A 51,737-nucleotide genomic window follows, 5' to 3' on the forward strand; every position below is an offset into this window, starting at 1 on the left:
ATAAGAATTCCACTGCGACAGCACCATCATGCCCCACGCGCGCGCGAATCAGGAACTGGCCCAGCCGAGTCGCTTACGTCTTGACCATCACGAGTTCGCGCTCAACGGAGAACTGAAATGGCGCATTTCGTGGTCGAACGAAGCTTTTCGACGGCGCAGTCGGATGAGGGTTTGTCGCGGGTCGAAGACCAGCTGGCTCGCTGCAGCGAGATGCACCGTGTCGTCTGGAAGCGCAGCGTCCTCTCTTTGGATCGCAGACACATGATCTGCGAATACGAGGCGCCGGACGCAGAGGCTGTCCGAAAAGTCCAGCGGGAAGCCGGCGCCGCTTTCGATCACATCTGGTCTGGCGACATCATCGGAGGATCGTAATTAGACGGCTATCCGTTCGTGTGGGACCGATGTTCGGATGCGGATAAGGCCGACCACGCGTCCGTACGGATGCCAGGATTTGTGGGCGATGGTGAAGAGCTAGACCTGTCCGAGAGTCTCGACGACGGTTCCATTTATGCGCCCTGGCCACTTCCGCCGTTGAGCGATCCCGGAAATCGATCGAGTATGCCAATGAACCGGATTGACTCGAAGTTTCTGCGGATGCTATGGGGGTCTACGGCAGAGCAATACCGCAATACAGCAGCCGTTCTCGAGCAGCTTATTGTCGCCGGCGGTGACCGCTCCCTATTGCTTTGAACGCACAGATAAGACAATGCCAAATGCAATTATGAAAGCGCCACGGCTTAACTCCCGTTAATCTTTGACCAGAGCGCGTGTCCAAGAGCAAACGCGGACCGCATCCGGAAATTTGAAAAGATTGAATCCACCTCGGCACTCATCCGACATAACGCGTGCGCTCGCCGCGGGTTGGCGGACGGCAGCGTCATCCGATTCCATCTTAAGTGCCCAGAAATCGGTTGCCTTCTCATTCGAAAGAATGAAACGAGTTCGATTCGGTTATCGCTGAATGAAATACAGGTAGCGACGAGTGACACAAGCATCTTTATCAGTTGTCGCTGAACTCTGCTGGAGATAGCATTTCGGTCGAGCGACGCCAGATTGGACTTCGACACAATCATGGAGGAATCGGCGCCATGAAGAAGTCGATCGGACGAAGCGCAATTCTTTGGACCATCACTTTTGCATTGATGGCGTTGCTGATGTACGCGGGGTATACGCTTTTACGCATCGCACCGATCGGCACCGGCTATGCCGCGAAGATTCTGTGCACCGGCGTGTTCGTGTCGGGGCGCCCGGCGAGCCAAGTCATTGACGAGGACATCCAGGCAGGGGTGCATCCGCTTTTGCATCTTGTGCACGCAACGATCGATGCACCGACGCGCAGCACGCGTGCCACGTTTCTGGGCATGGCCGCACGCGAAGCGCGGTTCAGACCTGGATTGGGCTGCACATTGAAGTTCGGAGACCAACTCGCTGGGCCTGCGTCGATGCCGAAAACTGCCCGCCCTGATGCGTCGAATCGGGCGGTTCAAGACCCGGAACCCTCGCCCAATGGAAACGACGACGCGCTGCGCCGCATCGTTGACAGTGCATTCGAAGAGGCAGATCAACTTCGTCCCAAACGCACGCGTGCGCTGGTGGTGATGGTCGAGGGTCGGGTCGTTGCACAACGCTTTGCCTCGGGGTATTCCGCTGATACGCCGCTTATTGGATGGTCGATGAGCAAGAGCATCATTGCCGCGCTGATCGGTGTGCTGGTCGGACAGGAAAAGCTCTCGCTGGCAGCAACGGGGCTTTTGCCGGAGTGGCGCGGCAACGGTGACGCACGCGCACGAATTTCGTTGGATGAATTGCTACGGATGACGAGCGGCCTACAGTTTAATGAAGATTATGCGGACCCGCTGTCGGACGTAGCTGTCATGCTTTTCGACAAAGCAGATCAGAGCGCTTTTGCAGCGCGAAAGCCGCTCGCTGCGCCACCCGGCGCGCGCTGGGAATACTCGAGCGGCACGACGCAGATCCTTGCCAAAGTCATTCGGCAGGCGCTGGGCGGTAGGGAACTGGATTATTTGGAATTCCCGCGTCGCGCGCTGTTCGAGCCGCTTGGTATGCACACCGCTGTTTTCGAGCCGGATGCTTCCGGTACGCTCGTCGGTGCGTCCTTCATGTGTGCCCGCGCGAACGACTGGGCCCGCTTCGGGCAAATGCTGCTTCAGGATGGTACGTGGGACGGGAAGCGCATACTGCCGCCCGGCTGGTTCGCTATATGCGAACGGTCACCACGCAGTCGCCGCGCCGAGATTACGGCGCTCACATTTGGGTCAGGGTGCCGGAGCCCTTCAATAGTCATACGTCGCCACCACCAATGCTGCCGCCCGACGCATTTCATCTGGTCGGCCACGAGGGCCAGTTTGTGAGCGTTGTGCCGAGCCACGGGATCGTCGTGGTTCGAATGGGTCTAACTCGTCCCGAAGAAGGATGGGATCATGAGGCGTTTCTCGGCCGATTGATCGGCGCATTGCCGGCAAAATCCATTGCTGCCAGGTAGGGCGGGGTCGCGATTAGCATCGTGGTCATGTGTGCCGCGGTCGACGGACACTCACAAAGGCACAACCGTCGTCGCAAGACCGGGTGAATTGATCGAAGCTCCGCGAGCTGCCGATGGTTGTCCTACTGCTCGACAAACCGCTGCCGGTCGGTTCGAGCCGAAAAGGTGCGAGGCGTAAGCAAATTGGGAAGAAAAGCGCACGATGCACAGAGTGAGTGAGGGTAAGCTCTGTGGAAACCACCGTAGGGCAAAGCTCAGAGGCGCTTACCCGCGTCGCGGTTATGAGAGCCGGATCACGGCTTATTTCGCATGTCGTCGGTGTCTATGACCGTGTCAGAAACGTCCAACGGTTCCCGCACTTGTTCACGGAACTACTTTTCATAGTCGGTGGTGGGGCGAGTGCGCCTGCGTCATGGCTTCGGCGGGATCGGGTCGGCTCGCTCGCGGCTTCGTCGGCCCGCTACGCAACCCGCGATCTCCTTTGGCGCCAATTTCAGCTTTCAGCTTGCTGGCGCTGGATGACGCACGAGGCTGGACGACGCAGGCCGACCGAAAAACCCCGCCCTTCAACGCTAAGCTGCAGTGGCTAGTCACGCCGCGAGATTTCTTCTCCCTCGGCAAGTGTCAGCCCTCTGACCGACCGCTTCCTTGATATCGACATGAGGCCACCGTGTGGTCGCACAATCGCGCGAATCGGCGCCGCGTGCTTCCTGATGGGCGGCCGATGTCGCTGAGCGATTCACATTCTTTCGAGCCAGCCTGATTGCCGCTCTCCGCGTCGACTCCCGGTCCAAGGACGCAGCAGCTGACTGTGGACACCCCATAGGCGACGGCTCCGCGCGATTGACTCGTGACGAAAAGCCCAGACACGTCGAGATCGCTGAGAATCACTGACTGCGTTGAGGGCAGTTAGGGCCGGCTCTCTCTCTGAACTGGCAGGAAACAGCGCTCGCTCCCGGGCTACGCAGCGATTGAAAGCCTACATGTTTGACGCCGTCAGGCATAGGTCGGCCCCTAATGAAAGTCGAACGTTCGACTTCTTTCATACGGATGCGGCTTGAGCGGTCATAAAAAGTTTACTTGATGACGAGCATGCACTTGAATTTATAGAAGCTTACGAAGAACGTGCATGTAATGGTCGGCTTGAGTTAGCTCGTGCATCGAGGTGCTACCGATGCTGATCGTGCTTAAAAGAAAGGGGGCATTCAGTGTCCCCGTGACCGCACGAGTCTTCTCCGGAGGTGCCGTGTGACCCACTTAAAAGCATCGCGACTCGGCCGTTCTTTCGCTAGTGGCATTGGCATGGTCGCGACGTTTGCATTTGCCGACGAGTGTCAGTCCATTAGGGCGGTGAGCGCTTCTGCTCAGCGCGATTTTGTCGCGCATATTATCGGTGACGATCCCAAGCATACGGAGCGTATTGACGGTGAGGCTGTTTATCACCTCGCTCGCTCACCGATGCCAGATCTTCTGCGTTGTGATGTCGCAGCGCCAGTACTGCCGCCCGCTCTTGAATGCGTCCCGGCGGAAAGTAATCTGACTCCATCCGCTGCCCGTGATCGCAGTAGCGCCGCGCTTGCCAAGATCAGTGCCTGTGTTGGGGAACCGATCGTGGGACCTCGAACCGTGCCCGGTCCGAAAGGACTGAAGCAATGGTTTGTCACCGACTGGCGCGAACATTGGCCAACGCGCTATCGAGTCGTCTGGAGCCCATCGTTGTCTGACCCAGCCTGGGTGATGAAGGTTGCGCCCGTGGTAAGCGATTCGATCGACGAAGTAGGTCGTGCCACGCGCAGGCGAAAATTTAAGGACGGATCGGCTGCTGGAGCATCTTGCAAGCAGATGCTCGCCATCGTCGCCGCGGCGCAGACGGATTTCCGTTCCACACTAGGTCCAATCAGCGAGAAGGGAAGCGACATGTCGCTCTTTGTATCGTCGCTACGACTATTGGATTTTGACGTGAAGGTAGGCGTGGGCGGCAGTAGGCCGAATATGCTTTTCGCCGAGCGAGCCGTGGCGTCCTCCATGACGTTGGACGAGGCCGAGCGGATGGGTGAGGCCGCGAGCCGCGCCGTCAGCTCGTGCCTGCAGGTCCGAGCGGAACGCATCGCAAATAAGACTTATCCCGATGGCAACGTCGAGCTTGTCTGGCGGCTACAGGACAACTATGCCTCACGTCCTGTACTGGTGTTCGCGGTTGTGCGATATGAACCCACACACACAACTGTGAGTCGAACCGCAATACGAGTTGAGCCGAGCGTGCGGGATGCTGGACGGAACGGCCGAAGTCACTATTGAAAGCTTCGGGCGATCAAAGACAATTTCGGTCATGCGCGCCAGATGGCAGTCCCAACGACGCCACCTTGTACATGAACACATGGAGCGCAGCTCACTACGCGAACGGCAATCGGGCGAAAGCGCCCTCAATGCAGCGTTGAAGGACAACAGCAAGGACAAGATTTTGCGTTATGTGTTGCAAGCGGGGAAGGCACGGCCTGAAGGGCCAAGCAACTCGTCGCGAAGTGCTATTAGATATTTTATGCAAAAGCTTCGAAGCCACCATGGTCTTGCCTGTTGCGGCTTGCAAACAAAACTGGGCAAGCTGAACGCGCTCCGCAAGTAGACCCATACTGCGATGGATCGGGCGGCCATCGAGTGTTGGTCTGAGCTAGTCTACAGGGCGCGTAGCAAGCGGAAATTGCGATGGGACTCGCTTCACTCTAGCCCGCTTTCCGGCGGCTCCTTTGTCTGGGTACCATGGGCCGGTAGAGTTCGCATCGATCGCTACAAGATGCGAAGCAGATGGTCAGCAATCGCCGGTCGCGAGCGAGTCCGTGATCGAGCCTGCTACACACCTAGATGTCTTCATGCAGGAGTTGCCCATGCCGCTCGTTATCCGACCCGCAAGCGCTGACGAGCTGGCACCCGCCGAACAACTCGTTGTTCGCACCATTAACGATCTGACCGTCCGCTACGGTTTCGGGCCGATCGCGGCGTCGCGACCTTCGGATTTCCAAGCATTCTGCCTCCGAGATGATCCACGCGGAGTGTGGCTAGCCGAAGATGATGGCGAAATCGTCGGGTTTGCCCTGAGTTGGGTTTGCGGTCGACTCTGGGTCTTGGGCGAGTTGTTCGTTGCACCTGGCCGACAAGGGCAGGGCATCGGCAACGAACTGCTGGAGCACACCTTGCAGCATGTGAGCCAGGCCGGCGCGACGGAAAGAAGTCTGATTACCTTCGCCTTCAACATCGTCTCCCAAGGGCTATACGTGCGGCACGGCTTGTTTCCGCACGTGCCCATCCTTCTGTGCGGCGCCGAGCGTGAGTCGTTGCGTCCGGCGCATAGTCGCGCGCTCTGCGCGACGCCCATCGGCGCGCCTGACGTCGATTTGGAAATGCTGCGGCAGTTCGACGTCGCAACCCTGGGGTTTTCGCGAGAGAAGCATCAACGGTACCTGCTGTCCGATGAAAGGGGTTTTCCTCGAAGAGGGGGCGAGCGCGTCGGCTACGAGTATGTTGCCGCAACGGGCCACGTAGGGCCGCTAGCGGTCATGCACCGGCATGCGATGCCGGGTGCATTTCGAGCGGCACTGGCAGTGGCTGTCGCGGGGAACGCAACGCAGATATCGGTGTTCGTTCCCGGGACGAGCGATGCACTGGCGATCGCGGCCAGTAAAGGCATGCGATTCACACTTCCGATGGTGCTGATGTCGACGCACGAATGTGGCGACTGGACGCGCTTTCTCCCGCGAAACCCGGACTTTATGTGAGGCCGCTTCGGCGAAGGACACCCTTTGCCATGACCTATTCGATCGTCGCGGAGCGCGTGTGCTATCGGCGTGATTAGTGAAATGAGAAGTGACGAGGTAAGCAGGTTCATACAGACCCCCGCAGCGGAAAGGTATGGCGCGGGGTGATGGCGACTCCCCGGACAAGATAATCGTCGTTCAACCGGACTTTGTGCTTCACACTCCACACATTCGGCAGACAACAAAAGCGCATTCCAACAAAAAAGAAAAGCCCGCCGGTTAGAGCGGGCAAATGCAGGGATGATCCACAACATGCGCCCATCCACAGTTGGCCGTGCGGGCGAACTGGCTCGTCGGTCGCCGCTTTCCGCGACAGATGTGCAGACGCTCCCTGCGGCCCAGTACCTGGTCAGCGCTCGAGTGTAGGCGACCTGACTTCGGGTTGTGCTCGGCGACTTATCTACTATGCTTCTGAGATAAAGGGGCGTGCGGCCCGGCGTCCGTGTGAAAGCAGCGACAAGGTGGTCTTATGCAGCGGATCATGGAGCGAGCCCTCTTCAGCGTCGCAATGTACTCGATGGTCGCGGTATTTTGTACCGCGACCATCGCGCAGGGCAACGCGCGGGCGGCGATCGAAGCGGGCAACAAGCGCTTCGAGCAGGCTGTCAGCCGCGGCGACGCGCCCGCCCTTGCGGCGCTTTACACCGAAAACGCGAAACTCTTGCCCGCGAACGGTCAAGTCGTCAGCGGACGCGCGGCGATCACGCGCTTTTGGCAGGGAGCCATCGACTCCGGCTTGAAATCGGTGAAGCTGACCTCGGTCGAAGTAGAAACGCACGGCGACACCGCCAACGAAGTTGGCAAGTGGGTGGTTCGAGGCGAAGGCGGCAGGGTTTATGATGCGGGCGATTACATCGTGATCTGGAAGCGTGCGGATGGCAAATGGAAGCTGTATCGCGATATCTGGACGACGAACTCGCCTGCGCAGAAGAAATGATTTTTGCGAGAGCGCTGAGTGTCCATGACAATGCATCCCCACGGCCTCGTTTCAGGGTGGCGAGGTCTACGTAGGACGCCGTGAGCCCGGTTCCTGCTTGCCGGGGAATGCAATAGTCGTAATCTGCTCGCGTCCTGCGAGCCCTCTCCCGAAAGCGCTCAAAGGTCTCGCACGTCTCGAGGCAGCGACTGCGCTCGGCTTTGGGGCGAGTCATATCTTCGTCGTCCTTGCTAAATCCACCGACCCGAAGCCGATGTATGCAGAATATGCTGGCCCACGATCTTCTGCGTTGCGATGTTACTGCGCAGGTACAGCCGCCAGCCTTCGAATGCGTTCCAGCGAAGAGTGATTCCATCGGTTGCGCGTGATCGCAACTAAGTCCGCGCTCGCAAGATTTGTAGATGTGTGTTCGCGCCAGTCAGTGGCAAACCATTGCCGCGGGCCTCTCGAACCGGGCACGTCCTGAGGGAATGCTATCGGATCCCGAACGTAAGCGATTCGGTCGACGAGGTGGGTCGAAGCGCGCTGCGGACAGATGTTTGCGACCGTCGGTGCAGAATAAATGGATTTCGGTTTCACGCTGGGGCAGATCAACGAGGAGAGGAGCGACATGTCGCTCTATGTTTCGTTGCTGGGGTTAATGGATTTCATTGCCGAGGTAGGTTGGCGGCAATCATCCCGACATGCTTTTCGGATATAACGCGTCGCGCTGTCCGCCATGACGTTAAACTAGGCGGCGCAAAAGGGTGAGGTCGCGAGCCGGGTCGCCAGTTCGTGCCTGCAAGTCTGAGCTGAACGCATCGCCGATAAGAGCTACCCGGATGGCGATATCGGACTTATCTGGCGCTGGTGGACAACTACTCCGCACGCCCCGTACCGGTCTTCAAGGTCGTGCGATACGAGCGTTTGCGTTCAACTGTGTGTCGGACGGCAATACGAGGTGCGCGGGATGCCCGGAGCATCCAACGGAAGGGCGTGCTCAAGGATGGAACGCGTTGAGAGTAGGTGTCTACGGCTGCAAAGGCAAACACGATGACGAGGATTCCGGCCTTCATTGGAACGCGACATTGGAACGCCAATTATTCACCTTAGGACGAGTTCATACGTATGAGTGCCCATAGGGGCACATCAGTTTGTGTCAAACCGCGGTCTTTTCGGCTAATAACGAACAAGCGTCCCGGTCAACTTTTCTTTTTTGTGAAAAGCTCAGGCGCTTCGGACGGTCAAGATTATACATACACTGAACATAAGGATAGCGAAATAAAGAACCAGTCGTTCGCGATTATTTAATCTAATCTTGTATTGGTTGGTAGGGCGCGCGCAGAAGCGGAAGCCTTCGTTTGACACACCCGAAGCGGCTCCGACCCAAACACCGCCCGTTAGGCAAAACGTCTAGACAGGGGTAATTTTCGTGCGAACCGTTCCCCGTCGAATCGGAAAAATCACCGTGCTGGTTGTCGCAGGTCCTGTTTCGATATTGATTGCCGGCGCCACCTGCCCAACATACGTAGAATTGCCGTCCGGGACCGTTTTTGACATTGCGAGGTTGGTAGAAGATAGCGGCTCTGCGCCGGACGCGCTCGCAAAGGCGCGTGCGGACGTAGCCCAAGTGAACGCCTTTGGAGGCTGCTCAAGCCTGGAGCGCAGTCCCAGACACAAGATTTGTCAAGAGGTGATGGCTGCAGCTAACGCGGCAATAGCTGCGCTAGAAGCTTGCGTTAAAGAAGGGTCATCTAACGCCCCCATCGACCGCAACAGGAGGGGTGTTGCTAAGTAATGCTTCCTTCTGTTGAAGAGAAACGGCCGTGAAGGGCGGTCTTAACAAGATCGTCTCCACTTATTCGTCTGCGAGATACAAGTGCCTTACCGGGGGCACGATCGAACCATTCTGATGGCGGCGTGCATAGGTCGGGTCGAGGTCGAGCGCCGTCTCGAAGGCCCGCGCGCGCCGTCGCGCCGTTGCCTTCGATCCGCGGCTGTGGAAGAATTATCTCCATCGGGTCCCGAACCAATCGCCTGGGATTGTGTCAAGGGCCAAAGCCGTGCCGTGCGGGAGTATCTGGAAGCATTGGAAGAAGCGAATCCAGCAGGCACCGAAGCGGCGGAGATGACAGAGACATCGACGTCTCCAAAGAGGATATCTCTGATTTGCGAGAGGCAGCGATCGCCAATGACTCGCCGACCGACTCGAACGGATTAATGTTCAGTCTAAAGCTGCCGTTGAGGTGGCGCTTGGTTCAGTGTCCGGAACGGGTCCGGTTTCGAGCGACCGCGTCGGGCGGTTGTTGCGCGCATGGGCGTGTGTGAAAGCCGCCGCTAACGGCTGCGCACCCGAGGCGCATGAAAAACCTGCAGCAGTGCGCAACCATTGTTTTAGCTACCGGAAGGTGTCGAGTTGAAAATGAACATTCACAATTCGCTTTGCTACGTAGTCGGCTCTTTTGTGTTGGTTTCTTCGATCGCGGCTTGCGGAGGCGGTTCATCGAGCAGCACCTCGGCCACTGCTCACGATGCTGCGGCGTCCGTGCCGGCACCGGTCATCTTTCCGAGCAGCAGTGACGTGTTTTATGGGGCGGTTTCAAGCCGAAGTGCACAGGGGGTTAATGTTTAGCGCCTTGAGATTGGCTTGCTGAGGCGAGCGTGGCGGCGAAGACCTCGAACGGCGAATAGAACGCGTGGGTTGCGCGTGGCCGGTTGTTCAGGCTGTCGGCGATAGCATCGAGTTCGTCCTGGGTGTAGACCGAGAGGTCGGTTCCTTTGGGCAAGTATTGTCGCAGCAAACCGTTGGTGTTTTCACATGTGCCGCGTTGCCAGGGGCTATGGGGGTCACAGAAGTACACGCGCACGCCGGTGACCGCGGCGAGTTCCTGATGGCGCGTAAGTTCCTTGCCTTGGTCATAAGTGAAGCTCTGGCGCAGGGGTTCAGGAATCGAGTTGAGTTTGGCCGAGAAGCCCGCCAGAGCTGAGGCGGCGGTAGCATCGTCCATCTTGGCAAGCAGCACCAGCCGGCTGGTGCGCTCAACCAGCACGCCAACGGAGGATTGGTTCCCAGCGCCTTTTATGAAGTCGCCCTCCCAGTGACCAGGCAGCAGTCGGTCCTCGATTTCGGGCGGGCGTACGTGAATACTCACCATGTTGGGAATCTGCCCGCGTCGGTCTGTGCCGCGCGTGCGCGACATGCGGGTGTTGTGGCCGTGGCGCAGGCAGGCAATCAACTGGCGGCGCAATTCGCCACGCGGCTGAGCGTAGATAGCCGTGTAAATGGTTTCATGCGATACGTGCTGGGTGGGGTCGGTCGGATACATCCGCCTAAGTGTGCCCGATATCTGCTGGGGCGACCACTTCCAGTCCAGCAACGTGAGCACAATCCGCCAGCGAACGCCTTGCGTGCAAAGCTTGGCGGGGCCGCGACCAGCCCTACGGCGGGCGGCGCACAGCGCTTGAGCTGGCACTGATGCGTAGCCAGCAGGAGAGCTGTTGCGCGTCAGTTCACGGCTCACGGTGGAAGGCGAGCGCCCGAGCATACGGGCCATGGCCCGTATGCTCACGTCCTGCATTCGTAGGCTTGCGATGGCGAGGCGTTCTTCAGGTTGAAGGTGCTGGTATGAAATAGTTTTGTCGGGCATTGCAACACCTTATACGAGATAAGTGTTGCACCTCACTTTTGAGGCCTCCCATTTCCATCGACAATGGATAGGTGATAAAAAGCACCACCAAGAAGATGGCGACCGTGATCGGAGACGGATTCACGAAAGGGCGCGGTCGATTGTGCAGGCCTAATCCCATCGCGCGGGTCGCTGTTACAAGCACTTTGCTGGCCTCAGACGGCCGGGGCAGCCAACAGCTCCGGCGACGTGCGAGTGGTTTCTCTCGTCGCTTTGACATCGGGACCCAATTGAATGGAACGCCGAGGTTGTAGGTACCGACCCTTAATAGTTTGACGGGAAATTGCGTGCCCAATCAGGTTCACAATATTGGCCGACCGGATCAATTCGATGTTCGCGGCATAGGTCTACCGCGCAGCAGCTTGCCTTTGAAACGAGGAGGCCACGTGGTGGCTAACGGGCTCGGGGGCGTCCGCATGATACGGCTGCCGAGCCTATCCGTGAGGGCGAGAGTTTCGCTCGCGGCTCAGTCAGTGAACCTGATGTCGAATGCATTGGCCGCGACAACGTTGGAAACGTCTCGAGCGCGAGTCGATGGTGCAGTTTCGCATTCGGCCATCACTGATCGCGGCGGGGATGCGACCCATGCAACTATAAATGGATTCGCGCAAGTTTGCAGTGCTCACCGTTCAGATCATGGAGAGACTATCGGTTTTCACCTTTACTGAAGAATTCCCCTGCTCACCCATCGCGCCACACTTCAATCCTGCGGCGGTAAATGCCCGTTGCCGCTCCGCGCTGAAGACGAGCGACCGCACCGAATCTCGAATGGCAGCAAGGCGGCATTGGGCTCATGCGCACCGGTTGTACGTCGAGCGTCTCTTCTAGTCGAGCCAGTGCGGCAACGTACTACCGTCCTCACGAAGTGCTGCTGTTGAGCACATCCATTGCCGCCGCGCATGCGCCGCGCAGTTGTTCGCGCATCAGTTCCTGAACGTCCGATGAATGGCCGACGATGGCGTCGCGAATCTTCTTCGCCATGTCGAACGACGTCCGCATGCGCCCGCCACGCGCCATCGCGATGCGACGCAAGCGCCGCACGGGACCGATCAGCGCGGCGTGATTGGCCTGCAAAGTCCGGTTGTCCGCGATGGTCATCACGATCGCGTAATAACGATCGAGCGCATCGACGTAAGCGGACGGATCATCCGCATCGACGCTGTGCTGCATGTCGGCGATGACGTCATCGAGTTGCGCCGTGCCGAGCGGCGTGATGCGCTCCGATGCAAGCTGCACGGCGAGACATTCGAGCGCGGCCCGCACCGTGTAGATTTCCTCGACGTCACGCACGCTCACCGCTCGCACGAATGCGCCCACGCGCGGCACGATATTGACGAGCCCCTCGCGCTCGAGCTGCGCGAACGCCTCACGCATGGGCGTGCGGCTCACACTCAACTGTTTCGCGACCTGAACTTCCGACAGCCGGCTTCCCGGCGTCAACACGCCTTCCACGATCGCCTCGCGCAATGCGGGCACGACGACGCCTTCACTCAGGGAATCACCGGAAGCATCCACCGCACGCAGCCTGGCGTGATAACGCTCCGCGATGTCATTGAGCGTCGGCGTGCTCGCGACAGCGCGTGCTTCCTTCGCGCGGAGTTCCCCTTTCGGTCGAGCGGTTTTTGCAGCAGCCATTGACACCTCTATCCGTTTCTGAATACGCTGTATACAGATTATACAGGAGGAGTGCCATGGATCGCGATTCGCTGCCGCAACCCGTTTTGATCGACAGATTGGACGGCGTGATGACCTTCACGCTCAATCGCCCTGACTGCGGCAACGAAATATCTGCCGCCATGTTCGATGCGATGTCCGCCGCTCTGCGTGCCGAAGCGCTGGAGCCCACCGCACGCGTGCTCCGCATCCGCGCGGTAGGCGAAACCTTTTGCCTCGGACGCGAGCGCGCAGGCACGGATGCCATGTCGATCCGAAAGGAGATCGCGCGGCTCATCGAAATGAAGCGGCTCGTGCGCAATACGTCGCTCATCTCGATCGCGCAGGTGCACGGCGATGCGATGGGCTTCGGCCTGGGGCTCGCGATGTTGTGCGATTTCACGCTGGTGGCTTCGAACGCATCGCTTGCGTTTCCGGAGATGCGCAAGGGCTTACCGCCCGCCGCGATCATGGCGTACGCCGGCGACTATGCGTTGCCCAAGGTGCTGTTTCCCATGGTGTTGTTCGGCGATGCCATCACGCCGGATGAAGCGCTGCAGGCGGGGCTCATCACGCGCATCTGCGAACGCGACGCGCTGGAGGCGCAGGCCGATGCGTTGACTCGGCGCATCTTCGCGCTTGACGACACCGGCGCGCGCCATTGCAAGGCGTTCTTTCAGGCCGCGCGCGAAAGCCGCGTCGAAGACAACTTCCGCACCGCCACCGACATGCTGACCGTCAGTTCCCTGCGCCTGATGCAAGGCCGCTGAAGACGGAACGACCAGACGACAAGGAGGAGACAACCATGTACGTCAACGCAGGCCCGAGACTGGATCGTTTGCCGATGTCGCCGTTTCATCGCCGTATTATGTGGCTGATCGGCATCGGCATGTTCTTCGACGGCTTCGATATCTACGTCGCATCGACCGTGCTCGGCGCGACGCTGCAAAGCGGGTTTTCCACGCTCGCGCAGAACGCATTGTTCGTGTCGCTGACCTTTCTCGGCATGATGCTGGGCTCCCTCGGCACCGGCTTTCTCGGTGACCGTTTCGGGCGGCGCTTCACGTATCAGGCGAATCTCGCGATTTTCGGGCTCGCATCGCTCGGCGCGGCACTCGCGCCCAACATGGCGGTGCTGATCGCGTGCCGCTTCGTGATGGGTCTGGGCCTCGGCGCGGAGAACGTAGTCGGCTATTCGACGCTGACGGAGTTCGTGCCGCCGACCAAACGTGGCAAGCTGCAAGGGCTGATGGCCGTATTCGTCGTGTCCGGTTTGCCGGTCGCGGGGCTGATCGGCTTGCTGCTGATTCCGTCGCTCGGCTGGCGCGCGATGTTCGTCGTCGGCGGTCTCGGCGCGCTCGGCGTCTGGTATGCGCGCAAGTCTTTGCCCGAGTCGCCGCGCTGGCTGGAATCTGTCGGGCGCGACGACGAAGCCGAAGCGATCATGTCGCGCATTGAGGCCGAAGTGACGCACGCGCGCGGCGGTGAACCGCTGCCGCCACCGCTCGTGACGAAAGCATCGAATGCAGCGCCGATGTCGTTCGGCTCGCTGTTTTCCGGTGCAATGCTGCCGCGCATGATCGTCGGCTGCGTGACGCTCGTGGTCATCAATACGCTGCTGTACGGCTTCGTCACGTGGCTGCCGACTTTCTTCGTGCATCAGGGCATGAGCATCGCGAAGTCGTTCGGCTTCGCGCTCGTGATGTCGCTCGGCGCGCCCATCGGCAGCGGCATCGGCGCGTTGACGGCGGACGCGTGGGGCCGCAAGCCGACCATCATCGGCGCGTCGCTCGCGGCCATCGTCTTCGGAGCAATCTATCCGTTCGTTTCGAGCGCGATGCTGCTGCCCGTCATCGGCCTCCTGCTCACCATTCCCATTTACGTGCTCGTTGCGCTGCTGTTCGCGGTGTATGTGCCGGAGCTCTTTCCGACGCCCGTGCGGCTGCGCGCCTCCGGCATCTGCAACACGCTCGGACGCGGCGCGACCATCGTCACGCCGTTCATCGTGGTGGCGCTCTTCGCGCAGCATGGCATTGTCGGCGTGCTGGCGCTGATGATCGGCCTGCTCGCCATTCAGATCGTCGTGGTGGCGTGGCTCGGCGTCGAGCCGACCGGCGAACGCCTCGAAGATCTCCAGCCCGATTCCGCCGACCTGCACGATGCGCCCGAGGTGCGCCCGGCGCACGCATCGCCTTCGAAATAACCGAACTCAGGAAAACACATGGACACAGCAAACCCGAATCATCTCGATGCTCAACTCTTTATCGATGGCGAATGGACCGATGCGGAGAGCGGCCACACGATGGACATTGTCAATCCTGCCACGGGCGGCGTGATCGGTGCGCTGGCCGCCGCGAGCGCCGGCGATGTCGATCGCGCGGTGCAGGCGGGACATCGCGCATTCGATGCCGGCACGTGGCGAGACATGCCCATCCAGCAGCGCGCGCGCATCCTGAATCGCTTCGCCGATCTGTTCGAGGCGGACCTGGAGCAGTTCTACAAGCTGGAGACGCTCAACAACGGCCGGCCGATCTCGGAGACGCGCGCGCAGATTTCGCGTTTGCCGCAGTTCTATCGCTATTTCGCGGCGCTCGCGCTCACGCGGCGCAGCGACGTCATTCCCATCGAAGGTCCGTATCTCTGCTATACGCAGCGTGTGCCGCTCGGCGTCGTCGCGTTGATGACGTCGTTCAATCATCCGCTCATGATCCTGTCGAAGAGTCTCGCGCCGGCGCTTGCAACGGGCAACAGCGTCGTCATCAAGGCATCGGAGCAGACGCCGTTGACGACCGTGCGGCTCGTGCGCTTGCTCGACGAGGCGGGCGTGCCGAAGGGCGTCGTCACCGTGGTGAACGGCGAAGGGCGCGAGGCCGGCGCGGCGCTGGCTCGTCATCCGCTCATTCGCAAGGTAGTGTTCACCGGCGGCACGGAAGTCGGGCGCTCGATCGGCGAAGCGGCGGCGCGCAATTTCGCGCTCACGACGCTCGAACTCGGCGGCAAGGGCGCGGTGATCCTCTTCGACGATTTTGACATGGAGCGCGCAGTGAATGGCGCGGCCTTCGCGGCGTTCATCGGCGCGGGGCAGACCTGCGTCTGCGGCGCGCGCATCCTGGTGCAAAAATCGATGTACGCGGAGTTTCTCGAGCGCTTCCGCGCCAAGGCGTCGCAAATCCGGGTCGGCGATCCGACTGATGCCAAGACGCAGCTCGGCCCTGTAATTTCGGGCCGCTCGCGTCAGCGAATTCTGGCCATGCTGGACCGCGCAAAGCAAGCCGGCGTGAAGTGCCTGATCGGAGGCGGCGTGCCGCAGGGTCTAACGGAGGGATTTTATCTCGAACCCACTGTGTTGTACGACGTGCCGCCGGAATCGGAGATGGGGCAGGAGGAAGTGTTTGGCCCGGTCACTGTCATCATGCCGTTCGATGATGAAGCCGACGCCCTTCGCATCGCCAATGCGACGCAGTTCGGTCTGGCCGCATCCGTGTGGACGCGAGACGTGGCGCGGGCGCATCGCGTGGCATCGAAGCTGGAGTTCGGCATGGTATGGGTGAACGACCATCACCGGCTCGATCCCGCATCGCCCTGGGGCGGTTTCAAGAACAGCGGCGTGGGGCGGGAGACGGGCATCGAGTCGTTCGATCAGTTCAGCGAGCCGCGCGCCGTCACCGTCAACACGAGCGGCAAGACCGTGGACTGGTACGCCGACGACGGCGAACTTAAGCGGCTCAATTGACGACGGGCTATGTGCGCGGGCCGCAAGCGGCCATGTACACGACCAGAGACTTTCTCGACTGGTATCCGAATACCGTGCGAGCGGTGACGAATGCCATCGTCGAGGCCCAGCGTTGGACGGCGCATGCAACACCCGAAAAGGTCGCCGCCGCCGTACCGCTGCAATATGCGCTCGCCGAAAAGGATGATGAAACCACGTACGACAATCGTTCCGTCGAGAATGCGGACAAGCGTTGAACCGAGGAGACGACACATGAATAGCGACGTCCGCATCCTGGCGGAGGGCTTGATGTTCCCCGAAGGACCCGTGGCGATGCCCGATGGCTCGGTCGTACTGGTCGAGATCGAGCGCGAGACGATCAGCCGCGTATCCGTCGACGGCAGGGTGAGCGTCGTCGCGGATACAGGTGGAGGGCCGAACGGTCTCGCTGTGGGTCCGGACGGCGCTTTCTACATCTGCAACAACGGGGGATTCCTGTTCCGTACCGTTGCGGGGCTCAATCGCACTCGGGCGGGTATCCATCCAGGCTATACGAGTGGGCGGATCGAACGGTTCGACCTGCGCACGGGCACGCTGACGACGCTCTACGACCGCTGCGGCGATCATCCGCTGTGCGGGCCGAACGACATCGTGTTCGACCACGAAGGCGGTTTTTTACTTCACTGATTTCGGCAAGAACCGGCTGCGCGATCGCGATCACGCGGGTCTTTATTACGCGCGAGCCGACGGGTCGATGATCGTCGAAGTCGCGTATCCGCTTACTACCGCGAACGGCGTCGGTCTGTCGCCCGACGATCGCGTGGTCTACGTCGCCGAAACAGAAACGGCGCGCTTATGGGCGTTCGACTTGGAGGAACCCGGCCGGGCGCGCAAGCATCCGTATCCATCGCCGCACGGCGGACGTCTCGTGTGCGGGCTTCCGGGCTACCAGCGATTCGACAGCCTGGCCGTGGACGCGGCAGGAAACATTTGCGTAGCGACGCTCGTCACCGGTTGCATCACCGTCGTCGCGCCGACCGGCGAGGTGATGCGGCAAGTCATGGTGCCCGACGGCATGGTGACGAACATCTGCTTCGGAGGCGCCGACATGAAGACAGCGTATGTCACGATGTCCGGCACCGGGCGTCTGGGTGTGCTGTCGTGGCCGGAACCCGGATTGAGGCTAGCTTATTCGTGATTGCCGGGCTGCTGCTGCGCGCTTGCAAGCAGGTGTTTGAGGAAGAGCTGGACGGGTGCGGGAAGTGACTCCGCCTCACGCACGCGGATTTTCCAGTGCCGCTCGGCCCACGGTTCGTCCAGCGGGACAGCAACCAGCGGCGCCGAGCTGACGTAGCGCTCGGCGTGATGCTCGGGCACGAGTCCCACGCCAAGGCGCGCCTCGACCATGCTGCGCACCGGCTCGAAGCCATTGACCCGGATAGACAGTTTGAGCGGATGGTCGAGGTCTGCCGCCGCCCGCAACACTAGCGAATTCAGATAGCTTCCTTCCTGAGGCCCCACGAGCGGATATCGCGCCACCTCGCGAAACTTGAGACGGCCGGCACGGCTCAGCGGATGATCGGGCGGCATGATGACCACGAGGCGGTCGCTTCGGTACGGATAGACCTGCAGGCCGGCAGTTACCGTGGTGCCGCCGAACACGCCGATATCGGCAGTGTTTTCGGAAACGGCGCGCACGACAGCAGGGCTCAGGCTCTCCTGAAGGTCGATGCGCAAAGCTGGATGGAGATCCAGGAAATCGCGGATATCCTTGGCGATGTACTGGACGATGGTGGAGAGGCTGGCGTGTAGCCGGATCTGACCGCGAACGCCTTCCGCGTGGTCGAGCAATTCGCTTTCCATCTGCTGGATGTCGCGCAGAAGCGTCCGTGCGTGTTGCAGCAGTGCTGCCGCCGCGACGGTCAATTCCAGACCCTTGTTGCTACGCACGAACAACGCCGTCTTGAGGATGTCTTCGAGCTGCGACATGCGCTTGCTGAGCGCCGAAGCCGCGATGTTCTCGAATTCCGCAGCCCGCGCGATGCTCCCGTGTTCGCAGACGGCGACGAAAAGCTTCAGCGATTGTAGATCGAAACGCAACTAAGTCTCCTAAGCGTGGTCCTCTCGCAGCGAGCCTTTCGTGCGAAGCCAGGATAGGCACTGAGTCAGTGGCAAATCAATTAGCGTCGAAGTATCGCGGTCGACGGTCCGGCCCTAACAAACAACCTTACCTCACGCGCGCTTAACCTCTCGGCATCACACCGGCTCGATGCAGATCCGCAGATACTGAGTTTCCAAAGGAGGCTTTCTAACCGCATCCGTGTGCAGCCCGCGGAGATGTTGACGCTTGTTGCATCGCGCACGTCAGCTGGCGGGTTTGATCGACGCATACCAGCGTGGGTAATAGCGACGCACGACCTCACCGGTGGTTGCCAATGCATGACACCGGTTCAGCTGAAACGGCCGCTCGCGATTCTGCGCATCCCGTGCGCGCTGATTCGCCATGGTCTGGAAGGCGAGCGTAGCCAGGACGCCGATCAGATCCGTCATATGCGTGCAGCCGCGCGTGCCGCCAAGGCGTTCCTTCACAGCCGCGCTCAAGCCCGGCGCAATGCGTAATCCCACGAGTTTTCCGTAGTCGGGCGCGATGCGGTCGCACACGTTCTCATAAGGATGCGCATCGAAGCACGCCTCGGCGGCGACGATATGCATCTCGGTATCGATCGTGATTCTCAGCGACATGTCGTGAATGGGCTCGCCCGCGCGACGCGTGCCGGCGGGTCCGATCTTGTCGTGTGTCTTGACATCGACGAGGCGCGCTTCGAGGTCGTAAAGACCGCCCGGCCTCGCATAGCCATTCGCTTCGATACGCCGTGTGTGCAGCAATTCCCGCTCTTCGATAGTGGACAGTGGCATCAGCAAGCTCAATGAAGGGCGATGCCGGAGCAAGCCGGCTTCGCATGTGAAGAGACGACTGCATCGATTCGATGCATACGGTATCGCAATGCATCCGCGAGCGAAGACTCTCATCGATCCGCTTGCGCGCATATAGAATATAAATTATATTTTTGGCACGGGGAACCAAGGAGGAGCAGTGAATAGTCCATTTGAAGACGTCCAGATACTGGACCTGACGTGGGAATTCGGCCGCTACGTGGGCCGCCTATTCGGGGATCTCGGTGCGCGGGTCACGCGTATCGAACCGCCGAGCGGATTGCCTGACCGGCAGGCGGCGACATCGGCGGACGCAATCGAACGCGAGCCGGCGGTCTATGAATTCGAGTTCTTGAACGCGGGCAAGGACAGCATGACGCTGGATCTGGCCTCCGCGAAAGGCCGCGAAGCGTTCGCGGCGCTGGCGCAGGCGGCGAATGTGATCCTGCTCGAGCGCGGCGGTCCGTTGTATGACGAACTGTCGTGGGTGCAGCAGCAGGCTCCGCTGGCGGTCGTGACGTCGATCTCGCCTTTCGGACGCACGGGTCCGTGGGCGGATGCGCCCGCGACCGATTTGACGCTGCAGTCGGCGGGCGGCATCGCCTGGCTGTCGGGCCGGCTGACCGATGCGCCGCTGCGCTTGCCGGGCCTGCAAGCGACGATGGTCACGGGCGTGTACGCGGCAACGGCGACATCGCTGGCGCTGTACGACACGCTGGCCACGGGCCGCGGTCACGAGGTGGACGTATCGGCGCAGGAGTGCATCGCCCACTCGTTGCAGAACTCCATCCAGATGTGGGACTTCGAACGCAAGGTGTCGATGCGTGGCGGCGAAGGCACGCGAGACGCGAGCGAGGACATGTTCGCGTGCCGCGACGGGTTGATTTTCCTGGCGGCGCCGCGCTCGCTGGGCGTGTCGTGGAACGCGCTCGTGGGCTGGATTCAGGAGACGGGACATCCGTCGGCGGAAGAACTCACGAAGGAGCGCTGGGCGGATCGCGTGTGGCGGCTCACGGGCGAGGCGAAGTCGATATTCCGTCAGACGCTGGAATCGTTCACGCGGGACTACACGCAGGATCAACTCACGCAAGAGGCGCTGAAACGCAAGATCGTGATGGGCCCGGTGGCCCGAGTCACCGACGTGCTCGACGATCCTCAGCTGAGACACCGCGAGTACTTCGAGCAGGTGGAGTTGTCGCTCGCGGGCGCTCGCGTGAGCTTTCCCGGCGCGCCTTATCGATTGTCCGAGCCCGTATGGAAGCTCAGGCCCGCCATCGCCGGCAACGAACAGCCGCAGCCGGCGTGACACAAGAAGAGGAGACTTCATGAAGCCTGATTTCCTTGAAGGTGTTCGCTTTACCGATCTCACATGGGCCGGAGCAGGGCCGTTCGGCACGAAGGTGTTCTCCGATTTCGGCGCTGAAGTGCTGAAGATCGAAAGCACCACGCGCCTCGATTCAGTGCGCACGGCCGGTCCTTACAAGGATGGCGTCTTCGGACTGAACCGCAGCGGTTACTTCGCGTCGCGCAACACGGGCAAGAAGAGCATCTCGCTGAACCTGAAGACCGAGGAAGGCAAGCGCATTGTGCGTGAACTGGTCGCCAAGTCGGATGTCGTGTCGAACAACTTCGGCCCCGGCGCGATGGACCGCTTCGGCTTCGGCTACGAGGCGCTGCGCGAGATCAAGCCCGACATCATTTATCTGTCGATGCCGATGTACGGACAGGACGGCCCGCGCGCGAACCTGCTCGGCGTCGGCATGACGATCAGCGCCGTCACGAGCATCATGTGGCAGACGGCCTATGGTCCCGCCGATCCCGTCGGTCCGGGCACGCACTATCCGGATCATGCCGCGAATCCCTATCATGCGGCGTTCGCGGTGCTCGCCGCGCTCGCGCATCGGCGCAAGACCGGGCGCGGCATGAAGATCGATCTGTCGCAGGTCGAATCGACGATCAATTTCATCGGCCCGGCCATCGTCGAGGCGAGCGCGACGGGCCACGAGCCGCCGCAAGTCGGCAATCGCAGCCGCAGCCATGCGCCGCACAACATCTTTCGCGCGCGCGGCGACGATCAGTGGGTCGCCGTGGCCGTCACGGACGATGCGCAGTGGCGCGCGCTCACCGCGATCATCGGGCGCGCGGAGCTGGGCGACGATGCATCGCTTTCCACCGCGGCTGGCCGCCTGGCCGCGCAGGATCGCGTCGAGCAGGCCGTGGCCGAATGGTGCGCAACGCATTCGCCCGACGAGATCGTGGCGACGTTGCGTGCGCAACGGATCGCCGTGTCCGAGGTCGCGCATTCGCGCAGGCTCATCGAAGCAGATCCGCAGCTTGCGCATCGGAACTACTGGCAGCACGTGCAGCATCCGGAGATCGGCGCGGTGCTGCTCAACTCGCCGCCGTATCTCATCGACGGCGAGCGCGTCGAGCTTCAGCCGCCGCCGCTGCTCGGCCAGCATACGCGCGAGGTGCTCGGCCGCCTGCTCGGCATGTCCGGGAAGCAACTCGACGAACTGAACGATCAAGGAGTGTTTTCGTGAGCAAGTGGAAAGCGGCAAGCCCGTCGAAAGCGCTGCGCCGGGCGGCAGCTGTGGTCGGCGTCGGCCATTCGGACTGGGTGGGCGACTGGAAGCGCGTGCGCGGCGGCGAGAAGCCGACCGACAGCTACGGCTACGGCGCGATCGCGCTGCGCCAGGCGCTCGACGACGCGGGCATCGGCAAGGATGAAATCGACGGTCTCATCGTCGGTCCGACGACGGCCTACGAGCGGATGTCCGAAGTGCTCGGCATCGATCCGCGCTGGGGAGATCAGGCCGATGCGGTGCTGTCGGTCGCTCAGGCGGTGACGGCGATTCAGGCGGGCCTCGCGGAGACGGTGGCCCTCGTCTACGGCAACGATCAGCGCTCGGCGCAGATCCAGTACGGCGGCCCGCAGGCAATGGGCGGCGATGCGTTTCTCTCGTACGTGTATCACTCGCCGTGGGGCCTCACGTCGCAAGGCGCGCTGTATGCGCTGACGTTCCGCGCCTTCTGCGAGGCACGCGGCTTCGAGCCCGATGACCTCGGGCACGTCGCGGTCGCGCAGCGCGCGTGGTCCTCCATGAATCCGAACGCGGTGATGCGCAAGCGGATCACGCTCGACGAATACCGCGAGGCCAAATACATCTGCGAGCCGCTGCGCCTGTACGACTACTGCATGATCAACGACGGCGGCGTCGCGCTGATCGTCACGACGGCCGAGCGGGCGGCGCGCTTCAAAAAGCCGCCCGTTTATATCGAGGCGATCGGGCGGCGCGATCTGAACCGCGGCGCCACCAGCCTCGAACCGCGCCTGACCGACTTCTACCTGTCCGCGCAGCAGGACTGCGCGCGTCAGGCCTACGAGATGGCCGGTTTTGGTCCGAAGGACATGGACCTGTTCCAGGTGTACGACAGTTTCTCCGTGCATGTGCCGCTCGCGCTCGAAGGTTACGGCTATTGCGCGGTCGGCGACGTCGGACGGTTTCTGCGCGAAGAGGGCATCGGGCCGGGCGGCAAGCTGCCGACCAATACGGGCGGCGGGCACTTGTCGGAGACCTATATGCAGGGCTGGGCGCATCAGATCGAATGCGTGCGGCAGGTGCGCGGCGAATGCGGCGAGCGTCAGATCGACGACTGCCGGCACGCGCACTACACATCCGATGTCGCCGGCAAGGCTGTTTCGATCATCTATAGCCGATAGGAAATCCACATGACTGAAACACCCGCCGAAGCGCCGCGCACGCCGCAACCGGTGATGGGCATGTACGACGCACCGATGTGGCAAAGCATCCGCGATGGCGCGCTCAAGCTCCAGCACTGCACGTCCTGCGACACCGTGCTTTACCCGCCGGGGCCGGTCTGCCCGCACTGCCTGTCCAGCGAACTCGAATGGCGCGGCGTGTCGGGGCGTGGCACGGTGCTGTCCTGGGTCGTCTTTCACAAGACCTATCTGGACGCATACCCGGCGCCCTACAACGTGATTGCGGTGCGTCTGGAAGAAGGCGCCGTGCTCGTCTCGAACCTTGAAGCGCCGCTGCCCGAGGGAAGCTGGATCGGCAAGCAAGTCCGCATGATCTTCAAGCCGATGCCCGACGGTTTCGTGCTGCCCAAATTCGTGCTGGATACGGACGGAACCCGCGCCTGAGCGAGCGCGCATTCGAGCGTCTGACAAGGCGGATCGGAAGCGTTCTGGCGCATGCCGGGTGCGGCTGGCCGAGGACCATATATTTTATTCGCCCCTTACAATGTCCTCCGTGCCGGACGGCGAACCGCTCCGGCAGACACGACAGGCTCGGGCCAGCCGCGGATTTGCGCGGCGGGGCCGCGAGCGGACAAGGCAGGACACTCTGGGGTTCATATGGTGTTTCGAACAAAGCTGGATCAGGTGGCCGAGCGGCTGAGAGAGCGGATCATCTCGGGCGAGTACCGGCGGGGAGAGAAGCTGAAGCAGGCGGAGATCGCGGAGGAACTCGGCGTATCGATCACGCCGGTGCGCGAGGCGCTCAAGGCGCTCGAAATGGAGGGCTTCGTGCTGAGCATCCCGCACAAGGGGCTGCTCGTGCCGGAGATAGATCGCAAGAGCGTGCGCGAGATCTTCGAGTTGCGCGTGGTGCTGGAGCGCCGGCTCACGGAGTGGGCGCTCGAAAAGATCACGGACAACGAGATCGCCGAGCTGCGCACGATCCATCGCGAGTTGAGCAAGTTGACGAAGGCGCGCGAGCCGTTCCCGGTGCGTGCGGCCAACGTCCGGTTTCACTTTCGAATCTATGAAATCGCCGATCGCCCGCAGACGCTGCAGTTCGTCCGGGTCTTATGGGCCAAGTATCCGTTCAACTTCCACGACGACCAGGCAGCCCGCTTCAAGCAACTGCTGCACGAGCACGAAGAGATCCTGCGCCGGCTCGAAGAAGGCGATCGTGCTGGCGCGCTGGCGGCAATGGTCGAGCACATCGAGGCCGGCTGGCATCGTGTGGAGAAGAACGCCACGGAACCGGCGAAAGAATGATCGCGCCGGAACGGGAAGCTGGACCTTTTCCAGGGGACGCAGGGCAACCATGAGCACTTCTCGCAATCCCGTTTCACCTGTCGGCGCGCCGGGCGCGCGCCGCACGCTGATCGTGACCGGCGGCTCGCGCGGCATCGGCGCGGCCGTCTCGCGGGGCGCCGCGCGCAGCGGCTATCGCGTCTGCATCAATTATCGCAATGGGGTGGAGGCCGCCGAACGGCTCGCCGACGAGATCGTTTCATCGGGCGGCGACGCATTCGCGTGGCAAGCCGATACGTCCGACGAGCGCGCCGTCGTCGCCATGTTCGATGAGGTCGCGCGACGCTATGGCCCGCTGACCGATCTCGTCAACAATGCGGGCGTGAGCGGCGGCTCGACCCGTCTCGCGGACCTCGACGTCTCCGCGTTGCAGGAAACCCTCGCCGTCAACGTGATGGGCTATTTCCTTTGTTGCCGCGAAGCCGTGCGATGCATGTCAACGGCGCGCGGCGGCGCGGGCGGGCGCATCGTCAACGTGTCGTCGGTGGCGGCTACGCACGGATCGGCGGGCCGGCGCGTGCACTATGCGGCATCGAAAGGCGCGGTCAATTCGCTGACCATCGGCCTCGCGAAGGAAGTGGCGCGCGAGGGCATCCGCGTGAATGCGGTTTCTCCGGGCCTCGTGTACACCGATTTCAACGAACCCGGACGCATCGAGCGTCTCGCGGACGAAGTTCCGATCGGACGCGGCGGATCGCCGGAGGAGATCGCCAATGCGATTCTCTGGCTGCTGAACGACGACGCAGGGTATCTGCTGAGCGCCAACCTGGTGGTGTCGGGCGGCCGGTAGTCACATCGGGGAAATCTTCCCGAACTGATTCGGATAGCGAACGTTTTTGTGTCGCTTCGGCGACGATGCGAGCGTCGGTGCAAACCCTCGTTCGACAGAAGCGCGTTGTCCGGATGGAAAATATAATTTATATTCACGACATCACTTTCAGGAATCGCGTTGCCGGCCAGCGAAGCCCGGCAACCAAAAAGGAGACGATTGTGCGCTGGAGATCTCGCTACTGGGTGTATCTGATGCTGTTCGCGCTCGCCGCGATCAACTATCTGGATCGCGTCGCGCTGTCCGTGTCGGCCGGCCACGTCCAGGCGGCGCTGGGCATCGACAAGGTTCAGCTCGGCTATCTGTTCTCTTCCTTTCTCTGGGGTTACACGCTCTGCCTGATCCCGATGGGCCTGCTCATCGACCGATTCGGCTCACGCTCGGTGACGGCCTTCAGCATGGCGCTCTGGTCCGCCGCGACCGCGCTGACCGGCGCGGCCACGTCGATGGGCGGCGTCGTCGCCGCGCGCGTGGTGATGGGTGTCGGCGAATCGTGCTGTTATCCGGCGGCTTCGCGGATCATCCGCGAATGGGTGCCGAGCAGCGAGCGCGGCACTGCGATGACGGTGTTCAACTCGGGCGCGTACTTCGGTCCGGCGCTGGGTGCGGTGGGCTTGTCCTGGCTCGTATCGGTGCTCGACTGGCGTATCTCCTTCGCCATCTGCGGTCTCGTGGGTTTCGTGTGGCTTGCCGTGTGGCTCGCATTTTTCCGTCAGCCCGAAGAGGCCTCGTGGATTTCCGATGATGAGCGCGAAACGATTCGCCGCGAGCGCGAGACCGTATCGCAAGCGCAGGCGGTCGCGTCGCAGCCGATCGGGCTGAGCCGCATCATCGCGAGCCGCACGATGTGGGGCCTCATGCTCACGCAGGGCGCGGGCGCCTACACGCAATACCTGTTTCTGACGTGGCTGCCGAACTACCTACAGGCTGAACGCGGCATGACGCTGCTCAAGAGCGGCACGGTGATGGCGCTGCCGTACATCGGATCGATCGTCGTCTCCGTCGCGCTCGGCATGTTGAGCGACCGCCTGCTGACGGCGCGCGCGGTGGAGGCAGGACGCCGGCGCATCGTGCTCGGCTCTGTCGTGCTCGGCGGCGCGGTCATCCTGTTCGTGCCCTGGGTGTCCAGCATCGAAGGCATTCTGCTGCTCATCACGATGGCGCTGGGCAGCGTCGCGACGGGTAACGCACTCAACATCACGCTGCTCGGCGACCTGTTGCGCTCGAAGGCCGATCTCGGCCGCGCGACGGGCCTGCTGCTGATCGGCGGAAACGTGTTCGGTTTCCTCGCACCGATCGTGACCGGCTATGTGGTGCAGGCGACCGGGCGATTCGATACCGCGTTCGCGGCGGCGGGCGGCCTGCTGGTGATGGGCGCGCTGTCATCGTGGTTTCTCACGCGTTCGCCGATCGGCGAGCGTCCCGGCGCAGCGCTGCAAGGCGATGTGACGGGGCAGATCGGAGGCTGACATGAACGAACCGCTCACCGCGCCGCGCGACATTGCGAAGGCTGCGCCGCACATTGCGATACGCCCGGAATGGCTGGCGCTTCGCACCGAACCGGCACTGGAACCCGACCTGCCGATCATCGATGCGCACCATCATCTGTGGGAGTTTCCGGACAAGCGTTATCGCTCGCGGGATCTGCTCGACGATCTCGCGAGCGGACACAATCTCCGCGCGACGGTGTTCGTCGAATGCAAGACGCACTACGACACCGATGGCCCGGAAGAACGCGCGTCGGCGGGCGAAATGCGCTTCGCATTGGCCGAAGCGCGCGAGGCCGAGGCGCTCGGCACCTTCACGCGCGTCGGGGCCGCGTTCGTCGGCAACGTGGATCTGACGCTCGGAGCGGCGGCGGGGCCGGCGCTCGATCACCTGATCGATGTGTCGGAAGGGCGCTTGCGCAGCATCCGCAATATCGCCGTGTGGCACGCGAACCCGGACGTACGTCCATCGGCTGCGACGCCGCCGGCCAGGCTGCTGCTCGATCCGTCTTTTCAGGCCGGCATCGCGCAGCTGGCGCCGCGCCAGCTTGCATTCGATGCATGGCTGATTCACACGCAACTGCCCGAGCTATGCCAGCTAGCGGACAAATTCGGCGACACGCCGATCGTGCTCAATCACGTCGGCGGCCCGCTGGCGCTCGGGCCTTATCGCGGGCATCGCGACGAAGTGTTCGCGGCATGGCGCGATGACATAGCGCGGCTGTCGAGCTACGCGAATGTGCATGTGAAGCTCGGTGGCTTCGGCATGCCGCTCTTCGGCTTCGACTTCGAACGACTGACGCTGCCGCCTGATTCCGCGTCGGTGGCCGAGGCGATCCGGCCGTATGTCGAGACCTGCATCGAGGCGTTCGGCGCTTCGCGCTGCATGTTCGAGAGCAATTTCCCGGTGGACAAGGGCTGTTTCGGCTACGGCATCGCGTGGAATGCCTACAAGCGCGTGACGGCGAATCTGCCTGCGTCAGACCGCGCTGCGTTGTTTCACGACACCGCGGCCCGCTTCTACCGTATCCGATAGGGCGGCGCGCGAAGAAGCCGCATCATCCTTTCGAAACAATAAGCATACCTTCATATATTCGGAAAGACACATCGTTCTGGATGTTCCAGCGTGCTTTCCTAAGATGCATAATATAAAATGCATCGACGCTGGTGAACCGAAGACCGAATGACCAGGAGACAGCAGTGCAAGCGCAGAGAATCGGCAACACCGAAATCCGCAAGTTCGACGAAATCAGCCGGCTGCCGCTCGAAGCGCGCTGGTTGTTCCCGTCGATCGACGAAGCCATTGTCGAAGCCAATCGCGACTGGCTCGGCCCGAACCTCGTCGAACCGGGCTCGACCCGGCTGTACATGAGCTTCCATAGTTACGTCATCCGCACGCGGCATCACACCATTCTCGTGGACGCCTGCAACGGCAACCACAAGCAGCGGCCGTCGATGCCGGACTGGAACGACCTGAACACGCCCTATCTGGCCAATCTCGCCGCGATCGGTGTGAAGCCGGAAGAGATCGACATCGTGCTCTGCACGCATCTGCACGCCGATCACGTCGGCTGGAACACGCGGCTTGAAAACGGCCGCTGGGTGCCGACGTTTCCGAACGCGCGCTACCTGATGGCGCGCGTCGAATTCGAATATCTGTTCGATCAGCACCGCAGGCATCCGGAAACGCCGGTCAATCGCGGTTCGTTCGAAGACAGCGTGCTGCCCATCCACGAGCACGGACGCGCCGATCTCGTCGAGCTCGATCACGTGGTCGAACGCGAACTGGGCGAGGGCGTCTGGCTCTCGCCCGCCTGCGGCCATACGCCGGGCCACGTGTTCGTCAATGTCGGCGACCACGGCCGCGAGCGCGCCGTGTTCACCGGGGACGTGATCCATCACCCGATCCAGTTCGCCGATCCATCGCTGACGAATCTCGCCGATTTCGACGCGAAGCAGGCCCACGACACCCGGCTCGCGCTGATGCACCGCTATGCGGATACCGACACGCTGCTGCTGACCGGGCATTTCCCGTCGCCGACGGCCGGCCGCATCGTCAGTCACGGCGACCGGTTCCGCTTCGCTTTCGACGGCAAGTGACTTCAAGAACGGCCTGAACTGCGGCGGCCGGGCAGGCGGCACGAAAACCATAAAGGAGATATCCGTATGATCAGTAAGACGCTGAAGACCATCGCGATTCGCGCGTTGTGCGCGGCGGCCATGAGCGGCGCCGCGTGCGTCGCGCACGCCCAGGAGACGATGAAGATCGGCGTGATCGCGTCGTTATCGGGAGGCGGGACCGCGTGGGGCCTCGGGCTCCAGCGCGGCGTGCAGATCGCAATCGACCAGCTCAACGAAGCGGGCGGGTTGAAGCTCGCCGGGAAGACCTACAAGCTCGAACTGATCGCCTACGACGACCAGTACAACGCCGCGCAAGCGAAGACGGCCGCCGACCGGCTGGTCAACCGCGATCAGGTGAAGGTGATCTTCGGCCCGGTCGGGTCGCCCGGCGCGCTCGGCTCGCTGCCGGTCACGGAGCCCGCGAAGGTCCTGCAGTTCGTCGACGGTTATGCGCCGCAGATCCTTCGCAATCAGTGGAAGGGCGCGTACGTATTCCGCGTCAACAACAGCACGCAGGAATTCTCGACACCGATCGTTCAATGGCTGCACAAGAACTCGCCGAATGCGAAGAAGATCGGCATGATCGCGCCGAACGACGCGACGGGCCAGTCCGGCGTGCCGATCCTCACTGAAGCGTACAAGAAGAACGGCTTCGAAGTATGGACGGATGCCTACGAGCGGGGCACGAAGGAATTCACGCCGCTGCTGCTGCGCATGATGGCGCAAAACGTCGATGTGTTCGATCTCAACGCAAATGCGCCGGGTGAGGCGGGGCTGCTCGTCAAGCAGGCGAGGCAGGTCGGCTACAAGGGCATCATCATCCAGTCGGGCGGCGCGGGCATCGACGAGCTGATCCAGATTGCCGGGCCGCTCGCCAACGGCATGATGAAGTATGACGTGATCGATGAATCGCTGCCGCGCGTGAAACCGTTCGTCGCCGCCTATCAGAAGAAATACAGCGGCGTGATGAACGGCCTGGCCCCGGTGTACTACAACGCGGCGAACATGCTCTTCGAAGCGATGCGCCGCGCCGACGCGACCGACACCACGCAGATCCGCGACCAGCTCGAGAAGATGACGGGCTACGATGCGCCGATCTTCGGCAAGGTCGTGTGGACCGGCGCGAAGGACTACGGCGTCGATCATCAGTTGCTGCACACGTTCGTCATCAAGGAGGTGACGAACGGCAAGGCATCGGTGAAGGCCTTCATCACGCCGTAAAGGCGCCTTTGCGCGCGAGGCGGGCGAGGTCCGCCGGCCTCGCGCGTGCCGGGTTTCATCGCTGACGAGATTAGGAGCGTTTCATGTTCTCTCCCGCAGTTCTTGGCCAGGTATTCGTGGACGGCATCGGCCTGAGCGCCATCTACATCCTCATCGCGCTCGGATTCACGCTGCTGTTCGGCATCATGCGCGTGGTGAACTTCGCGCACGGTGCGTTCGCCATGCTCGGCGGCTATGCGCTGTATTACCTGTACGGCGGCTTCGGTCTGCCGTATCTGATCGCGGCGCCGCTTTCGGCGCTGATCGTGGCGATCGTCGCGCTGCTGCTCGAACGTATCGTGTATCGCTTCTTCTACCAGCGGATGTTCCAGAGCATGATCGGCCTGCTCGGGCTCGACATGGCGATCATGTACACGGCGGTGATCGTCTGGAACGCCGAGGAGCGCTCGGTGCCGCCGAGCACCGATGCGCTGCTGCAGATCGGCGGCCTCGTGTTTCCGGCGCAGAAGCTCATCATCATCGGCATTGCGGCGGTTGCGCTGCTCACCTTCTACGTTTTCACCCACTACTCGCGCTACGGTCTCGCGATGCGCGCCGCGGCGCAGGACGTCGATATCGCCGAAGCGCAGGGCGTGAACAGCACCGCGATCTATCGTCTCGCCTTCTTCATCGCCATCTTCATGGCCGCGCTCGCGGGTGGGTTCTACGCGCAGACCTACGCGCTCTCGCCGTTCGTCGGCGAGCCTCAGCTGATGATCGCGTTCATCGTGGTGATTCTCGGGGGCATGGGCAGTATTCCCGGCGTTGCGCTCGGCGGACTGCTGCTCGGGCTCGCAAACAGCTTTCTCGGCACCTTCTACGGCAGCGCCATGTCGATATTCGTGTCGTTTGGCGCTGTGATCCTGCTGCTGATCTTCCGCCCGTGGGGCCTGCTTGGAGCGAAAGAAGCATGAACAAACCCTCCGTTCTTCAATCCGCGCTGCGGCCAGGGCTTCCGTTGCAGCCCGCGCCGCAGGCGAGCGCCTTGCGGCCGGCGCGCCGCTGGCTCGCTCATCCCGCGGTGATCGCCGTCGTGCTCGTCGTGCTCGTGGCATTGCCGCTCTTCGGGCAGGACAAGTTCGTCCTCTCGGTGGCCGTCACCACGTTCATCACGGCCATTGCCGCGAGTTCGTTGCACCTCATCGTGCGCACGGGTCATGTGTCGCTCGGTCATGCCGCGTTCATGGGCATCGGTGCTTATGTGTCGGCTATTTCGACGATGAACTTCGGCCTGCCGTTTCCGGTGTCGGTGTGCCTCGCCTTTCTCGCGCCCGCCGCGCTCGCGCTGATCGTCGGCCCGATTCTGCTGCGTCTCACAGGCAAATACTTCGTGCTCGTGACGCTGCTCTTCGGCGAAATCGTGCGCACCGTGTTCGTCAACTGGACGAGCGTAACGGGCGGCTCGAACGGCATCTCCGGCGTGCCGGGGCCAAGCGAGTTCTTCTCGAACGCGGTGCCGTTCTATTACCTCGCGCTCGGCTTTGCAGTCGTCATCATCGGGATCGTCGGCCGGCTGCTCGGGTCCGAAATCGGCCGGATGATCGATTCGGTGCGGGAAGGCGAATCGCTCGCGCGCTGCTCGGGCGTGCCGGTGCTGAGCACGAAGGTCGCGGTGTTCGTGCTCGCATGCGGGATCGTCGGCGTAGCGGGCGCGCTGCAGGCGCATTTCGTGCACTACATCGATCCGACTTCGTTTGCGCTCGAACAGTCGCTGAATCTCGTGGTGATCAACGTGATCGGCGGGATGTACACGCTGATCGGGCCGATCGTCGGCACGGTGTTCGTCGTGCTGCTGCCGGAATTCCTGCGCGGCTACGTGGAACTGCAGCACGTCGTCTTCGGCATCGTGCTGATCCTCGTCATGGCGTTCTTTTCCGGCGGCATCGCCGATGCGGGCGTGCTGTTCAAACGTCTCGGCCTGGGACGCGGAGGCCGGCAATGAGCGCGCGCCTGCTTCAGATCGAAAAGTTATCGCGGCATTTCGGCGGGCTTGCCGCCGTGTCGGAACTGACGTTTCACGTCAACGAGCACGAGATACTCGGCATCATCGGGCCGAATGGCGCCGGAAAAACCACGGCGATCAATCTCGTGAGCGGTATGATCCGGCCAAGCAGCGGTCATGTGCGGCTCGAAGGCGAGGACGTGACGGGACTGCTGCCGCACGTTCTCGCGCGCAAGGGGCTCGTGCGCACGTTCCAGTCGACCACCGTATACGGCGGACGCACGGTCTATGAAAACGCCGTGCGCGGCGCCTTCCTCGGGATGTATCCGGGCGCGATGGCGGCGTTCTTCAATACGCGCCGTGCGCGTGCGATGCGTGCCGAAAGCGAGCACCGCGTGGCCGAGTTGCTCGAATGGCTGAACCTCGCCGATGTCGCTTCCTTGCAAGCCGGCAGCCTGCCGTACGGCTATCAGAAGACGCTCGGCATGGTCATCACGCTTGCGGCGCGGCCGCGCATCGTGATGCTCGACGAGCCGGTCGCGGGTCTGAGCGCGGAGGAGGCCGATCACGTGCGCGACACGATCCTGAAGATCCGCGACCGCGGCATCACCGTGATCGTCATCGATCACAACATCCGTTTCATGAAGGGCCTGTGCGATCGCGTGATGGCGATGCATCAGGGCCATGAGCTGACGACCGGCGCACCGCTCGACGTGCTGGCCGATCCGAAGGTGATCGAAGCGTATCTGGGGAGGGGACATGCCGCAGCTCACGGTATCTGATTTGAACGTCCGTTACGGGCGCGTGATCGGCACGCATGGCGTGTCGTTCTCGGTCGAGGCCGGCGAGATCTTCGCGCTCGTCGGCAGCAACGGCGCGGGCAAGAGCAGCGCGATCAAGGCGATTCTCGGCATGGCGCACTATGCGTCCGGCTCGATCACGTTCGAAGGCGAGAACATGCGCGGGCTCAAGACGAGCGAGATCGTGCGTCGCGGCATCGCTATCTCGCCGGAAGGGCGGCGCGTGTTCGGGCAGTTGTCGGTGGCGGAGAACCTTCGCATGGGCGCGTTCACGCGCCCGCGCGATGAGGCCGATCAACGCGTCGAGCAGATCTATGCGTATTTTCCGCGTCTCAAGGAGCGCTGGAAGCAGCATGCGGCGAGCCTGAGCGGAGGCGAGCAGCAGATGCTCGCCATCGGCCGCGCGCTGATGTCGAAGCCGAAGCTGTTCCTGCTCGACGAACCGTCGCTCGGACTCGCGCCGATCGTCGTCGAACGAATCGGCGATGTGCTCGACGAAATTCGGCGCGTGGAGCAACTGACCGTGATCCTCGCGGAGCAGAACGCGCACTGGGCGATGCATCTCGCGTCGCGCGCCGTGATTTTCGAGCTGGGCCGTTCGGTCAACACCGGTCCGACCGAGCAGTTGATGAAAGACCCCGCCGTGCAAAGCGCATATCTCGGTATCTGATTGCGGCGATCGCTGCATGAAAGAAGGGCTGCCGCCGGCAGCCCGCATCCGTTACGACGATGACACGATCACGGCCACTGCGCACCGCGCTGACCCACATAGACCGCGATCAACGATGACGCCGTCGTCACGAACAGGCGATTGCGTTTCGGCCCGCCGAACGTGAGGTTCGTCGCGACTTCCGGCAGATGGATCTTGCCGAGCAGCGCGCCGTCGGGGGCATAGCAGTGCACGCCGTCGCCGGCCGTGGTCCATACGTTGCCTTCGGTATCGACGCGAAAGCCATCGGGCACGCCGGGCGAAATCGTCGCGAACACGCGTGGACGCACGAGGCGCACACCGTCCACGACATCGAACGCGACGATATGGTGCGGGCCGTTCGGGTCGTGCGAGACGCCCGAATCGGCGATGTAGAGAATCGACTCGTCCGGCGAGAACGCGAGCCCGTTCGGCTTCACGAGTTCGCTGGTCGCGATGCTCAGTTCGCGCGTCGCGGGATCGAGCCGGAACACATGGTTCGCGCCGATCTCGCTCTTCGCCTTGTCGCCGGTGTAATCGCTGAGGATGCCGTAGTCGGGGTCGCTGAACCAGATGCTGTCATCGGACTTCACGACGATGTCGTTCGGCGAGTTGAGGCGCTTGCCTTGGAAGCGATCCGCGAGCACCGTAATCGTGCCGTCGTGCTCCGTTCGCGTGACGCGGCGGCCGCCGCTCTCGCAGGTCAGAAGACGTCCCTGACGGTCGCGCGTGTTGCCGTTGGCGTTGTTGGACGGATAGCGATACACGGTTGCCGGCGCGCCTTCCACCCAGCGCATGATGCGGTTGTTCGGGATGTCGCTCCACAGCAGACATTCGCTGTCGGCGAACCACACCGGACCTTCGGGCCAGCGCATGCCGGTATGCAGCACTTCGATACGCGCATTCGCGACGATGCTCTGGCGGAAGCGTTCGTAATCGACTATTTCGAATTCTGGACTCAAGTTCGTCTCCTTCCTTTGGGTGTATCGACAGGCGGCTAGCGGTTGTCTTTCGCATTCCATGTATCGACGGGAATCGTGGGCATCTCGAAGACATCCGCCATGCGCAAGTAGTGGTGACCGTGCATGCGGCCGACGAGCTGAAGCCGCTGCGTATCGATCCAGCAGCGTTGCGCGTCGAGCACCGCTTCGTCGGGGACGTGCATCGCGAGCACTTCGCCGAGCACGAGCGAACGCCGCGTGCCGAGCGCGATGATCTGCATCAGCCGGCATTCGAACGACACGCGGCTTTCAGCGATGCGCGGCGTGCGGATCAGCGTGGACGGCGCCGGCGTGAGGCCCGCTTCCGCGAACTCGTCCACCGCCGGGCCGAACTCGATCGCGGTGATGTTCATCTGCTCGACGCAGTCGGCGCTCACGAGATTGACGACGAATTCCTTCTGCAAACGCACGTTCTCTCCGGTGTCCTTGCGGTCCGAATCGGAACGATGATTGATCGCGAAACCCAGCGTCGGCGGGTCTTCGGCGAAGACGTTGAAGAACGAGAAGGGCGCGGCGTTGGGCTTGCCGTTCGCGTCGATGGTCGATACCCATGCGATCGGACGCGGCGTGACCGTCGACGACAACAGCTTGTAACGCTCGATCGGTTTGAAGCGGGAGAACTCGAAATACATGACGTTCCTTCGGCAAGTGCGCGGGTGCATTGCGCCTCGTATAAATATAGATTATATAATGCATTATATGTGTTGCATCCGTCAACGAAGCCCATAGAAGCATCGCGTCGGAACCATACGAAAGTCCACACGGCGACGAAACCGTCGTCAATCAGGAGACAAGCATGCAATCTGTCGATCCCGCTTCGGCGGTGTCTTCGCATCACGCTGCGGCACCGGGTGTCTCGATCTATGGGCGCATCACGCGCCGGCTTCTGCCCTTGCTGTTCATCTGCTATGTGGCCTGCTACCTCGACCGCGTCAACATCGGTTTCGCGAAGCTGCAGATGGCGTCGGATTTGAGCTTCAGCGATACGGTGTACGGGCTCGGCGCGGGCACGTTCTTCATCGGCTATCTCGCGTTCGAAACGCCGAGCAACATGATTCTGTATCGCGTGGGCGCGCGGCGGTGGCTCGCCCGCATCATGGTGACCTGGGGCGTCATCTCGGCGGCGATGCTTTTCGTCCGGACGCCCGGCGCGTTCTATGCGACGCGCTTTTTGCTGGGCGTCGCGGAAGCAGGCTTCTTTCCGGGCGTGGTGCTGTATTTGACGCAATGGTTTCCGTCGCGCCGACGCGCTGGCGTCGTCGCGATCTTCATGACGGGCATTCCGGTATCGGGCGTGCTTGGCGGGCCGCTGTCGGGATGGATCATGAGCAGCATGGGCGGCACCGGCGGTTTGGCGTCGTGGCAGTGGCTTTTTCTGATCGAGGCGATGCCGTCCGTCGTGCTCGCGGGCGTGCTCTGGAAAGCGCTTCCCGATCGCGTGGCGGACGTCGACTGGCTGAGCCCGGCGGAAAAAGGGTGGGTGCAGTCGCAACTCGACGCCGAGCACGATGCGAAGCCCGATGCTTCGCTCCGCCAGATGTTCACCGACGCGCGCGTATGGCTCTGCGTGCTGATCAACTTCTGCATCGCGACCGGGCAGTACGGCGTCAGCTTCTGGCTGCCGACGCTGATCAAGCGTCTCGGGCTGCACGACAACTTTCAGATAGGCTATCTCAGCGCGATTCCGTACCTGGCGGGCGTCATCGCGATGCTGATGCTCTCGCGCACCGGAGACCGGCTGCGCGAGCGCCGCTGGCATGTGGCCGCGCCCGCGCTGGTCGGCGCCGCTGGCTTCGTGCTCAGCACGTTCCTGCAGCACGACACGACGCTCGCGCTGGCCGCGCTGACCATCGCGACCGGCGGCGTCATGGCGACACTGCCGCTGTTCTGGTGTCTGCCGACATCGTTCTTGAAGGGCGCATCCGGCGCGGCGGGCATCGGGCTCATCAATTCGGTCGGTGCGCTGGCCGGTTTCGTGAGCCCGCTCTTGACCGGCGTGCTGAACGACTTCACACATGACGCGCGCTATGGCGTCGCCATGCTGGCCGCGTGGCTCGTGCTCGGCGCGGCGCTGGTGCTGCGTTTGCCGCGGGCGCTAGTCAACCGGTAGGGCGCACGGCGGCCCGGCGTTCCTCTCACGTATTTCACGAAGGACTTTTCGATGACGACAGAAGCGAATCACGAGTCAGGCGAGGACATCGGCATTTCCGTCACACGCGAGGATTACGCGGATCTGCGCGATGCGGTGCGCCGCATCTGCCGCGATTTTCCGGGCGACTACTGGCGCAAGCTCGACAACGAGCGCGGATATCCGACCGAATTCGTGAATGCGCTGACTGCCGGCGGTTTTCTGGGCGCGCTGATCCCCGAAGCGTACGGCGGCTCCGGCATGCCGCTGCGCGCGGCCGCCGTGATTCTCGAGGAGATCAATGCGAGCGGCTGCGTCGCGAGTCCCGCGCACGCGCAGATGTACATCATGGGCACGCTGCTGAGACACGGCAGCGAGGCGCAGAAGCGCCGCTATCTGCCGGAGATTGCGTCGGGCGCGCTGCGGCTGCAGGCGTTTGGCGTGACCGAGCCGACCACCGGATCGGATACGACGCAACTGAGAACGCGCGCGGAACGGCGCGGCGATGTCTATGTCGTGAACGGACAGAAAGTATGGACGTCGCGCGCGCTCCATTCGGATCTGATGCTGCTGCTGGTTCGCACGACGCCGGCGGCGCAGTGCGCGAAACGAACCGATGGTTTGTCGACGCTGCTCGTCGATCTGCGCGAGGCGAAGGGCAGGGGCATCGATATCCGGCCGATCCCGGCGATGATCAATCACAACACGACCGAGATCTTCATCGAGAATCTCGAAGTGCCGGTCGAAAACCTGATCGGCGAGGAAGGCAAGGGCTTTCGCTACATCCTCGACGGCATGAATGCCGAGCGGATTCTCGTGGCGCAGGAGTGCATCGGCGATGGCCGCTGGCTGCTGAAAAGGGCCGTCGATTATGCGAACGAGCGCAAAGTGTTCGGACGCGCGATCGGACAGAATCAGGGTGTGCAGTTCCCGCTCGCGCGCGCCTACATGGAACTCGAAGCCGCCGATCTGATGGCGCGCAAGGCCGCGGCGCTATTCGAGGCGGGGCAGCCGTGCGGGGCCGAAGCGAACATGGCGAAGCTGCTCGCGTCCGAGGCGACCTGGCACGCCGCCGATACCGCACTGCAAACGCACGGCGGCTTCGGTTATGCCGAGGAATACGGCATCGAACGCAAGTGGCGCGAAGCGCGGCTTTATCAAACTGCGCCGATCTCGACGAACCTCATTCTCGCGTATCTCGGCGAGCATGTTCTCGGGCTGCCACGGTCGTATTGATGCGCGAACGTTTCGCGGCGCGTCCCTCATTCACAGTCATCGAACTGCCGGCCGACCTCTTCGATATGCGTTTGCATCGCTTCGGCGGCCCTATGAGGCCGATGCGCGCTGATGGCGTCGTAGATCGCGCGATGCTGCGCAAGCCGCGCCGTCGCGAGCCGATGCGATTCATCCTCGGAAGCCGACGCCAGCAGCGTGTTTCTCGCGATATGGCTGCGCAAGGTCGAACCTGCGTTGAGGCAGAGCGTGGCCAGCATCCGGTTATGCGAAGCGCGGACGAGCGCCAGATGGAAATGCGCATCCGCGAGCGCTTCGGCTTCCACGTCTCTCGCGTGCACGGCATCGGTCATGCGCTGAAGCAGCGTCTGCAACTCGCGCAGATCGCTGTCGGCTGCGCGCGTCGCGGCGAGCCTCGCAGCGGCGCATTCGACGACGAGCCGGAATTCGAGCGTGTCGCGGCGCGAAGCCGCGGTTTCGCCGAACATCGAAGGCTCCAGCATGTCGGATGCGGGCGGCGCGCGGCGAATGAACAGCCCGCGGCCGTGACGCGCGTCGATCGCGCCGGTTGCGATCAATCGCTGGATGGCCTCGCGAAGCGTCGAGCGCGATACGCCGAGTGTCAGCGCCAGTTCGCGTTCGGGCGGCAGACGCGGCTCGTTGCGCAAGCCGGCTTCTTCGATAGCGCTTTCGAGCTGACGGGCGACGCGCGCGACCGTCTCGCGACGTCCGGCCCTACGCTCGGTCGTGTGGGGCTGCTGCATCGGTGGTCTGACCATCTTGGTGAGTGCCCAAGGTTGTTTCAACATGGTGGGGTCGCGCTTTGCTTCCCCGCGAACATCGGCGCGCCTGGCGCGTCTCCCTAAAGGTGAGAACGAATGGACGAAATCAATCAGTATTCCCTATTTATCGATGGAGATTGGGTTGTGTCGAGCGGCACGGCGCGGCTCACGGTGCGCAATCCGGCGACAGGCGAAACCATCGCCACGGCCGCCGACGCGACGGACGCGGATATCGACCGCGCGGTTCAGTCCGCGGCGGCGGCATTTCCCGCATGGAGCCGCCGCACGGCCGTCGGGCGCGCGGACTTCCTGTTGCGCCTGAACACGCTGATCCAGCGCGATCACGAACGCCTGGCGCGGCTGCTGACCCAGGAAGTCGGCAAGCCGATCCGCGAGGCGCGCGGCGAGATCGATTTCGCGATCTCGCTGATTCGCTTCGCCGCCGAGAATGCGCGCCGCCTCGAAGGCGACATCGTGCCGGGGAGCCGTCCGGGCGAAAAGATCCTGATCGACAAGCAGCCGCATGGCGTGATCGCCGGCATTTCGGCGTGGAATTTTCCGGCGGGTCTGCTCGCGCGCAAGGTCGCGCCGGCGCTCGCGGCCGGCAATACGATCGTGCTCAAGCCGCATGAACTGACGCCGGTGACATCGCTCGAAATCGCCAGGCTCGTCGCCGAAGCGAAGTTCCCGGCGGGCGTCGTCAACATCGTGAGCGGCGGCATTCCGGCGGGACAGCGCCTCGTCGCGAATCCGGCCGTGAAGATGATCACGATGACGGGCAGCACCGCGGCGGGCAAAAAGATCATGGCCGCGGCCGCGCCGACGCTGAAGGAAGTCCGCCTCGAACTCGGCGGGAAGGCGCCGTTCATCGTGCTCGCCGACGCCGATCTCGAAGCGGCCGCCAGCGCGGCCGTCGAGGCGCGCTTTCTCAACGCGGGTCAGGTCTGCACGTGCAATGAACGCACGTACGTGCACGAAGCCGTCTACGACCGCTTCCTCGAACTGGTGAGCCAGAAGATCGGCGAGATCAAGGTGGGCGATCCGTCGAACGAAGATACGACGATGGGCCCGAAGATCAGCGCCGCCGAGCTCGAAAAGGTCGAGGCGATGGTCGCGAAGGCGGTGCATCAGGGCGCGCGCGTGCGGATCGGCGGCGCGCGGCTGAGCGGCGGCGTGTACGAGCGCGGCCATTTCTACGGTCCCACGCTGCTGACGGACGTGACGCACGAGATGGACATCGTGCAGGGAGAGGTGTTTGGTCCGGTCATGTCGGTGCTCAAGGTGCGCGATTTCGACGAGGCGCTCAAACTCGCGAACGATTCGAGCTACGGCCTTTCCGCCTATCTCTTCACGAAGGATCTCGGCGTGCTGATGCGCACCGCCGCCGAACTGAACTTCGGCGAGATCTACGTGAACCGCTCGCTCGGCGAAGCGCCGCAAGGTTTCCATCATGGTTACGGCGATAGCGGCCTGGGCGGCGAGGACGGCAAGTACGGGCTCGAAGCCTACGTTCGCACGAAGACGATCTATCTGAACGCCTGACGCAGGCGCGGGCGCAAGCCCGCGCATCGTGCTGCGCGTGTCAGTTGCAGGGAGCGGGCGCGATGCCGTGGAGCATGTGGCGGAACGCGATCATTCCCGGATCGTCGAGACCGATCGAGCGCTCCGCGAACATCCGCGCGCGCCCGATCCGGTTCGGCTGCGTTTTGAACGACGCGATCGTCTCGTCGACGGCCGCACTCGCGGCGGCGTATTGCGTATGAGGATCATCGATACCGTCGATGGCGTCGTGCGCGGCCGCCAGCGTATCGAGCACGGTCTTGTCGCCGAGCTTCGCGCCGCCGCGCTGGGACATCGCATCGAGCGCGGCTTGCAGCGCCGCCGGCAGGTCGCGCCAGGCGAGTGTCGCCTGGTTATCGAGCCGGCGCGCGAGCGTCATGAACGCCACGGTCAAAAGCGTGCCGAAGCTCGATCCCGACGCGCGCGCGCAAGCCTGCGCGCAGGCCTTGAACAGCAGGCCGAGATCCGCGTACGGACCGGCGTCGAGCGCCGTGCGCACGCGCGCGGCGCATTTTTCGAGCGTCGCGCCGAGGTCGCCGTCGCCGAGCTGTCCGTCGAGCCGATTGAGCTCGGGCGCCACTTCGTCGATCCGGTCTGCCCAGCGGCGCAGCGCGGCTTCCATCTGTGAAGTCGTGAGAGACATCGTCAGTTGCTCCAGAACGGACAGCGCGCGGGCGCGCGCAGCAGCGTTTCGAGATCGGCGTCGAGGCGCTGGATCGTGAGCGATGCGCCCGTCATTTCCATCGACGTCGCATAGCGCCCGACGAGCGGCGCGACGATGCTCACGCGCTTCGCATCTAGCAGCCGCGCCACCGCGCGATAGAGGATGTAAAGCTCCTCGTGCGGCGTCGCGCCGAGCGAGTTGAGCATGACGGACACGCGCTCGCCCGCGCCCACGTCGAGGTCGGCGAGCACGCATTCGAGCATTTCGCCCGCGAGCGCATCGGCCTGTTTCAGCTCGCCGCGCCAGATGCCGGGCTCGCCGTGAATGCCCATCCCCATCTCGATCTCGCCTTCGCCGATCGTGAAGTTCGGTGTGCCGACTTCCGGCACGATGCAAGGCGTCAGCGCGACGCCGATTGTGCGGCATCCGGCAATGGCCTTGCGCGCGCTGCCGGCCACGTCGTCGAGCGTGGCGCCGCGCTGCTCGGCGCGCGCACCGGCGATCTTGTACGCGTAGACGATACCCGCGACGCCGCGGCGCTTGCCGCTTTCGTCGGCGGATGCGCTCGCGACGTCATCGGTCACGAGCACCGTTTCGCTTTGCATGCCGTCGAGTCCGGTCAGCTCGCAGGCCATGTCGAAGTTCATCCGGTCGCCGCCGTAGTTGCCATACAGGCAAAGCACGCCCGCGCCGCGCTCGGCGGCATGCATCGCGTCGATGCAGTCGCCGACGGTCGGTCCGGCGAACACGTTGCCGATCGCGCAGGCATCGAGCAGCCCCTCGCCGACATAGCCGGTGAAAAGCGGCATATGGCCCGAGCCGCCGCCGGACACGACGCCGACCTTGCCTTCGAAGCCCGGCGTCGCGCGCGCGATCACGCGGCCGCTTTCGCCGGCGCGGCGGTATGTGTCGGGATGGGCTGCGCACAGGCCGTCGAGCATGTCGTCGACATACGCGCCCGGTTCGTTCATCAGCTTCTTCATGCGTTCCTCCAGCGGTGCGTGTGCGTCAGGCGGGGACGAAGCGCGCGAGCGATACCTCGGGCGTCACGTCTTCGAACTGCACTTTCATCGGCATGCCCATCTTCACATCCTGGGGAATGCCGTCCCCGAAGTTGCCGACGACGATCGGGCCATCGTCGAGTTGAACGAGGCAGACGTGATACGGCAGCTCGCCGCGAAAGGCGTCCCAGTACGCGCGATGAAACGTGACCCACGAGACGAGCGTCCCGCGGCCGCTGACCGCTTCCCACGCCTGCGCATCGGACAGACACGAGGGGCACACGGGCGATGCCGGAAAATGCCGATGGCCGCATTGCCGGCACACCTGCACCGACAGCCGATGCTGGCGCGCGAAGTTCCAGTAACCCTTCGAATACTCGTCGATCGCCGGTAGCGGCTTGTCATAGGCAGTGGTCATGGCTTATCCCTTCGTGTAGATGATCGATCGGGTGCACGGCGTGGCCGCGATGTACTGCACGACCTCGCAGTCCTTCACCTGGCGCGCGCCGCATTCGCCGCGCAACTGCCGCACCGCTTCGACGTTGAGCGCCCAGCCCTGCATATACGAATTCGACAAGTGGCCGCCATCGGTATTCGTCGGCAGCCGGCCATGCACGCCGAGCGCGCCGTTCTCGACGAACGCGCCCGCCTCGCCGCGCTCGCAGAATCCGAGCCCTTCGAGGCTGAAGAGCACCGTCGGCGTGAAGTTGTCGTAGCACATCAGGGCATCGACATCGTCCTTCGTGACGCCCGCCATCTCGTAGGCCTGCGTGCCCGCCTCGCGCACCTCGTCGTACCAGAACTCGGGATCGAAGTTGCCGATGGCGGAACGCTCGAACGCATCGCGCGCGCCGACGCCCGAAATCAGCACCGGCTGCTTCCGGAGATCGTTCGCGCGCTCGCGCGTCGTGAGGATCATGCAGACGGCGCCGTCGTTGATGAGGCAGTAGTCGAGCAGACCGAGCGGCTCGACGATCCTGCGTATCGACGCGTGATCCTCCAGCGTGATGGGCTTGCGCATGACCGCGTCGGGATTCAGGATCGCGTTGTTGCGAAACGCGACGGACACTTCCCCGAGCTGGCGCGTCGTCGTGCCGTAGCGCTCCATATGCATGCGGAACATCAGCCCATGCGAAGCGCCCGGCGACGTGAGGCCCCACGGGTCCCAGAACGATGCGAATTCGTCGCCGCCATAGTTCATCCGGCGCGAGCGGCCGATGTTCGTATAGATCAGCGCGACGTATTTCGCCGCGCCCGTTTCGAGCGCGAGCATCGCTTCGGCGATCGCCATGCCGGACATGCGGCCGTGGCCCGGCAGCGTCATCGTCCAGCGCGGATTGAGGCCGAGGATCTCGCCCATGCGCGCATAGAAGGGCACGCGGCAGCAGAGCAGGCCGTCGATCTCGTTCTTGTCGAGCCCGCAATCGGCGATCGCGGCCTTGAATGCCTCGGCGCCGAGCGCGTAATCGTCGACGGCGGGGAAGTCGCCGTAAGGCGTGTTGCCGACGCCGACGACGGCGATCCGGTTACTGAGGCCCTGCATCGGATTCATGCTGTGTCTCCGTTCGATATGGGATGGTCGGTGCAGACGCGCTCAGATCACGCCTTCCTCGCGCAGCGCGTCGATTTCCGACGCGCCGTAGCCGAGCCACTGGCTGAGCACGTGTGCGTTGTCCTCGCCGTAGCACGGCGCGCCGCGGTCGATCACGCCGCCGCTGTAGGCGGGCGTCGCGGCGAGCTTGACCGGGAATTCGATGACCGGCCAGCGGCCGATGCGCGTGCCCGTTACTTCCGTCAGCCAGTCGAGTTCGGCGAGTTGCGGATCGGCGTCGCAGCGGCCGGCGGCCGTCTGGCACACGCCGGCCGGCACGCCCGCGCGCTGCAGGCGCTGCATGCAGGCGTAAGGCTCCTGACTCGACGTCCACGCGCCGACGAGCGCGTCGAGTGCGTCCTGGTGAGCGAGCCGCTCCGTGAGCGTTGCGAAGCGCGGGTCGCCGGCGAGCGCGGGCAGTTGCGCGGCGTCGACGAAGGCGTGCCAGTGCGCGTCGCTGAAACAAGCGATCGCGATCCACGCGTCATCGCCCGCGCACCGGTACGCGCCGTGCGGCGCGGCGCGCTTGTACGGCGAGCGGTTGCCATAGCGCGCCCAAACGCGGCCATTGGCCGACCAGTCGAGCACGGACGACGCCGTCTGGAAGATGCCGGATTCGCACTGCGACGAGTCGATCCACTGGCCTTCGCCGGTGCGCTCGCGGTGATAGAGCGCGCCGAGCGCGGCGAGCGCGAAGCCGTATGCGCCGATCCAGTCGAGATACGAGTAGCCCCATCCGGCAGGCATCGCCGGATCGGGCAGGCCGGACATCTCGGTGCTGCCCGCGAACGACGCGGCCACGGGCCCGACCGTGCGGAACCGGCCATAGCGGCCGATCGTGCCCATGCCCGACTGCTGCACATAGATGATGTCCGGCCGGATCGACTTCAGCACGTCGTAGCCGAGGCCGAGCCGTTGCAGCACGCCGGGCGAGAACCCTTCGGCGACGATATCGCACTGGCGGATCAGATCCTTCGCGATGGCGAGACCTTTCGGATGCCGGATGTTCAACGACATGCCGCGCTTGCCCGCGTTCTTGTTGTTGAACTGCCCGCCCATGTCGGGGTCCGTGACGCCCGGCAGCGGCCCGGTGGCCTTTTCGCGCGCCTCACGGCCGCCGACCGGCGCCATCGCGGCCAGCCGCGTGTCGGGATTCTCCTTCCATTCGACCTTGATGCTTTCCGCGCCGAGCGCGTTCAGGAAGCGCGTGCCGCCCGCCGATGCGAGAAACCACGAGAAGTCGAAGATGCGCACGCCCTGCAACGGGAATGGCTTGCCATGCTTCGAGAGCGTCACGCCGGACGGCGACGGATCGCGAGGCCGCGCGGGCAGCTTGTCCCCTTCGCTGCGCGCGAGCGGCTTCGTGAGCGGCTTCGTGAGCGTGGCGTCGTCGTTGTGTTCGCCAAGGAACGGCGCGCGCGTGCCCGCCTGCCATGCGGTTGCCGTGCCGAGCCATTTGCTGGTCGGATAGCGGAAGCTGCGGCCGAGCTCCGGATGCTCGATGTCGCTGAATGATGAGCGCGCGAGCCAGTGCTCGTCCTCGGCATTCTCGTGAGGCTTGCGCACGGGCGCCCACAGCAGCCCAGCGTCCTGAGCTTCGCGCCACGGCAGTTGTTCGTAATCGTACGAGCCGACGAAACGCTGGATGACTTCGAGCATATGGCGCGTATCGGCATCGACCTCGGTCGAACCCGGCGTGTTGCGAGCCGTCATGTCGGTGTCGCTCGGGGGCGGCTGCAGGTCCTCGGCCTTGTCGAACTGCTGGAGGAACGGCACGAGCCGCGCCTTGTCGCGCGCGGAGACGCCCCATGTCATGTTCCAGCGGCCGTCCGACGTGCGGCTGATGTTCGGCACATCGCTCGGCGTCTCGGATGCGTGCCGCGCCGTCTGCCGATAAAGCGGCGCATGCCGCATCACCCACGACATGAGGTCGAGCTCGGTGTTGATCGACACGGCTTGATGGATCGCGCACGAGACATCCTGACCTTCGCCGGTGCGCAAGCGGTGCATCAGCGCGGCGAGAATCGCGACGGCGGTCTGGTCGCCGGCGATGTGATACGCGTGCCAGATCTGCGGCGCGATCGGGGGCGTGGAGTAGGTGCCGTCCGGATTCCGGTCGTAGCCGCAGTTCATCATCACGCCGCCGAGCGCGAGATGAACGAGGTCCGATGCGCGATAGTCCTTCCACGGTCCGGTGTCGCCGAACGGTGTGATGCGCGCATGGATCAGCGCGGGAAATCGCTTTGTTACCGGCTCGCCGAGGTCCAGGTCGCGTGCGAGACGGCCGCACGTGCTGTCGAGCAGGATGTCCGCGTGGGCCAGCAGGTCGAGCAGTCGCGCACGGCCCGTGGGACTCGCCGTATCGAGCGCAACCGATTTCTTGCCGCGATTGTAGGCCCAGAAATGCAGCGAACGCTCGCGGTCTTCGACGTCTTCGTAAAACGGCCCGATGCCGCGCGTCGTATTGCCGTGAAGCGGTTCGATCTTGATGACCTCGGCGCCCAGTCCTGCCAGCAGCAGACCACAGTATTCGCCGGTTTCGTCGGCGACTTCGATGACCCTGAGGCCGCTCAGCATGCCGGGAAGCGTAGCGGGGTCGGGCATGCTGGGTCCGGAAGCGGTGGGATGCGACATGGTTCTCCTTTGCCGGGCCGTGTTACCCGGAATCGTCGATGCAAATTATAAAATATATTCTATAACGCGGTCACGTCACTTTCGATTTGAATCTCAAGCCGGGGATCGGGCGCGGCGAATACGCGCCGGGACGCGGCGTGCGCCGACGCGCACACAAAATGCATCGGCGACGGCGCGGGGGCTGCGGCGTCGTACAATACGGCCTGGCGTTGCCTTGCAGGCTGAGCGTGCCGGCTCAATCGGCGGGCCCGAAGCGCGATCGCACCTTCTCTGGACAATCATGGCTTTCCTCACAAAACTCGATCACGTGGCAGAACGTTTGCGAGAACGGATCATCTCGGGTGAGTACCCGCGCGGCCACAAGCTGAAGCAGGCGGATATCGCCGCCGAGCTCGGCGTATCGATCACGCCGGTGCGCGAGGCGCTCAAGGCGCTCGAAATGGAAGGCTTCGTCGTCAGCGAACCGCATCGTGGCCTGTCAGTGCCCGATATCGATCCGATGCGCGCACGCGAGATCTTCGAATTGCGCGTCGTGCTGGAACGCATGCTTGCCTTCAAGGCCGCCGAGCGCGCGACGAAGGAAGACATCGCCGAGCTGCGCGCGATGCACAAGGAGTTCGTCGCGCTGGTCAAGAGCGGTGAACGCTTTGCGATTCGCGCCGCGAACGTGCGGTTTCACTTCCGGCTCTACGAGATCGCCGACTGTCAGCAGACGCTGCAGTTCGTCCGGGTGCTGTGGGCCAAGTTTCCGTTCAACTTCCATTACGATCAGGCAGGGCGGTTCAAGCAGTTGCCGCACGAGCACGTCGAGATCCTGCGCAAGCTCGAAGATCACGACGCGCAGGGCGTGGCGGATGCGATGACCCAGCACATCGAGGCCGGCTGGGTCCGCGTCGAGAAGAATCTGACGACACCGTCGACTGCCGCCTGACGATGCTGCCCGGCTAGCGCTGCATCGGCGCTGGCCGGAAGGCGCGGGCCGCGATCAACGTCCCGCGCGGGCGGGGCTGAGCGACTGCCCCGTTTCGGCGGCGGCCGGTGCGATCGGCTCCTCTTCCACCAGCGAGCGGCGGCAGGTTTCCGGCAGCGTCAAATACAGCACGACGAACGCGATCAGCGCGATCGCGCAAAGATAGAACGCCGGCGACACCGCGATGCCCGTGCTTGCCACCAGCGCGGCCGCGATCAGCGGACCGGTGCCCGCGACCGGCCCAGCGCCGAGGTTGAGCGCGAGCGCGCCGCTCGTCATCCGCGTGCGCGGCGGGAACAACTCCACGACGACAACCGTGTTCATCACGTTGATGAGCGCCTGAAACGACGCGAAGATCACGAGTCCCGCGAATGCGATCAGCAGGCTGCCCGACGACAGCATGAAGAACACCGGCAAGCCGAACGCCATGTGTCCGAAGATGCCGATGAGGAAGGTCTTGCGACGGCCGATCACATCCGACAGCCAGCCTGCCAGCGGACAGAACAGCCCGTACAGCACGAGGCTCGCGCCGCTTACCATCACCGATTCGGTGCGTCCCAGATGACCGGTCACGGGCAGATAGTTCACCATGTACGTGACGAAGTAGTAGAAGCCGAGGCCGGTGATGCTCGCGAACAGGAACGCGATGCCGATCATCCGGATATCTTCGTTCAGCGAAGCAAGGAACGGCGTTCTGGCAACGCCGCCCGCTGAGCGCGCCTTGATTTCCTCGAACACCGGCGTGTCTTCGAGCTTCAGCCGCATGTAGAGGCCGACCAGCCCCACAGGCACCGCGAGCACGAAGGGAATGCGCCAGCCCCACGCATCGAATGCCTGCGCATCCAGCCTGCTCGATATGGCGAACACCACGAGACTGCCTGCCGCGACGCCGAATGCGGCCGTCGCCGAAATCACGCTCGCCGCGATGCCCCGACGATTCGCCGGCGCATATTCGACGAGAAACGTGCCCGCACCCATCCATTCGCCGCCGACGGACATGCCCTGAACGCAGCGCGTGAGCAGAAGCGCGACGGTCGCCCACATGCCAATGCGCTCATAGGTCGGAAGGATCGCGAGCACGAACGTCGCCGCGCTCATGACGATGATCGCGATGGCGAGCGACTCCCGCCGGCCGACACGATCGCCGATCATGCCGAGCACGATGCCGCCCAGCGGACGAAGCAGGAAGGCGATGCCGAACACCGCGAGCGACGAGAGCAGCGCGACGGTCGTGTTGCCCGCCGGAAAAAACGCGTGACCGATATTGACCGCGACGAAGCCATACACCGCGAAGTCGAACCATTCCATGAAATTGCCGATCAGTGTCGCGATGACCGCGCGCCTTCTGCGAGTCGAGATGTCGGCCTTGGAGCCGCCGTTCGTCGTGTTCAATTCAGTCTCCGGTTTTGTCTGTTCTGTAGGTGGATCGCGCGCCGATGCGGCCCGCGATTCAGCGCAGCGAGCGGTTCCAGTTCGTCGTCGGCGCGCCGGCGATGGGACTTTCGAAGGTCAACACCGCATCGCCGAGCAGGCAGCCGAGGTAGGCGGTTCTCCTGTCGGGGCCGCCGAACACGAGGCTCGATACGCTTTTCAGCCGCGATGTGCCGGTCGTCGCCATGTCGTCGGGCGTGAGCGAACGGGTCGCGTAGCGCGCTGCGAGGTAATCCGTGTACTCGACGTCGAGGTCTTCGAGCACGATCTGCGTCGAGCCGTCCGGCCGAACGACTATGACGCGGTTGCTGCCGACGCATGTGACCCACACGCCGCCGAATGCGTCAAAGCACAGGCCGTCCGGAAAGTCGGCGCCTTCGTATTGGCAGACGATTTCCTTCGGTCCAAGCGCCGGTCCCGGCAGGAGGGGGAACCGGCTCGTCTTCCGCGCGTAGGTTTCGTTCACGTACAGCCACTTGCCGTCCGCAGAGAAGGCAATTTCGTTCGTATAGCCTAGACCGTCCGCCACGATGCGCGATCCTTTCGCGTCCGCCACGCCGATGAAGCCATCGGCGACATCGCGCGTCCACGCATGCGCACGCGGACGCATGCGCGTGCTGACCGTGAACCAGATCGCGCCGTTGCCGTCTTCGACGACGAAGTTCGTCGGTGGCATGGGCGTGTTGTCCACCGTCTCCACGACGGGTTCGACCGCGCCGTTTCCATCGATGCTGAAGATGCCGCCGAGCTCGCTGCCGAGGTTGGCGAACAGCACCTTGCCGCGCGTCGATAGCGCGATGCCATTGGGCACATAGCGACGCGGATTGCCGTCGGCCGGCAGGATATGACGTGGCGAGCCGCCGGGGCGCCAATGCGTGTAGCCGCCTGCGCCGTGCGCGGCGATCAGTTCGCCCGTCTCAAGCGCGAGCACGCACTCCGGCCGGGTGAGGCCGGCGGCGGAGACGCGCAAGTCGGAAAAACCAAGCCGGAAGTCTGGCCTGAGTGGATAAGACATCGGAAGCTCTCCCGCACGGGTTGGACGTGAAAGCGCGCACGCGGCACGCGGAAACGCCGGTACGTCTGCCGGCGGTCCAAGACAATATAATTTATATTTAGCATTTTATAAAGTGGCACCCATCGAACGCGGCGGCGGATGGTGCTTACATCTGCGCGCCGATCATCCAGGGCACGAATTCGTCGTCACCGACGCCAAGTGCTTCGCTTCGACTCTTCTCGCCGCTGGCGACGCGCAGGATTGCGCGGAAGATCTCTTCGCCTTTTTCCTGCACCGTGGCGCTGCCGTCCATGATGTCGCCGCAGTTGATGTCCATGTCGTCGCGCATGCGCTCAAACATCTTCGTGTTGGTCGCCAGCTTGATCGATGGCGCGGGTTTCGCCCCGAAGCACGAACCGCGTCCCGTCGTGAAAAGCACGAGATTGGCGCCGCTTGCGACCTGGCCGGTCGCGCCCATCGGGTCATAACCGGGCGCATCCATGAAGACGAGGCCGTGCATCTCGATGGGCTCCGCATAGCGATACACGCCCATGAGCGGCGTCGATCCGCTCTTGGCCACCGCGCCCAGCGATTTCTCGAGAATCGTCGTCAGGCCGCCTGCCTTGTTGCCCGGCGTCGGATTGTTGTCGATGCTGCCTTTCTCGCGCTCGGCGTAGCCTTCCCACCAATGAATGCGCTCGACGATCTTCTCGCCGACCTCGCGCGAGATCGCGCGGCGGGTGAGCAGGTGTTCCGCGCCGTATATCTCCGGGGTCTCGCTCAGGATCGCCGTGCCGCCGTGCCGCACCAGCAGGTCGACTGCCGCGCCGAGCGCGGGGTTCGCCGTGATGCCCGAATAGCCATCCGAGCCGCCGCATTGCAGTGCGATGCTCAACGCCGACACGGGCACCGGTTCGCGCGTGACTTCGTTCGCGGCGGGAAGCAGCGCGTGGACCGCCTCGATCGCGGCGTCGATGGTTGCTTGCGTGCCGCCCAGCTCCTGCATCACGAGCGGAACCATGCGCGGTCCGCTTTGCACGTTTTCGGCGACGAACATGGCGCCCATCTGATTGGCTTCGCAGCCCAGTCCGATGACGAGCACGGCGGCGAAATTGGCGTGCTTCACATACCCGCCGATGGTTCGGCGCAGTTGCGCGATGCCCTCGCCGTGGTGATCGATGCAACAGCCGAAGCTATGCGTGACGGGCACGACGCCATCGACGTTTGGATAATTCGCCAGCGCCCCGGGTGCTGCGAAATGTTGTGCGACGCGTTTGGTGACGGTGGCCGAGCAGTTGACCGTGCTCACAACGCCGATGTAGTTGCGTGTCGCAATGCGTCCGTCGGCCCGGCGAAAACCCATGAAAGTGAGCGGTGCGCCGGGTGGGTCGACGGGTTTGACGTCGCAGCCGTACGCGTAGTCACGGTCGAATGCGCCGATCGAGAGGTTGTGCGTATGCACGTGCTGGCCGCGCGCGATATCGGTCGTGGCGAAGCCGATCACCTGGCCGTAGCGGCGCACCGCTTCCCCCTTGGTGACCGAACGCAATGCGATCTTGTGGGCGGCTGGGATATCGTCCAGCAGGACAATGTTGCCGAATTCAGGCAAGGTGGTGGCTGCCGGAAGAGCGTCGCGCGCAATCGCGACGTCGTCCGCGTTGTCGAGCTTCAGTGCGCGTGAAACGATGCCGGGGCTGAGCGAATTCATGTCGATCCTCCTATGCGATCGGGTTGGGAACTGATTCTCTAAGTGTCCGTGCGGTGTTGATAGTGCAGTAAGCTGGCGTCCCGGGACACGTGGTCGGACCAACGCTTCCTTTCGATCCATAGGGACCAGCAACGGCTCCATCTAGCCCACTCGAAGGCCGCGCTGCGGATGCCGACGGGGGAAACGTCATCCCGGACCCGCCTCTTGCTCTTGATTGGGAAAGGTGCCGGCATCGAGCTGGTCAATCCGAGTTTCCCTCGAAATTTCGACCTCCAGCGAGTCGTGTGTAAACTCTGAAGGAAGGACCTATAGATGCCAACGAACGCTTAGATCGCTTCGCGATGATCGGCGAAGGCTCCCAATGTCGAGCGGCAGCACGGATGTGTAACGACCGTTTGTCCCATGCTAAGACTACTCGGCTGGCTCGCACAGTTACGCCCGAAGTGACGCGCGTCTTTACTTAGGGACAACTAACGATGTCACGGCCAGATTGAAATGTCGGGGTGCGGGCTAAATACAGATGTCGTATCTATCCAAGGATTTTGCTCTCACGCAGTGTTGAAGATGCAGGGTCGAACGGGCAGGGCGCGGGTGCGTCGACTTCCCCGTTTGCTGAGCGCCGAGCTGTTTTT

Annotated in this window: 41 protein-coding genes and 2 pseudogenes; 28 read left to right on the forward strand and 15 right to left on the reverse strand. The window is 63.1% G+C overall.

The window, feature by feature from the left end; all coding sequences use genetic code 11:
* Positions 1-117 precede the first annotated feature (117 nt).
* The 5 genes and pseudogenes from NCR38_RS27220 (at position 118) to NCR38_RS27240 (ending at position 7,249) form a co-directional block, all read left to right on the forward strand.
* Complete coding sequence (locus NCR38_RS27220; protein WP_250477850.1) at positions 118-372, forward strand: nickel-binding protein; 255 nt, start codon at positions 118-120, stop codon at positions 370-372.
* 716 nt (positions 373-1,088) lie between these two features.
* Positions 1,089-2,503: pseudogene (locus tag NCR38_RS27225) on the forward strand (serine hydrolase domain-containing protein).
* A gap of 1,248 nt (positions 2,504-3,751) precedes the next feature.
* Positions 3,752-4,801, forward strand: coding sequence for a hypothetical protein (locus NCR38_RS27230; RefSeq protein WP_250477851.1), 1,050 nt, complete (start codon positions 3,752-3,754; stop codon positions 4,799-4,801).
* Positions 4,802-5,385: 584 nt separating this feature from the next.
* Positions 5,386-6,273 (forward strand): GNAT family N-acetyltransferase, encoded by an 888-nt coding sequence (locus NCR38_RS27235; protein ID WP_250477852.1) that lies wholly within the window; start codon positions 5,386-5,388, stop codon positions 6,271-6,273.
* Positions 6,274-6,793: 520 nt separating this feature from the next.
* Complete coding sequence (locus NCR38_RS27240) at positions 6,794-7,249, forward strand: SgcJ/EcaC family oxidoreductase (RefSeq protein ID WP_250477853.1); 456 nt, start codon at positions 6,794-6,796, stop codon at positions 7,247-7,249.
* Between the two features lie 2,600 nt (positions 7,250-9,849).
* Here the strand turns inward: NCR38_RS27240 and NCR38_RS27245 are convergent.
* Together NCR38_RS27245 and NCR38_RS27250 are read right to left on the reverse strand one after the other, a co-directional pair.
* Entirely contained in the window at positions 9,850-10,860 is a 1,011-nt protein-coding gene (locus tag NCR38_RS27245) for an IS30 family transposase (RefSeq protein WP_409241441.1), read from the reverse strand.
* Positions 10,861-11,772: 912 nt separating this feature from the next.
* Positions 11,773-12,549 (reverse strand): GntR family transcriptional regulator, encoded by a 777-nt coding sequence (locus NCR38_RS27250; protein WP_250477854.1) that lies wholly within the window; start codon positions 12,547-12,549, stop codon positions 11,773-11,775.
* A gap of 56 nt (positions 12,550-12,605) precedes the next feature.
* Here NCR38_RS27250 and NCR38_RS27255 point away from each other — a divergent pair, with 56 nt between their 5' ends.
* The 5 genes and pseudogenes from NCR38_RS27255 (at position 12,606) to NCR38_RS27275 (ending at position 17,477) form a co-directional block, all read left to right on the forward strand.
* Positions 12,606-13,337: an enoyl-CoA hydratase/isomerase family protein gene (locus NCR38_RS27255; RefSeq protein WP_250477855.1), complete on the forward strand. Its 732-nt coding sequence runs from the start codon at positions 12,606-12,608 to the stop codon at positions 13,335-13,337.
* 35 nt (positions 13,338-13,372) lie between these two features.
* The gene (locus tag NCR38_RS27260) at positions 13,373-14,770 is read left to right on the forward strand and encodes an MFS transporter (RefSeq protein WP_250477856.1); all 1,398 of its coding nucleotides are present in this window, start codon (positions 13,373-13,375) and stop codon (positions 14,768-14,770) included.
* Positions 14,771-14,788: 18 nt separating this feature from the next.
* Positions 14,789-16,300: an aldehyde dehydrogenase gene (locus NCR38_RS27265; RefSeq protein ID WP_250477857.1), complete on the forward strand. Its 1,512-nt coding sequence runs from the start codon at positions 14,789-14,791 to the stop codon at positions 16,298-16,300.
* Between the two features lie 11 nt (positions 16,301-16,311).
* A complete protein-coding gene (locus NCR38_RS27270; protein WP_311394680.1) occupies positions 16,312-16,536 on the forward strand; it encodes an ABC transporter substrate-binding protein in 225 nt (74 codons plus the stop codon).
* Positions 16,537-16,552: 16 nt separating this feature from the next.
* A pseudogene (locus NCR38_RS27275) lies at positions 16,553-17,477 on the forward strand (SMP-30/gluconolactonase/LRE family protein).
* Here NCR38_RS27275 and NCR38_RS27280 read toward each other — a convergent pair.
* A complete protein-coding gene (locus tag NCR38_RS27280; RefSeq protein ID WP_250477859.1) occupies positions 17,468-18,379 on the reverse strand; it encodes a LysR family transcriptional regulator in 912 nt (303 codons plus the stop codon). The pseudogene NCR38_RS27275 and the gene NCR38_RS27280 sit on opposite strands and share 10 nt — an antisense overlap.
* Before the next feature lie 264 nt (positions 18,380-18,643).
* The gene (locus NCR38_RS27285) at positions 18,644-19,195 is read right to left on the reverse strand and encodes a DUF2889 domain-containing protein (protein WP_250477860.1); all 552 of its coding nucleotides are present in this window, start codon (positions 19,193-19,195) and stop codon (positions 18,644-18,646) included.
* Positions 19,196-19,373: 178 nt separating this feature from the next.
* On the opposite strand from NCR38_RS27285, the gene NCR38_RS27290 reads away from it, so the two are divergent.
* From NCR38_RS27290 to NCR38_RS27355, 14 genes are all read left to right on the forward strand, one after another.
* Positions 19,374-20,519, forward strand: a complete 1,146-nt coding sequence (locus NCR38_RS27290; protein ID WP_250477861.1) for a CoA transferase — start codon at positions 19,374-19,376, stop codon at positions 20,517-20,519.
* Positions 20,520-20,538: 19 nt separating this feature from the next.
* Positions 20,539-21,756 (forward strand): CaiB/BaiF CoA-transferase family protein, encoded by a 1,218-nt coding sequence (locus NCR38_RS27295; protein WP_250477862.1) that lies wholly within the window; start codon positions 20,539-20,541, stop codon positions 21,754-21,756.
* Positions 21,753-22,937, forward strand: coding sequence for a thiolase family protein (locus NCR38_RS27300; RefSeq protein ID WP_250477863.1), 1,185 nt, complete (start codon positions 21,753-21,755; stop codon positions 22,935-22,937). The genes NCR38_RS27295 and NCR38_RS27300 overlap by 4 nt, the downstream gene beginning before the upstream one ends.
* Before the next feature lie 9 nt (positions 22,938-22,946).
* Positions 22,947-23,381 carry a Zn-ribbon domain-containing OB-fold protein gene (locus NCR38_RS27305; protein ID WP_250477864.1) on the forward strand — a complete coding sequence of 145 codons (435 nt, stop codon included), beginning with the start codon at positions 22,947-22,949 and terminating at the stop codon, positions 23,379-23,381.
* Positions 23,382-23,594: 213 nt separating this feature from the next.
* The gene (locus NCR38_RS27310; RefSeq protein ID WP_045456864.1) at positions 23,595-24,242 is read left to right on the forward strand and encodes a GntR family transcriptional regulator; all 648 of its coding nucleotides are present in this window, start codon (positions 23,595-23,597) and stop codon (positions 24,240-24,242) included.
* 49 nt (positions 24,243-24,291) lie between these two features.
* Entirely contained in the window at positions 24,292-25,071 is a 780-nt protein-coding gene (locus NCR38_RS27315) for an SDR family oxidoreductase (RefSeq protein WP_250477865.1), read from the forward strand.
* A 200-nt stretch (positions 25,072-25,271) separates the two neighbouring features.
* Complete coding sequence (locus tag NCR38_RS27320; protein ID WP_250477866.1) at positions 25,272-26,579, forward strand: MFS transporter; 1,308 nt, start codon at positions 25,272-25,274, stop codon at positions 26,577-26,579.
* Position 26,580: 1 nt separating this feature from the next.
* Positions 26,581-27,633, forward strand: a complete 1,053-nt coding sequence (locus NCR38_RS27325; RefSeq protein WP_250477867.1) for an amidohydrolase — start codon at positions 26,581-26,583, stop codon at positions 27,631-27,633.
* A gap of 164 nt (positions 27,634-27,797) precedes the next feature.
* Positions 27,798-28,697, forward strand: coding sequence for an MBL fold metallo-hydrolase (locus NCR38_RS27330; RefSeq protein WP_014193387.1), 900 nt, complete (start codon positions 27,798-27,800; stop codon positions 28,695-28,697).
* Between the two features lie 66 nt (positions 28,698-28,763).
* Positions 28,764-29,939 carry an ABC transporter substrate-binding protein gene (locus NCR38_RS27335; protein WP_250477868.1) on the forward strand — a complete coding sequence of 392 codons (1,176 nt, stop codon included), beginning with the start codon at positions 28,764-28,766 and terminating at the stop codon, positions 29,937-29,939.
* 83 nt (positions 29,940-30,022) lie between these two features.
* Positions 30,023-30,892 carry a branched-chain amino acid ABC transporter permease gene (locus NCR38_RS27340; protein ID WP_250477869.1) on the forward strand — a complete coding sequence of 290 codons (870 nt, stop codon included), beginning with the start codon at positions 30,023-30,025 and terminating at the stop codon, positions 30,890-30,892.
* Positions 30,889-31,920 (forward strand): branched-chain amino acid ABC transporter permease, encoded by a 1,032-nt coding sequence (locus NCR38_RS27345; RefSeq protein ID WP_250477870.1) that lies wholly within the window; start codon positions 30,889-30,891, stop codon positions 31,918-31,920. The genes NCR38_RS27340 and NCR38_RS27345 overlap by 4 nt, the downstream gene beginning before the upstream one ends.
* The gene (locus NCR38_RS27350) at positions 31,917-32,702 is read left to right on the forward strand and encodes an ABC transporter ATP-binding protein (protein WP_014193383.1); all 786 of its coding nucleotides are present in this window, start codon (positions 31,917-31,919) and stop codon (positions 32,700-32,702) included. The genes NCR38_RS27345 and NCR38_RS27350 overlap by 4 nt, the downstream gene beginning before the upstream one ends.
* On the forward strand, positions 32,680-33,390 hold the full coding sequence (locus NCR38_RS27355) for an ABC transporter ATP-binding protein (protein ID WP_014193382.1): 711 nt from the start codon (positions 32,680-32,682) through the stop codon (positions 33,388-33,390). Before NCR38_RS27350 ends, NCR38_RS27355 begins: the two co-directional genes overlap by 23 nt.
* Positions 33,391-33,458: 68 nt before the next feature.
* On the opposite strand, the gene NCR38_RS27360 is transcribed toward NCR38_RS27355, so the two are convergent.
* Both NCR38_RS27360 and NCR38_RS27365 read right to left on the reverse strand, forming a co-directional pair.
* Complete coding sequence (locus NCR38_RS27360) at positions 33,459-34,370, reverse strand: SMP-30/gluconolactonase/LRE family protein (protein WP_250477871.1); 912 nt, start codon at positions 34,368-34,370, stop codon at positions 33,459-33,461.
* A 35-nt stretch (positions 34,371-34,405) separates the two neighbouring features.
* Positions 34,406-35,041, reverse strand: coding sequence for a flavin reductase family protein (locus NCR38_RS27365; RefSeq protein ID WP_053570491.1), 636 nt, complete (start codon positions 35,039-35,041; stop codon positions 34,406-34,408).
* Between the two features lie 164 nt (positions 35,042-35,205).
* On the opposite strand from NCR38_RS27365, the gene NCR38_RS27370 reads away from it, so the two are divergent.
* Together NCR38_RS27370 and NCR38_RS27375 are read left to right on the forward strand one after the other, a co-directional pair.
* Complete coding sequence (locus NCR38_RS27370; protein WP_250477872.1) at positions 35,206-36,519, forward strand: MFS transporter; 1,314 nt, start codon at positions 35,206-35,208, stop codon at positions 36,517-36,519.
* 51 nt (positions 36,520-36,570) lie between these two features.
* Positions 36,571-37,773: an acyl-CoA dehydrogenase family protein gene (locus tag NCR38_RS27375; protein ID WP_250477873.1), complete on the forward strand. Its 1,203-nt coding sequence runs from the start codon at positions 36,571-36,573 to the stop codon at positions 37,771-37,773.
* A gap of 26 nt (positions 37,774-37,799) precedes the next feature.
* Here the strand turns inward: NCR38_RS27375 and NCR38_RS27380 are convergent, their stop codons facing one another.
* A complete protein-coding gene (locus tag NCR38_RS27380; protein WP_250477874.1) occupies positions 37,800-38,579 on the reverse strand; it encodes a FadR/GntR family transcriptional regulator in 780 nt (259 codons plus the stop codon).
* A 69-nt stretch (positions 38,580-38,648) separates the two neighbouring features.
* Between NCR38_RS27380 and aldA the strand changes: the two genes are divergently transcribed.
* Complete coding sequence (gene aldA, locus NCR38_RS27385) at positions 38,649-40,094, forward strand: aldehyde dehydrogenase (protein ID WP_250477875.1); 1,446 nt, start codon at positions 38,649-38,651, stop codon at positions 40,092-40,094.
* Positions 40,095-40,134: 40 nt separating this feature from the next.
* On the opposite strand, the gene NCR38_RS27390 is transcribed toward aldA, so the two are convergent.
* Genes NCR38_RS27390 through NCR38_RS27410 form a run of 5 tightly spaced genes read right to left on the reverse strand, consistent with a single transcriptional unit; the run spans position 40,135 to position 45,972 of the window.
* A complete protein-coding gene (locus NCR38_RS27390) occupies positions 40,135-40,755 on the reverse strand; it encodes a DAK2 domain-containing protein (protein WP_250477876.1) in 621 nt (206 codons plus the stop codon).
* Positions 40,756-40,757: 2 nt separating this feature from the next.
* A complete protein-coding gene (locus tag NCR38_RS27395) occupies positions 40,758-41,759 on the reverse strand; it encodes a dihydroxyacetone kinase subunit DhaK (protein WP_250477877.1) in 1,002 nt (333 codons plus the stop codon).
* A 25-nt stretch (positions 41,760-41,784) separates the two neighbouring features.
* Positions 41,785-42,195 (reverse strand): Zn-ribbon domain-containing OB-fold protein, encoded by a 411-nt coding sequence (locus NCR38_RS27400; protein ID WP_233409651.1) that lies wholly within the window; start codon positions 42,193-42,195, stop codon positions 41,785-41,787.
* A 3-nt stretch (positions 42,196-42,198) separates the two neighbouring features.
* Entirely contained in the window at positions 42,199-43,329 is a 1,131-nt protein-coding gene (locus tag NCR38_RS27405; protein WP_250477878.1) for a thiolase family protein, read from the reverse strand.
* 42 nt (positions 43,330-43,371) lie between these two features.
* Positions 43,372-45,972 (reverse strand): CaiB/BaiF CoA-transferase family protein, encoded by a 2,601-nt coding sequence (locus tag NCR38_RS27410; RefSeq protein WP_250477879.1) that lies wholly within the window; start codon positions 45,970-45,972, stop codon positions 43,372-43,374.
* On the opposite strand from NCR38_RS27410, the gene NCR38_RS27415 reads away from it, so the two are divergent.
* On the forward strand, positions 45,971-46,933 hold the full coding sequence (locus tag NCR38_RS27415) for a GntR family transcriptional regulator (protein WP_250477880.1): 963 nt from the start codon (positions 45,971-45,973) through the stop codon (positions 46,931-46,933). The genes NCR38_RS27410 and NCR38_RS27415 overlap by 2 nt on opposite strands.
* Before the next feature lie 54 nt (positions 46,934-46,987).
* Here the strand turns inward: NCR38_RS27415 and NCR38_RS27420 are convergent, their stop codons facing one another.
* From NCR38_RS27420 to NCR38_RS27430, 3 genes are all read right to left on the reverse strand, one after another.
* The gene (locus NCR38_RS27420) at positions 46,988-48,364 is read right to left on the reverse strand and encodes an MFS transporter (protein WP_250477881.1); all 1,377 of its coding nucleotides are present in this window, start codon (positions 48,362-48,364) and stop codon (positions 46,988-46,990) included.
* Positions 48,365-48,422: 58 nt separating this feature from the next.
* Positions 48,423-49,418, reverse strand: a complete 996-nt coding sequence (locus NCR38_RS27425; protein WP_250477882.1) for an SMP-30/gluconolactonase/LRE family protein — start codon at positions 49,416-49,418, stop codon at positions 48,423-48,425.
* Positions 49,419-49,563: 145 nt separating this feature from the next.
* Complete coding sequence (locus tag NCR38_RS27430; protein ID WP_250477883.1) at positions 49,564-51,105, reverse strand: UxaA family hydrolase; 1,542 nt, start codon at positions 51,103-51,105, stop codon at positions 49,564-49,566.
* Between the last annotated feature and the right edge of the window lie 632 nt (positions 51,106-51,737).

The sequence above is a fragment of the Caballeronia sp. INML1 genome (genome assembly GCF_023631085.1).
In the GTDB taxonomy this organism is placed as follows: Bacteria; Pseudomonadota; Gammaproteobacteria; order Burkholderiales; family Burkholderiaceae; genus Caballeronia; species Caballeronia turbans.

Coding starts and splice junctions, on each gene's coding strand:
- NCR38_RS27325 (WP_250477867.1), top strand. CDS start 26,581: ATGAACGAACCGCTCACCGCGCCGCGCGACATTGCGAAGGCTGCGCCG.
- NCR38_RS27380 (WP_250477874.1), bottom strand. CDS start 38,579: ATGTTGAAACAACCTTGGGCACTCACCAAGATGGTCAGACCACCGATG.
- NCR38_RS27365 (WP_053570491.1), bottom strand. CDS start 35,041: ATGTATTTCGAGTTCTCCCGCTTCAAACCGATCGAGCGTTACAAGCTG.
- NCR38_RS27395 (WP_250477877.1), bottom strand. CDS start 41,759: ATGAAGAAGCTGATGAACGAACCGGGCGCGTATGTCGACGACATGCTC.
- NCR38_RS27235 (WP_250477852.1), top strand. CDS start 5,386: ATGCCGCTCGTTATCCGACCCGCAAGCGCTGACGAGCTGGCACCCGCC.
- NCR38_RS27220 (WP_250477850.1), top strand. CDS start 118: ATGGCGCATTTCGTGGTCGAACGAAGCTTTTCGACGGCGCAGTCGGAT.
- NCR38_RS27340 (WP_250477869.1), top strand. CDS start 30,023: ATGTTCTCTCCCGCAGTTCTTGGCCAGGTATTCGTGGACGGCATCGGC.
- NCR38_RS27400 (WP_233409651.1), bottom strand. CDS start 42,195: ATGACCACTGCCTATGACAAGCCGCTACCGGCGATCGACGAGTATTCG.
- NCR38_RS27410 (WP_250477879.1), bottom strand. CDS start 45,972: ATGCCCGACCCCGCTACGCTTCCCGGCATGCTGAGCGGCCTCAGGGTC.
- NCR38_RS27310 (WP_045456864.1), top strand. CDS start 23,595: ATGGTGTTTCGAACAAAGCTGGATCAGGTGGCCGAGCGGCTGAGAGAG.
- NCR38_RS27350 (WP_014193383.1), top strand. CDS start 31,917: ATGAGCGCGCGCCTGCTTCAGATCGAAAAGTTATCGCGGCATTTCGGC.
- aldA (WP_250477875.1), top strand. CDS start 38,649: ATGGACGAAATCAATCAGTATTCCCTATTTATCGATGGAGATTGGGTT.
- NCR38_RS27250 (WP_250477854.1), bottom strand. CDS start 12,549: ATGGCTGCTGCAAAAACCGCTCGACCGAAAGGGGAACTCCGCGCGAAG.
- NCR38_RS27430 (WP_250477883.1), bottom strand. CDS start 51,105: ATGAATTCGCTCAGCCCCGGCATCGTTTCACGCGCACTGAAGCTCGAC.
- NCR38_RS27315 (WP_250477865.1), top strand. CDS start 24,292: ATGAGCACTTCTCGCAATCCCGTTTCACCTGTCGGCGCGCCGGGCGCG.
- NCR38_RS27390 (WP_250477876.1), bottom strand. CDS start 40,755: ATGTCTCTCACGACTTCACAGATGGAAGCCGCGCTGCGCCGCTGGGCA.
- NCR38_RS27345 (WP_250477870.1), top strand. CDS start 30,889: ATGAACAAACCCTCCGTTCTTCAATCCGCGCTGCGGCCAGGGCTTCCG.
- NCR38_RS27405 (WP_250477878.1), bottom strand. CDS start 43,329: ATGAATCCGATGCAGGGCCTCAGTAACCGGATCGCCGTCGTCGGCGTC.
- NCR38_RS27255 (WP_250477855.1), top strand. CDS start 12,606: ATGGATCGCGATTCGCTGCCGCAACCCGTTTTGATCGACAGATTGGAC.
- NCR38_RS27240 (WP_250477853.1), top strand. CDS start 6,794: ATGGAGCGAGCCCTCTTCAGCGTCGCAATGTACTCGATGGTCGCGGTA.
- NCR38_RS27295 (WP_250477862.1), top strand. CDS start 20,539: ATGAAGCCTGATTTCCTTGAAGGTGTTCGCTTTACCGATCTCACATGG.
- NCR38_RS27415 (WP_250477880.1), top strand. CDS start 45,971: ATGCTGGGTCCGGAAGCGGTGGGATGCGACATGGTTCTCCTTTGCCGG.
- NCR38_RS27285 (WP_250477860.1), bottom strand. CDS start 19,195: ATGCCACTGTCCACTATCGAAGAGCGGGAATTGCTGCACACACGGCGT.
- NCR38_RS27355 (WP_014193382.1), top strand. CDS start 32,680: ATGCCGCAGCTCACGGTATCTGATTTGAACGTCCGTTACGGGCGCGTG.
- NCR38_RS27305 (WP_250477864.1), top strand. CDS start 22,947: ATGACTGAAACACCCGCCGAAGCGCCGCGCACGCCGCAACCGGTGATG.
- NCR38_RS27335 (WP_250477868.1), top strand. CDS start 28,764: ATGATCAGTAAGACGCTGAAGACCATCGCGATTCGCGCGTTGTGCGCG.
- NCR38_RS27370 (WP_250477872.1), top strand. CDS start 35,206: ATGCAATCTGTCGATCCCGCTTCGGCGGTGTCTTCGCATCACGCTGCG.
- NCR38_RS27265 (WP_250477857.1), top strand. CDS start 14,789: ATGGACACAGCAAACCCGAATCATCTCGATGCTCAACTCTTTATCGAT.
- NCR38_RS27260 (WP_250477856.1), top strand. CDS start 13,373: ATGTACGTCAACGCAGGCCCGAGACTGGATCGTTTGCCGATGTCGCCG.
- NCR38_RS27425 (WP_250477882.1), bottom strand. CDS start 49,418: ATGTCTTATCCACTCAGGCCAGACTTCCGGCTTGGTTTTTCCGACTTG.
- NCR38_RS27375 (WP_250477873.1), top strand. CDS start 36,571: ATGACGACAGAAGCGAATCACGAGTCAGGCGAGGACATCGGCATTTCC.